The sequence below is a fragment of the Enterobacter cloacae complex sp. S2 genome (genome assembly GCF_015159675.1).
In the GTDB taxonomy this organism is placed as follows: Bacteria; Pseudomonadota; Gammaproteobacteria; order Enterobacterales; family Enterobacteriaceae; genus Enterobacter; species Enterobacter intestinihominis.
In genome coordinates this window covers 1-54,650 of sequence record NZ_JADDTS010000004.1, presented here as the reverse complement: position 1 = coordinate 54,650, position 54,650 = coordinate 1, and the positions used below count along the sequence as shown (strand labels likewise).

At 56.9% G+C, this 54,650-nt stretch carries 57 protein-coding genes, 1 tRNA gene and 2 pseudogenes (1 of these 60 running past the window's edge); 44 read left to right on the top strand and 16 right to left on the bottom strand.

Translation table 11 applies throughout. From position 1 onward, the window contains the following. Both IPZ49_RS03225 and IPZ49_RS03220 read left to right on the top strand, forming a co-directional pair. A protein-coding gene (locus IPZ49_RS03225; protein ID WP_063146628.1) for an MFS transporter crosses the window boundary here: on the top strand, positions 1-936 show its 3' portion. 447 nt of this gene lie to the left of the window's left edge; the window shows 936 of its 1,383 coding nt (coding positions 448-1,383); its start codon lies beyond the left edge, outside the window; it ends in the stop codon at positions 934-936. Between the two features lie 11 nt (positions 937-947). Next, positions 948-2,558 carry a glycoside hydrolase family 43 protein gene (locus IPZ49_RS03220; RefSeq protein WP_063146627.1) on the top strand — a complete coding sequence of 537 codons (1,611 nt, stop codon included), beginning with the start codon at positions 948-950 and terminating at the stop codon, positions 2,556-2,558. On the opposite strand, the gene xynR is transcribed toward IPZ49_RS03220, so the two are convergent. The 3 genes and pseudogenes from xynR to IPZ49_RS23070 form a co-directional block, all read right to left on the bottom strand. Further along, positions 2,543-3,304, bottom strand: a complete 762-nt coding sequence (gene xynR, locus IPZ49_RS03215) for a DNA-binding transcriptional repressor XynR (RefSeq protein WP_063146657.1) — start codon at positions 3,302-3,304, stop codon at positions 2,543-2,545. The genes IPZ49_RS03220 and xynR overlap by 16 nt on opposite strands. A gap of 450 nt (positions 3,305-3,754) precedes the next feature. Beyond that, positions 3,755-4,759, bottom strand: coding sequence for an ornithine carbamoyltransferase (argF, locus tag IPZ49_RS03210; RefSeq protein WP_032625248.1), 1,005 nt, complete (start codon positions 4,757-4,759; stop codon positions 3,755-3,757). Beyond that, a pseudogene (locus tag IPZ49_RS23070) lies at positions 4,729-4,823 on the bottom strand (hypothetical protein). The gene argF and the pseudogene IPZ49_RS23070 overlap by 31 nt, the downstream one beginning before the upstream one ends. A gap of 99 nt (positions 4,824-4,922) precedes the next feature. Here IPZ49_RS23070 and rraB point away from each other — a divergent pair. From rraB to IPZ49_RS03180, 6 genes are all read left to right on the top strand, one after another. Further along, positions 4,923-5,348, top strand: a complete 426-nt coding sequence (gene rraB / locus IPZ49_RS03205) for a ribonuclease E inhibitor RraB (protein ID WP_017694625.1) — start codon at positions 4,923-4,925, stop codon at positions 5,346-5,348. A gap of 47 nt (positions 5,349-5,395) precedes the next feature. Then, a complete protein-coding gene (gene miaE, locus IPZ49_RS03200) occupies positions 5,396-6,154 on the top strand; it encodes a tRNA isopentenyl-2-thiomethyl-A-37 hydroxylase MiaE (protein ID WP_032625253.1) in 759 nt (252 codons plus the stop codon). A 30-nt stretch (positions 6,155-6,184) separates the two neighbouring features. Further along, on the top strand, positions 6,185-6,907 hold the full coding sequence (locus IPZ49_RS03195; RefSeq protein ID WP_032625255.1) for a hypothetical protein: 723 nt from the start codon (positions 6,185-6,187) through the stop codon (positions 6,905-6,907). A 106-nt stretch (positions 6,908-7,013) separates the two neighbouring features. Beyond that, positions 7,014-7,098, top strand: a tRNA-Leu gene (locus IPZ49_RS03190). Between the two features lie 503 nt (positions 7,099-7,601). Then, positions 7,602-8,135 (top strand): hypothetical protein, encoded by a 534-nt coding sequence (locus tag IPZ49_RS03185; protein ID WP_063146626.1) that lies wholly within the window; start codon positions 7,602-7,604, stop codon positions 8,133-8,135. Between the two features lie 9 nt (positions 8,136-8,144). Continuing rightward, positions 8,145-8,585 carry a hypothetical protein gene (locus tag IPZ49_RS03180; RefSeq protein WP_063146625.1) on the top strand — a complete coding sequence of 147 codons (441 nt, stop codon included), beginning with the start codon at positions 8,145-8,147 and terminating at the stop codon, positions 8,583-8,585. 4 nt (positions 8,586-8,589) lie between these two features. Here the strand turns inward: IPZ49_RS03180 and IPZ49_RS03175 are convergent, their stop codons facing one another. Continuing rightward, a complete protein-coding gene (locus IPZ49_RS03175) occupies positions 8,590-9,405 on the bottom strand; it encodes a hypothetical protein (protein ID WP_063932813.1) in 816 nt (271 codons plus the stop codon). A gap of 452 nt (positions 9,406-9,857) precedes the next feature. Here IPZ49_RS03175 and IPZ49_RS03170 point away from each other — a divergent pair, with 452 nt between their 5' ends. From IPZ49_RS03170 to IPZ49_RS03100, 15 genes are all read left to right on the top strand, one after another. Beyond that, positions 9,858-10,433 carry a recombinase family protein gene (locus IPZ49_RS03170; RefSeq protein ID WP_023277344.1) on the top strand — a complete coding sequence of 192 codons (576 nt, stop codon included), beginning with the start codon at positions 9,858-9,860 and terminating at the stop codon, positions 10,431-10,433. A 1,412-nt stretch (positions 10,434-11,845) separates the two neighbouring features. Beyond that, on the top strand, positions 11,846-13,708 hold the full coding sequence (locus IPZ49_RS03165) for a DEAD/DEAH box helicase (protein ID WP_063146623.1): 1,863 nt from the start codon (positions 11,846-11,848) through the stop codon (positions 13,706-13,708). A 44-nt stretch (positions 13,709-13,752) separates the two neighbouring features. Then, positions 13,753-14,184, top strand: coding sequence for a hypothetical protein (locus tag IPZ49_RS03160; protein WP_074143124.1), 432 nt, complete (start codon positions 13,753-13,755; stop codon positions 14,182-14,184). After that, a complete protein-coding gene (locus tag IPZ49_RS03155) occupies positions 14,181-14,390 on the top strand; it encodes a hypothetical protein (RefSeq protein ID WP_063146621.1) in 210 nt (69 codons plus the stop codon). Before IPZ49_RS03160 ends, IPZ49_RS03155 begins: the two co-directional genes overlap by 4 nt. Before the next feature lie 169 nt (positions 14,391-14,559). Further along, positions 14,560-15,141 (top strand): hypothetical protein, encoded by a 582-nt coding sequence (locus tag IPZ49_RS03150; RefSeq protein WP_063146620.1) that lies wholly within the window; start codon positions 14,560-14,562, stop codon positions 15,139-15,141. Further along, positions 15,141-15,374: a hypothetical protein gene (locus tag IPZ49_RS03145; RefSeq protein WP_063146656.1), complete on the top strand. Its 234-nt coding sequence runs from the start codon at positions 15,141-15,143 to the stop codon at positions 15,372-15,374. Before IPZ49_RS03150 ends, IPZ49_RS03145 begins: the two co-directional genes overlap by 1 nt. A 14-nt stretch (positions 15,375-15,388) precedes the next feature. Further along, positions 15,389-15,628 (top strand): hypothetical protein, encoded by a 240-nt coding sequence (locus IPZ49_RS03140; RefSeq protein WP_001598182.1) that lies wholly within the window; start codon positions 15,389-15,391, stop codon positions 15,626-15,628. Positions 15,629-15,630: 2 nt separating this feature from the next. Next, complete coding sequence (locus tag IPZ49_RS03135; RefSeq protein WP_063146619.1) at positions 15,631-16,311, top strand: hypothetical protein; 681 nt, start codon at positions 15,631-15,633, stop codon at positions 16,309-16,311. A gap of 139 nt (positions 16,312-16,450) precedes the next feature. After that, positions 16,451-16,864, top strand: a complete 414-nt coding sequence (locus IPZ49_RS03130; protein ID WP_023277338.1) for a hypothetical protein — start codon at positions 16,451-16,453, stop codon at positions 16,862-16,864. A gap of 198 nt (positions 16,865-17,062) precedes the next feature. Continuing rightward, a complete protein-coding gene (locus IPZ49_RS03125; RefSeq protein ID WP_023277337.1) occupies positions 17,063-18,058 on the top strand; it encodes a hypothetical protein in 996 nt (331 codons plus the stop codon). A gap of 16 nt (positions 18,059-18,074) precedes the next feature. Then, complete coding sequence (locus IPZ49_RS03120) at positions 18,075-18,584, top strand: HNH endonuclease signature motif containing protein (protein WP_023277336.1); 510 nt, start codon at positions 18,075-18,077, stop codon at positions 18,582-18,584. Positions 18,585-18,602: 18 nt separating this feature from the next. Further along, on the top strand, positions 18,603-19,028 hold the full coding sequence (locus IPZ49_RS03115) for a hypothetical protein (protein WP_032982968.1): 426 nt from the start codon (positions 18,603-18,605) through the stop codon (positions 19,026-19,028). Continuing rightward, the gene (locus tag IPZ49_RS03110) at positions 19,012-19,311 is read left to right on the top strand and encodes a hypothetical protein (RefSeq protein WP_023277334.1); all 300 of its coding nucleotides are present in this window, start codon (positions 19,012-19,014) and stop codon (positions 19,309-19,311) included. Before IPZ49_RS03115 ends, IPZ49_RS03110 begins: the two co-directional genes overlap by 17 nt. Further along, on the top strand, positions 19,284-19,712 hold the full coding sequence (locus IPZ49_RS03105; protein WP_023277333.1) for an endonuclease domain-containing protein: 429 nt from the start codon (positions 19,284-19,286) through the stop codon (positions 19,710-19,712). Before IPZ49_RS03110 ends, IPZ49_RS03105 begins: the two co-directional genes overlap by 28 nt. 316 nt (positions 19,713-20,028) lie before the next feature. Continuing rightward, the gene (locus IPZ49_RS03100; RefSeq protein WP_023277331.1) at positions 20,029-20,502 is read left to right on the top strand and encodes a type II toxin-antitoxin system YafO family toxin; all 474 of its coding nucleotides are present in this window, start codon (positions 20,029-20,031) and stop codon (positions 20,500-20,502) included. A gap of 35 nt (positions 20,503-20,537) precedes the next feature. On the opposite strand, the pseudogene IPZ49_RS03095 reads toward IPZ49_RS03100, so the two are convergent. Both IPZ49_RS03095 and IPZ49_RS03090 read right to left on the bottom strand, forming a co-directional pair. Continuing rightward, positions 20,538-21,746, bottom strand: a pseudogene (locus IPZ49_RS03095) (site-specific integrase). Positions 21,747-21,907: 161 nt separating this feature from the next. Beyond that, on the bottom strand, positions 21,908-22,777 hold the full coding sequence (locus IPZ49_RS03090) for a phosphorothioated DNA-binding restriction endonuclease (RefSeq protein WP_063146618.1): 870 nt from the start codon (positions 22,775-22,777) through the stop codon (positions 21,908-21,910). Between the two features lie 299 nt (positions 22,778-23,076). On the opposite strand from IPZ49_RS03090, the gene IPZ49_RS03085 reads away from it, so the two are divergent. The 3 genes from IPZ49_RS03085 (at position 23,077) to IPZ49_RS03075 (ending at position 24,480) form a co-directional block, all read left to right on the top strand. Continuing rightward, positions 23,077-23,544 carry a SymE family type I addiction module toxin gene (locus tag IPZ49_RS03085; protein WP_074143123.1) on the top strand — a complete coding sequence of 156 codons (468 nt, stop codon included), beginning with the start codon at positions 23,077-23,079 and terminating at the stop codon, positions 23,542-23,544. A 167-nt stretch (positions 23,545-23,711) separates the two neighbouring features. Then, positions 23,712-24,242 carry a DUF2778 domain-containing protein gene (locus tag IPZ49_RS03080; protein WP_063146617.1) on the top strand — a complete coding sequence of 177 codons (531 nt, stop codon included), beginning with the start codon at positions 23,712-23,714 and terminating at the stop codon, positions 24,240-24,242. Continuing rightward, the gene (locus IPZ49_RS03075; protein WP_063146616.1) at positions 24,217-24,480 is read left to right on the top strand and encodes a hypothetical protein; all 264 of its coding nucleotides are present in this window, start codon (positions 24,217-24,219) and stop codon (positions 24,478-24,480) included. Before IPZ49_RS03080 ends, IPZ49_RS03075 begins: the two co-directional genes overlap by 26 nt. Before the next feature lie 75 nt (positions 24,481-24,555). Here IPZ49_RS03075 and trpS read toward each other — a convergent pair whose 3' ends face one another. Next, positions 24,556-25,560 carry a tryptophan--tRNA ligase gene (gene trpS / locus IPZ49_RS03070; protein ID WP_063146615.1) on the bottom strand — a complete coding sequence of 335 codons (1,005 nt, stop codon included), beginning with the start codon at positions 25,558-25,560 and terminating at the stop codon, positions 24,556-24,558. Between the two features lie 198 nt (positions 25,561-25,758). Between trpS and fosA the strand changes: the two genes are divergently transcribed. Next, positions 25,759-26,184, top strand: coding sequence for a FosA/FosA2 family fosfomycin resistance glutathione transferase (gene fosA / locus IPZ49_RS03065; RefSeq protein ID WP_063146614.1), 426 nt, complete (start codon positions 25,759-25,761; stop codon positions 26,182-26,184). Here fosA and IPZ49_RS03060 read toward each other — a convergent pair. Then, positions 26,170-27,177: a LacI family DNA-binding transcriptional regulator gene (locus IPZ49_RS03060; RefSeq protein ID WP_063146613.1), complete on the bottom strand. Its 1,008-nt coding sequence runs from the start codon at positions 27,175-27,177 to the stop codon at positions 26,170-26,172. The two genes, fosA and IPZ49_RS03060, sit on opposite strands and share 15 nt — an antisense overlap. Positions 27,178-27,362: 185 nt before the next feature. On the opposite strand from IPZ49_RS03060, the gene IPZ49_RS03055 reads away from it, so the two are divergent. Both IPZ49_RS03055 and IPZ49_RS03050 read left to right on the top strand, forming a co-directional pair. Next, positions 27,363-28,451: a cellulase family glycosylhydrolase gene (locus IPZ49_RS03055; RefSeq protein ID WP_063146612.1), complete on the top strand. Its 1,089-nt coding sequence runs from the start codon at positions 27,363-27,365 to the stop codon at positions 28,449-28,451. A 45-nt stretch (positions 28,452-28,496) separates the two neighbouring features. Further along, positions 28,497-29,891, top strand: a complete 1,395-nt coding sequence (locus tag IPZ49_RS03050) for an MFS transporter (RefSeq protein WP_063146611.1) — start codon at positions 28,497-28,499, stop codon at positions 29,889-29,891. A 39-nt stretch (positions 29,892-29,930) separates the two neighbouring features. Here the strand turns inward: IPZ49_RS03050 and IPZ49_RS03045 are convergent, their stop codons facing one another. The 4 genes from IPZ49_RS03045 to IPZ49_RS03030 are packed head-to-tail and all read right to left on the bottom strand — an operon-like array spanning position 29,931 to position 34,677. After that, positions 29,931-30,752 carry an alpha/beta fold hydrolase gene (locus tag IPZ49_RS03045; RefSeq protein ID WP_063146610.1) on the bottom strand — a complete coding sequence of 274 codons (822 nt, stop codon included), beginning with the start codon at positions 30,750-30,752 and terminating at the stop codon, positions 29,931-29,933. A 30-nt stretch (positions 30,753-30,782) separates the two neighbouring features. Then, complete coding sequence (locus IPZ49_RS03040) at positions 30,783-32,402, bottom strand: MFS transporter (RefSeq protein WP_063146609.1); 1,620 nt, start codon at positions 32,400-32,402, stop codon at positions 30,783-30,785. Next, positions 32,399-32,806: a DoxX family protein gene (locus IPZ49_RS03035; protein ID WP_023299234.1), complete on the bottom strand. Its 408-nt coding sequence runs from the start codon at positions 32,804-32,806 to the stop codon at positions 32,399-32,401. Before IPZ49_RS03035 ends, IPZ49_RS03040 begins: the two co-directional genes overlap by 4 nt. Then, a complete protein-coding gene (locus IPZ49_RS03030) occupies positions 32,806-34,677 on the bottom strand; it encodes an amidohydrolase (RefSeq protein WP_063146608.1) in 1,872 nt (623 codons plus the stop codon). The genes IPZ49_RS03035 and IPZ49_RS03030 overlap by 1 nt, the downstream gene beginning before the upstream one ends. A gap of 220 nt (positions 34,678-34,897) precedes the next feature. Between IPZ49_RS03030 and IPZ49_RS03025 the strand changes: the two genes are divergently transcribed. The 5 genes from IPZ49_RS03025 (at position 34,898) to IPZ49_RS03005 (ending at position 42,123) form a co-directional block, all read left to right on the top strand. Next, a complete protein-coding gene (locus IPZ49_RS03025) occupies positions 34,898-35,584 on the top strand; it encodes a hydrolase (RefSeq protein WP_022646922.1) in 687 nt (228 codons plus the stop codon). Positions 35,585-35,645: 61 nt separating this feature from the next. After that, on the top strand, positions 35,646-35,867 hold the full coding sequence (locus IPZ49_RS03020; protein ID WP_022646923.1) for a DUF1427 family protein: 222 nt from the start codon (positions 35,646-35,648) through the stop codon (positions 35,865-35,867). Continuing rightward, the gene (locus IPZ49_RS03015; RefSeq protein WP_006810276.1) at positions 35,864-36,124 is read left to right on the top strand and encodes a XapX domain-containing protein; all 261 of its coding nucleotides are present in this window, start codon (positions 35,864-35,866) and stop codon (positions 36,122-36,124) included. Before IPZ49_RS03020 ends, IPZ49_RS03015 begins: the two co-directional genes overlap by 4 nt. A 23-nt stretch (positions 36,125-36,147) precedes the next feature. Then, positions 36,148-36,528, top strand: coding sequence for a response regulator transcription factor (locus tag IPZ49_RS03010; protein ID WP_006810275.1), 381 nt, complete (start codon positions 36,148-36,150; stop codon positions 36,526-36,528). A gap of 9 nt (positions 36,529-36,537) precedes the next feature. After that, positions 36,538-42,123, top strand: a complete 5,586-nt coding sequence (locus IPZ49_RS03005; RefSeq protein WP_063929066.1) for an ATP-binding sensor histidine kinase — start codon at positions 36,538-36,540, stop codon at positions 42,121-42,123. A 3-nt stretch (positions 42,124-42,126) separates the two neighbouring features. Here the strand turns inward: IPZ49_RS03005 and IPZ49_RS03000 are convergent, their stop codons facing one another. Continuing rightward, on the bottom strand, positions 42,127-42,744 hold the full coding sequence (locus tag IPZ49_RS03000) for a response regulator transcription factor (RefSeq protein ID WP_022646926.1): 618 nt from the start codon (positions 42,742-42,744) through the stop codon (positions 42,127-42,129). Positions 42,745-43,062: 318 nt separating this feature from the next. Here IPZ49_RS03000 and IPZ49_RS02995 point away from each other — a divergent pair, with 318 nt between their 5' ends. Beyond that, positions 43,063-43,668, top strand: a complete 606-nt coding sequence (locus IPZ49_RS02995; protein ID WP_022646928.1) for an ATP-dependent Clp protease proteolytic subunit — start codon at positions 43,063-43,065, stop codon at positions 43,666-43,668. 134 nt (positions 43,669-43,802) lie between these two features. Then, the gene (locus IPZ49_RS02990) at positions 43,803-44,924 is read left to right on the top strand and encodes a cupin domain-containing protein (protein WP_022646929.1); all 1,122 of its coding nucleotides are present in this window, start codon (positions 43,803-43,805) and stop codon (positions 44,922-44,924) included. A 38-nt stretch (positions 44,925-44,962) separates the two neighbouring features. Here IPZ49_RS02990 and IPZ49_RS02985 read toward each other — a convergent pair whose 3' ends face one another. Continuing rightward, a complete protein-coding gene (locus IPZ49_RS02985; protein ID WP_010427252.1) occupies positions 44,963-45,148 on the bottom strand; it encodes a hypothetical protein in 186 nt (61 codons plus the stop codon). Between the two features lie 219 nt (positions 45,149-45,367). Here IPZ49_RS02985 and IPZ49_RS02980 point away from each other — a divergent pair, with 219 nt between their 5' ends. From IPZ49_RS02980 to foxA, 3 genes are all read left to right on the top strand, one after another. Continuing rightward, on the top strand, positions 45,368-45,601 hold the full coding sequence (locus tag IPZ49_RS02980) for a DUF2171 domain-containing protein (protein WP_003863067.1): 234 nt from the start codon (positions 45,368-45,370) through the stop codon (positions 45,599-45,601). Between the two features lie 138 nt (positions 45,602-45,739). Further along, positions 45,740-46,693: an AraC family transcriptional regulator gene (locus IPZ49_RS02975; protein WP_022646930.1), complete on the top strand. Its 954-nt coding sequence runs from the start codon at positions 45,740-45,742 to the stop codon at positions 46,691-46,693. Positions 46,694-46,814: 121 nt separating this feature from the next. Further along, positions 46,815-48,923 (top strand): ferrioxamine B receptor FoxA, encoded by a 2,109-nt coding sequence (foxA, locus tag IPZ49_RS02970; RefSeq protein WP_103891573.1) that lies wholly within the window; start codon positions 46,815-46,817, stop codon positions 48,921-48,923. 102 nt (positions 48,924-49,025) lie between these two features. Here foxA and IPZ49_RS02965 read toward each other — a convergent pair whose 3' ends face one another. After that, a complete protein-coding gene (locus IPZ49_RS02965; protein ID WP_023305386.1) occupies positions 49,026-50,441 on the bottom strand; it encodes a PLP-dependent aminotransferase family protein in 1,416 nt (471 codons plus the stop codon). Between the two features lie 176 nt (positions 50,442-50,617). On the opposite strand from IPZ49_RS02965, the gene IPZ49_RS02960 reads away from it, so the two are divergent. Then, positions 50,618-50,779 (top strand): DUF1127 domain-containing protein, encoded by a 162-nt coding sequence (locus IPZ49_RS02960; protein WP_003863073.1) that lies wholly within the window; start codon positions 50,618-50,620, stop codon positions 50,777-50,779. An 85-nt stretch (positions 50,780-50,864) separates the two neighbouring features. Here the strand turns inward: IPZ49_RS02960 and IPZ49_RS02955 are convergent, their stop codons facing one another. Further along, complete coding sequence (locus IPZ49_RS02955; RefSeq protein ID WP_063146606.1) at positions 50,865-52,253, bottom strand: PLP-dependent aminotransferase family protein; 1,389 nt, start codon at positions 52,251-52,253, stop codon at positions 50,865-50,867. A 101-nt stretch (positions 52,254-52,354) separates the two neighbouring features. Here IPZ49_RS02955 and IPZ49_RS02950 point away from each other — a divergent pair, with 101 nt between their 5' ends. The 4 genes from IPZ49_RS02950 to IPZ49_RS02935 all read left to right on the top strand — a co-directional run bounded on the left by IPZ49_RS02950 (position 52,355) and on the right by IPZ49_RS02935 (position 54,459). After that, positions 52,355-52,834, top strand: a complete 480-nt coding sequence (locus tag IPZ49_RS02950; RefSeq protein WP_022646934.1) for a carboxymuconolactone decarboxylase family protein — start codon at positions 52,355-52,357, stop codon at positions 52,832-52,834. 243 nt (positions 52,835-53,077) lie between these two features. Then, entirely contained in the window at positions 53,078-53,401 is a 324-nt protein-coding gene (locus IPZ49_RS02945; protein WP_023305388.1) for an antibiotic biosynthesis monooxygenase, read from the top strand. Further along, positions 53,394-53,789, top strand: coding sequence for an amino acid-binding ACT protein (locus IPZ49_RS02940; protein WP_022646936.1), 396 nt, complete (start codon positions 53,394-53,396; stop codon positions 53,787-53,789). Before IPZ49_RS02945 ends, IPZ49_RS02940 begins: the two co-directional genes overlap by 8 nt. Beyond that, on the top strand, positions 53,764-54,459 hold the full coding sequence (locus IPZ49_RS02935; protein ID WP_063146605.1) for a helix-turn-helix transcriptional regulator: 696 nt from the start codon (positions 53,764-53,766) through the stop codon (positions 54,457-54,459). The genes IPZ49_RS02940 and IPZ49_RS02935 overlap by 26 nt, the downstream gene beginning before the upstream one ends. Positions 54,460-54,650 lie beyond the last annotated feature (191 nt).

Here is a 54,650-nt window from a genome sequence, read left to right as displayed (position 1 = left end):
TTCTTCCTCGCCGCCGCGGGGTCGCTCGCTATCAGCGGCATCGCGCTGCCGCTGGTCAGCATCATTGGCAAAGGCAACGAGCAGGTGGGTTATTTCGGCGCCATGTGCGTGCTGGGGCTGAGCGGCGTGGTGCTGCTCTACGTCTGCTTCTTTACCACCAAAGAGCGCTACATCTTTGAAGTGCAGCCGGGTTCGTCAGTGGCGAAAGACCTTAAGCTGCTGCTGGGCAACAGCCAGTGGCGCATCATGTGTGCCTTCAAGATGATGGCGACCTGCTCCAACGTGGTGCGCGGCGGGGCGACGCTCTACTTCGTGAAATACGTGATGGATCACCCGGAGATGGCGACCCAGTTCTTACTCTACGGCAGCCTTGCCACCATGTTCGGCTCGCTCTGCTCCTCCCGCCTGCTGGGCCGCTTCGACCGCGTTACCGCCTTCAAGTGGATCATCGTCGCTTACTCGCTGATTAGCCTGCTGATTTTCGTCACCCCGGCGGAGCACATCGCCCTGATTTTTGCCCTCAACATTCTGTTCCTGTTCGTCTTTAACACCACCACGCCGCTGCAGTGGCTGATGGCCTCTGACGTGGTGGATTACGAGGAGAGCCGCAGCGGACGCCGCCTCGACGGGCTGGTGTTCTCCACCTACCTGTTCAGCCTGAAGATTGGCCTGGCGATTGGCGGGGCGGTGGTGGGCTGGATCCTGGCGTACGTGAACTACTCCGCCAGCAGCAGCGTGCAGCCGGTCGAGGTGCTGACCACCATCAAAATTCTGTTCTGCGTGGTGCCGGTGGTGCTCTACGCGGGCATGTTCATCATGCTTTCGTTCTACAAGCTCACCGACGCCCGCGTGGAGGCCATCAGCCAGCAGCTGATCAAGCACCGCGCGTCGCAGGGCGAGGCCGTTCCCGACGCTGCGACAGCCGCATCCCATTAACCGGAGGCAACATGGAAATTACTAACCCGATACTCACCGGCTTCAACCCGGACCCGTCCCTGTGCCGTCAGGGCGAGGACTACTACATCGCCACCTCGACCTTCGAGTGGTTCCCGGGCGTGCGCATCTACCACTCCCGCGATCTAAAAAACTGGTCGCTGGTCAGCACCCCGCTGGACCGCGTGTCGATGCTGGACATGAAGGGCAACCCGGACTCCGGCGGCATCTGGGCGCCGTGCCTGAGCTACGCCGACGGCAAATTCTGGCTGCTCTACACCGACGTGAAGATTGTCGACTCGCCGTGGAAAAACGGCCGCAACTTCCTCGTCACCGCGCCGTCCATTGAGGGACCGTGGAGCGAGCCGATCCCGATGGGCAACGGCGGGTTCGATCCGTCCCTGTTCCACGACGACGATGGCCGCAAATACTACCTCTACCGCCCGTGGGGGCCGCGCCACCACAGCAACCCGCACAACACTATCGTGATGCAGGAGTTTGATCCGCAGACCGGCACGCTCTCGCCCGAGCGCAAAACTCTGTTTACCGGCACGCCGCTCTGCTACACCGAAGGGGCGCATCTTTATCGCCACGCGGGATGGTACTACCTGATGGTTGCAGAGGGCGGCACCAGCTACGAGCACGCGGTCGTGGTGCTGCGCGCAAAAACCATCGACGGGCCGTACGAGCTGCACCCGGACGTGACGATGATGACCAGCTGGCACCTGCCGGAGAACCCGCTGCAGAAGAGCGGGCACGGCTCGCTGCTGCAGACCCACACCGGGGAATGGTACATGGCCTACCTCACCAGCCGTCCGCTGCGCCTGCCCGGCGTGCCGCTGCTGGCCTCCGGCGGGCGCGGCTACTGCCCGCTGGGGCGCGAGACCGGCATCGCCCGCATTGCGTGGCGCGACGGCTGGCCGTACGTGGAAGGCGGCAAACACGCGCAGCTGACCGTGCCCGGCCCGCAGGTGGCGGAGCAGCCCGCAGCCGCTCAGGGTAACTGGTGGGATGATTTTGACGGCACCACGCTTGACCCGCAGCTACAGACCCTGCGCATTCCGTTCGACGACACCCTCGGCTCGCTTACCGCCCGCCCGGGCTACTTACGGCTCTACGGCAACGACTCGCTCAACTCGACCTTTACCCAGTCGACCGTGGCGCGCCGCTGGCAGCATTTCACCTTCCGGGCCGAGACGCGGATGCAGTTCTCGCCGGTCCACTTCCAGCAGAGCGCGGGGCTGACCTGCTACTACAACAGCAAAAACTGGAGCTACTGCTTTGTGGACTACGAGGAGGGGCAGGGGAGAACCATCAAGGTGATCCAGCTCGACCACAACGTGCCGTCGTGGCCGCTGCACGAGCAGCCGATTCCGGTGCCGGAACAGGCCGAGAGCGTATGGCTAAGGGTGGACGTGGATACGCTGGTCTACCGCTACAGCTACTCGTTCGACGGCGAGACGTGGTACACCGTGCCGGTGACGTATGAGGCGTGGAAATTGTCGGACGACTACATCGGCGGGCGCGGCTTCTTTACCGGTGCGTTTGTGGGACTGCACTGCGAGGACATCAGCGGCGACGGCTGCCACGCGGACTTCGACTACTTCACCTACGAGCCGGCATAGCCCAGTGCGCGTGAGAGCGCGAGCCCGGCCTGCTGAAGCTCCTCGCGGAAATTAGCCAGCTCGGCGTCGTCCACGCGCGAGGTCAAGGTCGACAGGCTCAGGGCGGCAATCACGCGGGATTCGTGGTTCCACACCGGCACCGCCACGCAGCGCACGCCCTGCTCGTTCTCTTCGCTGTCCAGGGCATAGCCCTGCTCGCGGGTCTGCGCCAGAGCGGCCATTAATGCTTCGCGAGAGGCGAGGGTGGAAGGGGTATAGGTGGTGTACTGATAGCCCTCCAGCAGGGTGTTCAGCTCGGCCTCGCCCAGCCAGGCAATCAACACTTTGCCGATGGCGGTGGCGTGAACCGGCAGGCGGCGGCCGATCCGCGAATAGGCGATGGCGGCCAGCTTGCCTTCAATCTTCTCGATATAGACCCCTTCACGACCGTCCAGGATCCCCAGATGGGTGGTCTGCCCGGTCCGCTGGGACAGCTCCGTCAGCCAGCCTTTCGCCTTCTGGCGAATATCGATCGAGCCCACGACGAAATGACCGCGCTCAACCAGCTTCATGCCGAGGCGATACTTGCCGTTCTCCGGGTTCTGATCGATATAGCCGTGAAGCTGGAGGGTTTTCAGCAGCGAGTGGAGGGTACTCTTGCTCAGCCCCATCAGTTTGCTGATGTCGGTGATCTTAAGCTCGGTGGCCTGCTCGTTGAACAGGTCGAGGATCTGCAACGCACGTTCAACAGACTGAATAATCGGCATAATGCTGGCATGTCCACGCTGGAATGAAGGCGAAAACGTACCTTTTTCGGGGTGAAAAATCAATGAAATGGCGCCGGTGTTCTCCCTCTCCCCGTGGGAGAGGGCCGGGGTGAGGGCATAAGGCCGCATCGTTGCCTGATTCGCCCGGCGGCGCTACGCTTGCACGGGCCTACGGGTTGTGTTTTCTCCCTCTCCCTGTGGGAGAGGGACGGGGTGAGGGCATCAGGCCGCATCGTCGCCTGATTCGCCCGGCGGCGCTGCGCTTGCACGGGCCTACGGGCTGGGTGTTCTCCCTCTCCCCGTGGGAGAGGGCCGGGGTGAGGGCACCAGACCGCATCGCCGCCTGATTCGCCCGGCGGCGCTACGCTTGCACGGGCCTACAGGTTGGGTGTTCTCCCTCTCCCCGTGGGAGAGGGCCGGGGTGAGGGCACCAGACCGCAGAGGAGTCAATCACTCCCCAAGCGTCGCCACCATCACCGCCTTAATCGTATGCATCCGGTTTTCCGCCTGGTCGAAGACGATACTCGCCGCCGACTCAAACACCTCGTCCGTCACCTCCATCCCGCCGTGCAGGTCGAACTCCTTCGCCATCTGCTTGCCAAGCGTGGTCTGGTCGTCATGGAACGCGGGCAGACAGTGCAGGAACTTCACGTTCGGGTTGCCGGTCAGCGCCATCATTTGCGCGTTCACCTGATACCCCCTCAGCAGCGCAATCCGCTCCGCCCACTTCTCTTTGGCTTCGCCCATCGACACCCAGACGTCGGTATAGATAAAGTCCGCGCCCTTCACGCCCGCCGCCACGTCTTCCGTCAGGGTGATTTTCCCGCCGTGCTTTTCCGCTAGCGCACTGCACTCCGCCACCAGGCTCTCTTCCGGCCAGCAGGCTTTCGGTGCCACCAGACGCAGATCCAGCCCGGTCAGTGCCGCCGCCTCCAGCATCGAGTTGCCCATGTTGTTGCGCGCGTCGCCCGCGTAGACCAGCGTCATCTCGTTAAACGCCTTGCCCGGCAGGTGCTCCTGCATGGTCAGCAGATCCGCCAGCAGCTGGGTCGGGTGGAACTCGTTGGTCAGCCCGTTCCACACCGGCACGCCTGCGTACTGCGCCAGCGTCTCGACCACTTCCTGGCCGTGACCGCGATACTGAATGCCATCGTACATCCGCCCGAGAACCCGTGCGGTATCCTTAATTGACTCTTTATGCCCAATCTGGCTGCCGCTCGGCCCTAACCAGGTGACGCGCGCGCCCTGGTCAAATGCGGCAACTTCGAAAGAGCAACGTGTACGGGTTGAGTCTTTTTCGAAGATGAGCGCGATGTTTTTTCCAGTAAGCTTTTGTACTTCCTTGCCATTTTTTTTATCGGCTTTGAGCTGTGCGGCAAGAGTCAGCAGAGAAGTGAACTGAGCAGGGGTAAAGTCGAGCAATTTCAGAAAGTGTTTCTTGTACAGATCAGACATTTTATCCTCACATGGGAACGCCACTTATTGAATTAAAATTCACTTTATATGTGTAATTATTCATTTGCAACCCCGTTTCACAAATCTTTCCAACAAAGGTGGAGGCAAACCCGTCCGTGTGTGAAAATAGAAGTATCTGCCGCACTTTAAAGAGGATTGACCCATGGCAAACCCGGAATTACTGGAAGAGCAACGCGAAGAGACGCGTCTGATTATTGAAGAACTGCTGGAAGACGGTAGCGATCCGGACGCGCTGTACACCATCGAACACCATTTCTCTGCGGACGACTTTGAAGCGCTGGAAAAAATGGCCGTGGAAGCCTTCAAGCTGGGTTACGAAGTGACCGAGCCGGAAGAGCTGGAAGTGGAAGAGGGCGACACCGTCATCTGCTGCGATATCCTGAGCGAAGGCGCGCTGAAGGCGGAGCTGATCGACGCGCAGGTAGAACAGCTGATGAACCTGGCCGAGAAGTTTGAAGTGGAATACGACGGCTGGGGAACCTACTTCGAAGATCCGAACGGTGAAGACGGCGAAGAAGGCGACGACGAAGATTACGTCGACGAAGACGACGACGGCGTGCGTCACTAAGCGTTTCAGGCGGTGGCACGCGCCACCGCTTTTTTCAAGGCAGAACCATGGATTACCCGCAGATACTCGCCCCCGTACTCAACTTCCTCCAGTGCCCGACCCCGCAAGCATGGATTGATAAAGCCCGCGACCCGGCGAACCTGCCGCTGCTGCTCACCGACCATATGGTGTGCGAGCTCAAGGCCGCCCAGACCGCGCTGTTACTCGTGCGTAAATACGTCGCCGACGAAAGCGGTGCCGATGCGCTGCTCGACTGGCTCAAGCCCTACGAACAGTTCACCTTCCGCGACGGCCCGGAGCCGGACTTCATCGCCCTGCACAGGCAGATTGGCAAAAGCGTGATGCCCAAAACCGACGACCCGTGGGGACAGGCGCTCATCGACAGCATGGTGCTGCTGATTAAAGAGGAGCTGCACCACTTCTGGCAGGTGCGCGAGGCGATGCTGGCCCGCGACATTCCCTACGTCAAAATCACCGCCAGCCGCTATGCCAAAGGGATGCTGAAGGACGTGCGCACCCACGAACCGCTGACACTAATCGACAAGCTCATCTGCGGCGCCTACATCGAAGCCCGCTCCTGCGAACGCTTCGCCGCGCTGGCCCCGTTCCTCGACGACGACCTGCAGAAGTTCTATCTCTCGCTGCTGCGCTCGGAAGCGCGCCATTATCAGGACTACCTGACGCTGGCTCAGCAGGTGAGCGACGACGATATCTCACCGCGCATACAGCTTTTTGGCGAAATTGAAGCCACACTTATCTCGACACCGGACCACGAGTTTCGCTTCCACAGCGGCGTGCCGGTGTAAACCGGCATAACTCAAGGATAAGGATGCGAGATGAATAAAAAGTGGACCCGTATTGTGATTATCGTCATTGCGGCTGCCGCCGTGGCGTTCTGGGTGTTTTTCGACAGGCAGCGCGCCCCGGAACGGCAGATGGATAACGCCCTCAACGCGATGCCCGCCTGGCAGGTGATTAAGGAGCAGGAGCCCGCGCTGCATCAGCGCATCCTCGACCAGATGGCCGCCCTGCAAAAAGCGGGCGAGCCGGAGCAGCAGATTATCGACACCATCCAGCCGCAGATCCTGCATCTGCAGATGACGCGCCTGCAAAACGCCCCGGACGCCAACGTGGTGAACTACATGACCATCAACATGGAGCAGACCGCCGCCATCCAGAAGGTGAGCGACGACGCCTGCTTCCGCTTCCTCTACCCGATGGTGAAGGGCGGCATCAACCCGATGCGCATGCTGGATAAAGATTTGATGGCGCGGCGCATGCAGGCCGACGCCGACATGATGCGCGCGGCCTACGGAAAAAATCGCCACACCGTGACCCAAGCCGAACGCGAGGCGGCAGTCGAGGACGTGCGGCCGATTATGAAAGCGCTTGCCGATAAGTACGGTGAGGACATCCAGCTGCTGCAGATGCCGGAGAAGGCGGCGGGCAAAGAGAAGCTCTCCTGCGATATGGTGCAGGAGATGTGGGCCAAGGTGCTGGCGCTGCCGGAGCAGAAGGCGGCAGGGGTGATTCGGCTGGCGGTGTCTGAGCTGGAGTGACGAAGGGCGCTGGTTTTTTGGGCACTTAGCGCGGGTTTCGCGCGTCGTCGCTTGCATGGCGGCGCGCGACAGGTATAATCCACAACGTTTCCGCATCCCCTTCAGTGCCGAAGTGGCGAAATCGGTAGACGCAGTTGATTCAAAATCAACCGTAGAAATACGTGCCGGTTCGAGTCCGGCCTTCGGCACCAAGTCACTAAATTCCTTACAATACAGCTAATTAGACTATAAAATCTGTCTCTTTTGCCTGTAAGAAATGCTCTGTTATGTCCCTTGAAAAAGCCGCTGTGGTTGATAGTGGTAATTGGGATGTTAACTCATAGCGGCGTGTAGTTCCAAGCGTCAAACACGTACTGACTCAACTTGAAAGCTATGACGTAGCCACCGTCTCTAAACAATCCCAAAAACTTTTAGTGAAGCGCATTTTAGCCCGATGCCCCCGTTCTGTCGCCGTCGCGAGACGCCGCAGGGGATAAACAGGTTTATGGTGGTCACGGTACTTGCAGACCATATGCAAGCTCTGCCAGCGGTTCGGCCTCGCTCCCCTTGGGTACATGGTCATCCTGATAAGCCTCACTAACTGACATAACTGTGATGTAGTCGCCAGAGGCTCCGCTTGTTGCTGTACCACCAACGGGGCTTTTGGTATAAATTTTCTTACGATCAGTAAAACGCTACCACAAGGCTAATCTCGATGGATGCTAGTTATGTAAGATCAATTGAAAATACAATGATGTGCTTGGCCACATTCTCACGGTCTATTAATTCTTTCTATGCGCTGAGCGATAACTTGCAGTATTTGGACTATGGGACTGGAAACTTAGTTCCTTATCAGAACATCTGCAACGCATTGATAAGTGATGCGGCTATAAACTGGTGCAAAGTTTTTGGTTCTAATAATGAGAGTACCCACTGGAAATATATTATTGATGATCATGAAGATTTTCGTAGTATTCTCTTTGATGAAATTGGGCTAACTAATGCTGAGTTTACAGTCTACTGGAAAAAGATGACTGATTTTAGAAGTAATATTATTGCCCATTTCAATTATGATTTTTTCTTAGAAGGAGCTACTCCTGAATTTGATACGGCAATAGCAGTGGCTTGCTCTGCACATAAATATTTGCGGGAACATTTACCTGCTGGTGTTAATTATACAGGGCCAACTGATTTGAAAGTTTACGGTCAGGATGTTGGCAGGGCTGTTTTGAATAAGATAATACTGTGAGGGTGAAAAATGTCTGGTGTTTTATCAAGTGCGGCGGCAGCAGTTGGGATTATTGATAAAGCTGTAAATATTGCTAAGAAACTATCGAATGAAAGTAATGAAATTGATACGGCGACACTTAAATTGGAATTGGCAAATATTATGAGTGAGCTGGCAAATGCGAAAATAGAAATCATAACAACGCAAGCATTGTTGTTCCACTCAGAGCAAAAGAATAAACAGCTTGAGGAACAATTGGAAGAGAAGCGAAAATTCAGTTTTATTGATGGTGTGTACTGGATTGATGGGGACTCTACGGCGTTTTGTCCGAAATGTTTTGAGAATGAGCATAAAAAAATACATATGCAGTCCCGTGAAAGAATGTACGCGGGTTTGGGGACGACGATAGAAAAACCTAACTGGTATTGCCGCGTGTGTAAAAGTACGGTCGACCGCATAGTTAACAGCTAAATATTTATTTATGTTGTGACAGCCATTTCTTGTGCCATTTAGCAGCGGTACGGTAGGTTATCCTCATTATGTAAGCAACCGCTAATGGGGTTGCTTTTGCATCATATAGCATGAACATTGCTTTCGCACCTTCTTGACTAAATGTACCATTACTCTTAGTGTTTTTCGGATGGCCGGGTTGTACCGTATCCATAACTTCAGGAGGAATGTTGCGGATTATTTTATTTGTAGTTTCTATTGTAATATTCAACTTATCAATCCCAGCATTAACCTTTTTCTTTAACCGCTTAATCTCCTTAAGGTATGCTTGTTCTGCGGCATCAAATGCCAGTGTGTTAAAAGACAACTCAAAGGAAAATGACTTTTCCATCATTTTTCTTTCTATCTTCTTTCTAAGATTTTGTACGCGCTGGACTGCCGAGTAATTATATTTTGCTATTTTGTGTCCGTTAGGGAGGTCATACTCCGCCAGATTTGAGTATGCACCAATATCTATGGTTATTCTATGGATCTCATGGCCTATAGTATTACGGTAGTCAATCAGTTCTCTCAGTTGTGAGCTTTCTTCTTGTGTTATGACACCCTCTGAAATGAGTAAGGCATGTGCTTTTTTAAAAGTAATTTGCTCTACGTTATTTGTTGTGGATTGCGTGTTATCAATAATTTTTCTTAGGCGTTTTGTAACTTTCACAGAACTGATAATAAAACCTTTAAGGTTTTCTACATAGAAAAGCACTAACACCATTTCTAGCGCTCGAAGTTTAAGTACATCTGCTTCTAAAGTGGTTACGGTACGACCATGTGGGCGATATCTTTCCATTCCTGAAAACTCCCCATTCAACCATCAGCATAATAGTTAGTAGCTTCTCAGCTTGAATAATCTGTAGCCTCAAGTCAACCATGATGGATGAGCAGTGTGTATTGAGTCCTTTTGTAGCTAAAGCTATTACAGATATTCCCGGCTTGAAAAATTGCACGTTTATGGTTGCCCCTCCCTCAACTGTATAGCTCGCCCGCGCCCCCGTGCGCATGTGCGTGCCCGCGCGTCAGGGGTCGCTGAGAAAACCCTAAGATTTTGCTCATCCGAGACAACCGTTGCAGGCGCGCGTTGCCGGGGCACACTACTAGTGTTTGATGGTGTCATCAATCGTTCGATTCTTGCTACCTGTCTGAGTGATTACTATCTGGTGTCATCAATTTAGGGTTTGACTAAATGCTACCATCAATGCAAAGATGCTACCGTTTTGTGATACCAGATGGGTGAGGTGAAGCATGAGGACTTTTATCTACTGCCGCGTTTCAACACGCGAGCAGGATACGCAGAATCAGGTGCTGGCTATTGAGCGTGCCGGGTACACGGTGCCTGAGAGCAGGGTAATCAGCGAGGACATTTCCGGCAGCGTTCAGGCTATGCAGCGCCCTAAGTTTCGAGCGATGGTTGAGCATAAGCTGGAAGCGGGAGATCAGCTTGTCGTGCTGAAACTGGACAGGCTGGGGCGCGACAACATCGACGTGCAACAGACCATCGACATGCTGTTAGAACGCGGCGTGAAGGTGGTGTCTCTTGACCTGCCAGCGCGTGATCTGACTTCATCTGAGGGCAAGCTAATCCGCCAGATGTTTGGAGCCTTTGCTGAGTTCGAGCGAAACCGTATCCGTGAGAGGACGCTTGACGGGCTGGAGAAGGCGAAAGCCAATGGCGTTAAGCTGGGACGCAAGGAAGCCACCGACACCACTCAAAAGGTGCAGGAGCTGCGGAGTGAGGGGCTGTCTCAATCGAAGGTAGCTAAGCGTCTCGGCGTTAGCGTGAGCACCGTTAAACGCCACTGGAACAAGGGCGAGGGATGATGACCTACAAGCGAATGAGGTGCTACGACTGGCCGTTACTGGGCTGTGGGTGATGGATGACCTACAGCTTTTGTATTTATTTCAGAGGGTTATGTTATACGTAATATCATAACGATATGATTTATAATGTATTTTCGTGTTACTTGCGGCTCTCGATGTGAAGAGGTGGCGGGGCTTTAGCCGTGCCATACGATGAACATCGAGATCAGATTGTGAATGTGATTTATCACTGAACAATTCGAGGGATGGGGCAGGGGAAGGGATCAAAGGCTGTGTTGTCCATCTACGAAGCCAGACGAGACGCGGGCTGGTGCTGCTTGGTTTGCTTTAAAATTGCATTTTAAATGCATGTACAAAAAAGGGTTCTTCCCCTACATCCCCATCTCCTAATCAGTGTTATCGCTTTTCGCTCTACACTGGCTGCGCTTCTCGCGTCCGCTAGTCCGCTTTCATTCGCCTTCGGCTCATTCATCGGCCTGCGTCCGCTGCTGATGCTCGGCCCTCCACGCAACCGTGCTTGCCGGGCGGTCAACGCGGCGGGGAGGTGTAGTGGGACGGTACTCTGTATCGGTATTACTTAAACAGATAATTGCTGGGATAGAAATGATTATTGAAATAGAAGAAAGGATTGAATTATTACAGGGAAGTATAAATAGAAAACACTAATCCAGATAAATATTAAAAGTATTATTCAGCTTGGTAATTGTTATAACTGTTATACAGCGTATCTCCGTTCGTACCGCTCAATCACTCATCGTATTCGATGACAAGTCATCTCATACTCTTCGTTCTTCGCCGACTGGCTTATCGTTCGCTACGCTCACTGCCAGTCGCTCACTCCGATACAACTTCTTAAAACCATTATACAAATAGCTGTCAAGAAAATTAAAACTGATAATTCCGATCAATTTTAATTTATTGATCTGTGAAATTTATAAGTAATAAAGATAACCGTTTAACTAACTGTATTTATTAATGAAATTTAAAGGTGTCTAATAAGAAGGACAGATACCATAAAACGCCTACAAATCCACACTTGAGTAGCCTACATCACCGTGTCTGCTAACTCCTTACCAGTAGTGGATTGTGGTGTGGTTGCTTTAGAAGACGGCTACTGTGGGAAGACAAGCCCCGGATAAATGAGAGCTACTAATAAGGGAAAGGCTACCGACCACTAGAAACTTGTACTAAGGCAGACTGAAACCGCAAACCCGCCTACTCTCCATCTCGCTGCAATGCCCGCCGTGTCTGCATTTAATCCAAATTACTGGATGAAGATCACTACTAAAGAGAGACAGAACCCCGACGCCATTGCAATGATGGTAACTACTAAGAAGGACAGACTGCCACACTCTCGGCGTTTCCATCCTACGCCCCATTCTAAACTCACCTTAATTTCTGGAGATTTCACCATGCCAACGAATCTACGCCGCCTGCTTGCGCAGGCTGCCGACGCTGACCCGCTCAATACTGCGGATGCAGATGTACAGCAAATGATCGCTGACGGGATTGTTATTCGACGTTCCAAGATATGCCCCGTAAAGCGTAAACCCGTTAAGGCGGCATACAACACAAAGACCGAAGAGTTTTATTACAATGCTGATGGCTCCGCTATGACCCTGCGGGAGTGGCGAGCGCTGCACGGTGTTCAACCGAAGAAGCAAAAACAGCGCTCTGACACGGGGTTGCGGCAAGTCATCCAGCCGGGCGACGCAATCCACTGCCGTCGCGCTGAGATTGAGCAATGGCTTAATAAGAAGCCCGTTCGTTATGTTGAACCACTGCCGCCAGATTTTCCCGGCGTTCGCGTTGACGATGCCGCATTGAAACCGCGCGAGCACGCCGTGCCGGAGTCAACAACCGGACAGAATGCTTTTCTCAAAGCCTGCCGCGAGTTCCTGATTTGCGACGATGCCACCCTGAAAAGAATCAATCGTGGCATGAGCAAACTGGAAACAATGCGTCGTGCTGACTTCGCCCGGTTGGGTGACAGCCCGGAGTTTCGCCAATTATGGTGTGGGGAACCGAAGCCAACGGAAGATAATTTCAATACGAAAAACCTTCACTGTGATGCAGGTGGCTCGACGCTGCCGCCAACTGTGCCGCCACTGACAACCGCGCCGTACCAGTTCAAAGAGCTGGTTCGTTGTGACCGCTACGCGAGCGCCGCTTTGCCGCCGCCACTTGATTCGCATAGCGGGGACGAACTGAAATGGAGGCCGGGGCAGACTGCTGTTGCCGAAGCCGTGTTTCGTCATGGTCGTGATGTGCTGGCGGTGCTGCCAACTGGTTACGGTAAGACCGCAGCGTTTACCTATCCGCTGCTTTACGAATCTCGCGCTGGCATTGGCCTGACGGTCATCGTTGTTCCCACGAACACATTAAAGCGCCAACTTCTCGCCCAGCTTCACGACGTTGGTATTCACGCTGTGGCCTTTGGCGATAAGCTGCCACGCCACCGCAATGCGCAACAGTTGGCGGGGCTGGCTGCTGGTGCATTCCGGGTAGCTGTCGTTTCACCTGAACATCTTGTTCCGTCGAGTCAGGTTCTCGCGGCGCTGATGGCTTATGGCGTTGATCGTTTTATTATCGATGAGGGGCATACGGTTAAAGACTGGGATTTCCGCCCGGCGTATGATCTGATGCAATACACATTGCAGAATGCTTTTCCCTCTGCTCAGCGCTGCGTGTTTACGGCTACCCTGCTGCGTGAGAAAGAGCGTGAGCTGATGGCCTCGCTCGGCTGCCGTGACGATTACATAACATTTCGCGCTGACATTGCCCGCGAGAGTATCCAGCTTATTCCAGTTCGCCAGTGCGTGGAGCCGCACTTTGCCGCTGCCGGACTGGTCGAAGCATTGCCGGAGGATGAAAAGATTCTGGTGCTGGTGAACGATCTGAAAACGCTGCGTGCGTATCTGAAACATTTCGGTGACAGAGCAAGGCTGTACCATTCAAAGACACAATGCCTGCCCCGTGAACAGCGTCACGCTAACGCTGAGTGGTTCGCCTCTACGCCGGGCGCGATTCTGGTGGCGACCAAAGCTTTTGGCCTCGGAGCTGATATCCCTGACGTGCGTAACGTAATCGTGACTTATATTCCTGATGACCTGCCCGATATGGTGCAGATGATTGGCCGTGCTGGACGCGACGGACAACCTGCCCGCGCGTTTCTGCTGTGGTCATCACTGGCGCTCGGTGCAGCATCTGATGAGCTGGCGGCGTTGTACCGCCCTGAAAACTGCAATTGGGGTTACATCTCCCGCTTCCTCTGAGCTGACCAGCTCGCCTGTTTAAATTCCCTTCTGGAGAAATCCTTATGCCTGATGAAACCGTGCTGCATCGCGCGGGGCGTTCTGACGCCCTGCTTAATGCCCAACTTGCGTTTGCCTTGAACGGCTATTCCTTTGATGGATTGGCCGAACGTCATATTCAGACCCTTAATCGTGAAGCCATCCTTCGCGATGTATCTACACCGCTGGAGCGATATTGCCTGCTCAATGACTGTGAGCCTTGGGAATGTATCGCTGCGGTATTGAACCGATTTCGACGCCGGGAGGATGGCTCTCGTATTTGGCCGACCTACCGCATGGCTCGCGAGATCTTCAACGGGACTGTTCACCCTGCCGACAAGACGCGCGACGAGATATTTCAATCCGTGCAGCGTCGCCTGTTTTTACCAAAACCAGTACATGCCGAAGTCATTCAACACCTGCGTGCAATGGGACTAACTGGAGACAACCACCAATGACGAAATCTGAGTTTGAAGCTGGCACGTGGGAATTAAAAACCCTGCTGCTGGGTGCGCTAACCCGCAGGCTCAAGGAAGACGAAACGGGCGAGGCTCGCATGGCCGCTGCCGAGTTGTCGTCCTGCGTGAACTTCCTCAAGCAAAACGCCGCCGATGCGCCAGACGCATCTTTCAACAGCGTGTTCCCGGAGGACGATGACGAATGACGCCCGCACAGTTCCGGCGCTGGTTTTCCTCACTGCCTGAAAAATACCAGCGCGTAGCCCGTTCCATGTACGACGACGCCCGCAAGACGGGAACACACACCGCTTCCAGCCTGCTACTCATTCGCACGCTGGTAGAGGGCCGAATCAAATTTGATGAGAGATTTCCAAAATGACAACCACCAGTAACGCAACCCTGACCATTACCGACATCCAGCACATCAACCGCTTGTGCATTGTTGAGCACATGAACAACGCGCAGATTGCCGATGCCACTGGTTTCAGTCTGGCAGATATCGACGCAGTAATCCGTGGCGTCTATGTCGATGACTTGGCCGAAAATTGGAAAGACGATGCTGATATCACTCTGGCGGAGTACAACGCCATCCGCAGCCGCTATAAGCCCGGCAAGCTGCACCGCGATACAGAGTTTATGATTGCCCGCGATATGCTGATTCGCCCTGAGACTGTGCTGGCTATCGCCCATTCCCGCTTTAGCAACGTCCACACGCACCCAGTGCCGAAAGCCGTCAAAGCAAAGCCGGGGAAAGCGAAAGTAGTGCGCAAGTTGGTGCCTACTGATTTAGATGAAATCCACAAGTTAGAGCGCTTCGGTTGGCCTGCTGCGGAGATGGCCGGGAAGCTGGGCGTCCCTGTTGAAGTCGTCGCGCATGTGCAACGCTGTCTGAGAAATCGTTGGTCGTACCCGGATACTCTGGAGTCTGTTAACTCCAAATTCAGCGAGGCTGAATGATGGCAGAGAACGAACCGCTGCACCCCGCCGTTAACCCTGATCTCTACGTGAACCTTGACGAACAGCGTGAAGGGTACGCCCCGTTTGAATCACGGGGTTGGGATGTGCTGACGCAGAACCTGTCCGGGGAAGGGCGAACTGACCCCGGCCAAACACTAAACCAGAATCCGAAACAACGCCCGCGCGGCTCCGTTGGTGAGCGTCGTTGGCTACGCCGTCACGGGCTTATTTAACTGAGGATTATTTCATGAGCACCATCATTTTAATGGAGCCACGCCGCGCGGCTGATTGCGGGCAACAACTGAAATTCATTGCTGATGCCTTGAATCTTCGTCAAATCGATTTGGCTCATGTGTACCAGATCGACAGACAAGATCTCGGCAAGGCGTACCACGGGCAGAAGATGATTCCTGCCCGATGCGTACACGCGCACATGCTTTTACTTGAACTGGCACACCGCCGAGTTACATCACAAGAGGTTGCATAATCATGGCTGACCAGAATGTTAATCCGTACCTTTCCGGTGCTGATGCTGCATCGCAGCAATCGCCATACATGGCTGCACCTGTTGGAGTTGACAATGGAGCATCCCGCTTTAGCTCTGCGCCTGCTGATGCTGATTTCCTCCGTACCCAACCCGTTAACGGCAATGATGGCGGACAATGGAATAATGGCAATATCGCAAATCAGCAAGACCAGAACGCTGACAGCGCTGGGGCGCAAGTGGGCGACACACTGCAATTACAGGATGGCACCACTGTTGAGTTGACTCCTGAACTTCATGGGCTGATGGGGCAGTTTCACCAGTCTGTCGAAAGCCAGCTAGGTCAGGGTACAGTTGACGCGATGTTGCAGTACGCTGGCACGCTCGACGCCGGGACGCAATCAACCCTTGAACGGATGGTCATGTCTGGCGATCCCGCGCAGATGTCGCGTGCGGTTCAGTATCTGCAAGAGCGTATGGCTGGCGGTTCCATTACCGGTTACGTCCCGAACGGCCAGACTGCCGCGCAACCTGTCGGAATGTCACATGCTGAGTTTATAGCAGCGTATGACCAGCTTTCGCAGTGGGCGCAGCAATCAGGGTATGGCCCCGGCCATCGCCAGTACGATGAACAATACCGCGCTCTGGTTGCGCAGCGCTCCGCTGGCAAACGTGCTGGTCGCTAACGCCCAACTGTGGAATGCGCCCTGCAAGACCGAGTGCGCACCGACCCGGTACTACCACACCAATCTATGCGCATGAGTCCCCGCAAGCCGCATTCTGCGCGGCATCTGAAAGCCTGTTTTTAATTAACCGAGGTTCGTAATGAGTACCTGTAATTTCCATGCTGTGGAGCGTGTCGCTGACGTGCGCCCGGATTTCGCCTTGCCGCTGGGTAGATGTGATCATGTTTACCCTGAGCGTGTGCCGCACGTTTTCAATCCAGACGAAGCGGTTTATATCGTTGCACGGTCTGCCACATCCGGCACCCGCACATCTGGCGTTAGCCGTGGGCTTTCCCCTGTGCTGCCGCCGAAGATGGCCGAGCGGATGCGCGAACGTGAACGGCACGAGAAGAATCGAGCCAGACCCCGCAAGGTAATCACTGAGGCGATACGCGCTGACATTATCGTTCGCTCTGCAAAAGGCCAGAAGAATCGTTACATTGCAAGCAAGGTTGGCGTGTCTGAAACCTCTGTGCGGAAGGTGTTGAACATGGCGCGTATGAGTGCGCACTAATGCAAGGTAATACGTTCGCCTTACTTCACGCGCACTAACCCCTGGGAACCGCGCCAGCTCTGGCCTCAAAACGCCCATTTCGGGGCACCTCATCCCTTTAATCGATACCGTTCTGAATCCTGCCTCGGCGGGAGGATTCCGCACGTCTGTGCCATGACGATGGCGCGGGCTTCATCAACCTACGTAGGAGTTTTGTTTATGGCTGATACTTCGTACAGTCCCGATCTGTTTCGCCCACATTATGGCGGGGTGGAATCCGACAATGATATTCACATCGAGGCTTATGACCGGGATGTCCAGACCCGTTTAGAGTCCAAATCCGTATTTCTGGCCGAGGGGCTGTCTACATACAGGCCGCTGAAAGGCAGCAACCAATACCGCATTGATCGCCTGAGTGGTGATCTTGAGGTGAAGGGCAGAACCGCAGGGCAATCGCTGGAGCCTACCGCCGTTAAGTCGGACAAGTTGGTTATCTCTGTGGATACGCTGAGTTATATCCGCGTCCCGATTGACTATCAGGACGATTGGACAGCACCCACATTTCGCGCAGAGCTGAGCCGCAATATCGGCACTGCGCACGCTAAGTTCTACGACGAAGCGCACACCATCCAGTTAATCAAAGCGACTGACTTTGTACCGCCGCCGACACTGCAACCAACGTTTAACCCGCTTACGAATAACGTTGTCTCGCTCGACCTGACAGCGGGGAGCGAAGAGGACGCCGCAAACGAATTGGTTCACGCCGTCAAAGCGGCTGCTAATCGCTTCCTCACTGAGAAAGATATTCCGGTGGCCGAGCTGGTGCTTCTCATTGACCCTGCATGGTTCAGCATCCTGATGGAACATAAGAAGCTGATGAACGTCCGTTACAGCCGGGATAGTGGCAACGATTACGCATGGCGTCGCGTTGGCTATGTCGCTGGGGTGCGAGTCATTGAGCTGAACAGTTACCCGCAGGAAGTCATTACCGGGCATGAACTGGGCGCTGATTATGACGTTACCGCAGAGGAAGCGATGACGAGGGCGACGCTGTTTAAACCTTCCTCTGTGCTGCTGACGGTCGAAGCGCAGAGCGTCATCAATCGCCAGTGGGATGATGAACGCGAAATGACAATGGTGATGGACTCATATCGCCTGTTCAACGTTGGGCTGCGTCGTCCTGACTGCGTTATCAATTTCCGACAAGCTGCATAACTGGAGGGGCTGAGTCATGGTTAATGATGCTTACGCCCCTGAGCTGCTGTGTTCCCTTTTCCTGTATGACCCGGTGACAGGCCGCCTGCACCATAAAGCTAACCGACGCCGGGTTAAGGCTGGCTCCTATGCTGACTCCACCCGGCGAGCTGATGGCTATCGTCAAGTTGCCCTGCGACTTGATGGCAAGCAGTACCAGCTAAAAGCCCATCGCGTGGCGTGGATTCTTGCGCATGGCGCTATTCCTCATGGTAAGCAGATCGATCACATCAACGGTATCCGTGACGACAATCGCCTATGCAATCTGCGCTTGGTTACGCAGCGGGAAAACGACCAGAACCGACGCAAGGCAAGGGGGTATAGCTGGAATAAGGGCTGTAGAAAATGGGAGGCTTACATACGCGTTGATGGTGTACTCCGTCACCTTGGCTTATTTACTACCGAAGTGGCGGCGCGTGCTGCCTATCTAAAAGCTAAAGCCAGATGCCATCCCTCAACGCCAGCCGATTTATTGCAGGCTGCCTAATCCTCGGAGGTTCCATTAATGGCTGATGAAAAGCCGATTAGAGCGCTGGCAGATGATGACCCACGCCGCCAGCGGTACGCTGAACTGTTGGCGCAGGCTGGCCGCATGTCTATTCCCCGGCTGCATCCGGGCGATGCTAATAGTGTTATGAGTCAGCTTGCGACGATGCTTGGCGCACCTGTCCCGATAGTCGGTGCTATGACTGAGCACGCCGCTGCATGGCGTGCCTGTCTGCTGGATCAAGGGCTTGGCGATCTTCTTGATGGCTTGAGTAAGCAGGTGCTGACCGTCTTCTTTCTGCTTTGCTGGAGAGATAGCGCCTTGCGATTGGCAGGTAAGCAAAAGGAACGGCTTACAGCGGCCAGCGAGGGTTTGACCATTGAGCAATACCGGGCAATGCACCCGGCTTACAGAGAGGATAAAGAAGATGATAACCACAATTAAATTAAGGTGGCGGTACATCGAGCCGCCGCCAATGACTGGCACACTTGCTTACCTGAAACAGTGGGTAATAGATACCGGAGAGCCTGAGCTTGAAGCTGAGTTTCGTAAGCTGCTGGGGCTAATGCGCCGCAATGGTATCAGTGACGAACGCGTTAATGCGTTGGCCGATGAGCTTTATGCTTTGGTACGCCAGCGCCAGTGCGAAGAATATGAAGCCTGCAAGCGGGCTTCATCTGACAATGGAGACTTTGAATCATGGTTACACGGACAGACCAGCTATTAAGAAAAGCTATGCGGGGCTATCTGGAACACCTTGGCAATATGCCACTGGCGGAACGGATTACAAACGCTGCTGCATTCGAAGATGTTTATCGCTTCCTGTTGAATGGTTCCGGGCGGCTGGAGTTGCGCCGCGCTGATGTGGCCGCTGTCCGTGTCTTCCTGTGGAATTATCAATACCGACGCTGTGCGGTGACAGGTAAGCCGCTGCGCCTTGCGTCTGCCGTGCTGGATCACTGCCACCGAACCGGGCGCGTGCGTGCTGTGGTGCATCGCTCTGCTAACGCTGCTGAGGGTGGCTATTATGTAGGGCGGGTGTGTGGACTCTCACCCGGTAGCATGAATTTCATGCTACCAGCCTACCGCCGCCACTACAAGGGGCTGGGTATTATTTATCCAGCATAACATTGGTCATGGCTCTATTTATTTTATTTTCATGAGGTTACATGTTGCTGTGGCTGCCTAATTACTTGCTCGTATTTAAAACAATTCTTGACGGATTGATGTAGATTGCGTAATCTCCACTTAAAATAACTGCCTACAATGTGTGCAGGCCAATCACCGAAAAACAGGAGGTACAATATGACAAAGGCGAAAATCAGCCCCGTATCGACTGGTATGAGTAGGGATGCTCTGAATGCTCTTATCAAGACAACGCGTACTGTAGCGCGTAAAAGTTCCAGAGAAACTGATGAGCGTTTAGCTGAATACAGTAAAGTACATGCCGCTTGCAATTGAGTTTGATTGCTGTGAAAAACTCGCCAATGATGGCGAGTTTCTTCCTTTTTATCAGGAGTTCTGTCGCTATAAGCAACTAAGTGCAGAGCATTCCCGCCCCCGATATTCCATCCAAAAACTTTTTGCATCTATTTCGCTGCTCTTTGGCAGAGATAGGGACAATGTTGATGAAGATAAGCCGTATCATCAGAAAAGAGAAGGTTTAACACATCTACATGTGAGGCAGGAAGACAGTGTCTGGGAGGATGACAATGGGCATCCACTGGTACAATGGAAATGTAAAAGTAACAGCTATTTGATATATTCGTATTTTGTATTCTCAGGTACAAGGCACTACTATATTGTTGATTTTATTGATCATGATGCCCATGCAAATTGGGACAATCAAGAAGCAATACAAATGTGGATAGATGAAGCTAAACAATATCGAGAACGTATAACAGAAGCGGCTGCATAGGAAGCCGATATTATTCGGCTTCTTCTCTAAGCATTTCATTTAATTAATTCATAATCTATTAATTCAATATATCGGCGCATCTCTAAAGGGGATGCTGCGTTTTTTGAATATGTCTTAAAACTCTCAGTGCTACCTCGTTCGTGGCCTACAAGCAGAGCGATCCTATCTTCTGGCACTTGAGCACGGTCGAGCTGTTGCACAAACGCATGGCGGAGTGAGTGAAACACTTTTCTCTATGCGGCAAGTTCGCCAAGAGCTTTACGCTTTGCCCGTGTGAACTGCTGCGTATGCCACGTTGAGCGCTTCCCATCCGCCCGGTCTGTAATTGACGCGTGATAGAACAGAAAACCGCTATGTGTGGTTTTGAGCAATGATTTCACGAGGGGGATTAGCTTGCTGTGTACTGGGACGATTCGTGCCGCGCTCTTGGTCTTCCCCTCGGTGATCTCAAAGCACAAAACGCCCTCGATGGTTTTAATACTGCTCTCACGCAGCGTACATATTTCATTGATCCGCATACCGCTGTAAGCACCAATAGCCGTTACCGCCTTCATCTCGTCATCAAGCAAGGTATAGACCTTTGCCAGCTCTCCCGGTGCGAAGACTTCATAGCTGACCTTGCTGCTTTTTGCTTCGAGTGCATGACCACGCCAAGGGTTATCCTGTGGCGCATCGTGATAGCGATTGCGTGCCAAATCCCATATCTGCGCCAGTGCACTGATATAGTTCTGGATGGTTTGGGGCGCTCGCTCAGTTTTGAGTTTATCTAACCAGCCTGTAACTATGGTTCGGTTAATATCTCGCAACTGAACATCTTTCTTTTTCAGGTGGGTTAACAGCACCTCTACGGCTTTATTGGTCTTGGATAGCGTGGTTAGCTTTCGCTTCTCGCTGTATTGAAGCAGGTACAAATCACGCATTTTTAGCAAGGAAGGGCAAGCCTGAATCGATGCACCAAACGATGCGGGGGCTTCCTTGGCGTACACACTGACACGGCGTAGCTCATCAATGATTTGGTCTACAGATGAGCCGCCTTGTGGCTTTAGCAGATTCCGTAAGCGAGTCCATTCCAGAGCAATAGCATCGCGAAACAATCGCGCTTGCCGTATGTCTCGTGTCCCTGTGCTTTTCATAAAGTAGCGTTTCCCTTGGAACAGGTGACGCATATAGCTGGGGATAGCTATCCGCACGAGGTAATTCCCGCAGGGATCTAAAACTAGATAACGATCTCTCTTGAAACTCATACAAACCCCGGTTATGTTGTCGGGGCTTTTTCATGGCTAAACAGTCTGTGAAATGTGCCGGGGTTATGAGCTTTAGTCTAGCTAGTTCAACGAGTTAACGATGATTATTGAAGCAAGCTAAGCCGCCTAAACCCGTGCCGGTTCGAGTCCGGCCTTCGCACTCACCTCCTAAAAACCTCCCTCCGGTGCCACTCCACAAACCCCTCCTCAGGATAGTTCCCTTTCACCACCGGCAGCGCAATTTGCTTCCCGGCAAAATCCCAGAACAGTTGCCCAACAATCCCGCCCCCATTCACCGCTTCAGACACTAGTACCCGCATACTCTCATCCAGCCCAATCGATCCCTTATCAAACGCCTTATGATGAATTGCACACAACGCCAGTCCGTTCGGGATCTCACATGGTCCGCCAAACTGCTTCCACTTGATATGCGCGGCTTCAAGTCCAACAGAGGCGTTATCATGTCGCATGTTAAACCCGCAGATTGCACACTCATAGTTATAAGCTCGCAGCACCTGCTGGCGGAACAGCGGATCTCGAACCTTACGGATCTGCTGGATATCAAAACCCATCTCATCCGCGAGCTCTTCCTGAATGCTTTCAGGAAAATGCGCTTCAAGGATCTGCTGCGCCAGCGAGCCGATCAGGTTTTTGTTCTTACTCAGGAGCGCAAAGTGTTCTTCATCAAACCCTCCTGCGACGTTATGCTCCATAAGTTCTTTTACTGGTGGCTGTTTGCTACCCGTGGTTGAACAGAACTCAGTATTCTTCAGATCCCAAAAACCATCCCTCTTAAGACGCCAGAAGGGCATATTTGGATAATGCAATTTTCTTTGTGGGCCAAAGCGTTCTAACAGGCTAAGCAACTGCTCGTGAACCTCGGTTCCATAATCAAACAATCGCGCATGCCCCTGCTGATATTTCGCCAGCACGTACAGAAGCAATAAAGGTTTATGCGGCGCACGCTGTTCGCCTTTGCGCCAGATGGTGATGTCGGCAATTGCCTGTTCGAGAGTTTTGCTGGAAGCCATCGCGTTACGGAAGAAGGTAAATAATTGCGATGATGCTCGCAAAACCCAGACCAATCAACCCGCAATCAACAAAACATGACCTTACCGCATCCAACCTTATTTCCTGAATCCCCCTCGCAAATTCCAAATTTCCTTTATACCAAACCACTGTATTTATATTCAGTCCTGTATAATGAGCACCAGAAATTACGCCGAACGGCAAAGGAAGTATCAAAGAGAATTTAACGAGGAATTCGCGATATGAAGGTGCTGCAACACCCCCATACCGCTAACCACAAACAACTAATCAGGAGTTGAAAATGGCTGTAACGAATTTTAAGCCAGAGTTTACTGTTTGCAAAACAGAATCAGACGCTTTCACTGGCATGATTGAAAACCGCGAGCTGGTACGCAAAAACAGCGCCCGCCGTCTGCACGGCAACCAGACCAATGCGGCACCCGTCCATCCACGCGCGGAAACGCCGCAAGACTGTGCAGCCTGCTGCGAACTCTATGCGCGCATAGACATGAAATACCTTCTTCTGGGCGGCGACTGGTTAACCCGTGCAGGCTTTATCAACGGCATGCCCGTGAAAATCCGCGCCATGAAAGACTGCATCGTGATTACGCCACAGCATACAAGAGAATTATGGGGATGCCTGGAAGGTATGAGCGTGGTGAATATAAATAAACAGAAAGTCGCGCAGTGGTTAAAAACATTTCCAGGGGCGTTGAATGATACGGGAGATATACCTATGGTGAAGCGCGGAACTGGTCTGGCAGAATAAGAATAATATCTAAAGTCTCCCTTCATTAATCCTGTAAAAGGATAAGTTAATACGGATGTGAATATACATGTCCGTATTTTTTCTTTTTTAAATTAATTATCTGTCTACGCTAGTGCACCCAATAAATCGGTTGTAACATTCTCCGCAAAGCAACAGGGAGGATTGCTATGCAGATTTGTAGGATGGATTACAACGATGTCTCAGCCGATGGACGAAGGCTGAAACTACACGTCTATGGCGTTGGGACATTTCCCGTTTTTTCAGGGATAGAACCCGTAACCAATATTGCTGAGTGTGCCTTTATCAGGAATGCTGCATTACCAGTGGGTACGTATTGGATCGTTGATGCACCGGAAGGCAGTATTGCTAATCGGGTTGAGCGGTTTGTAAAAGACTTCAAGAACGGGACCGATCATTCTGAATGGTTCGGCTTGTTTAATGCTTCGACCATGGCTGATAACGTATTTGTGAATGGGGTCGACAGAGGCTCATTTCGACTTCATCCATTGAGGCCGAATGGTGAGGGAGAGTCGTGGGGATGCATAACGTTTTATAATATCCCTGATTTTCAACTGGTCAGACAATCTTTGCTTGCACGTAAGAAGATTCGTGTTCCTGGTGGTAAAGGGTTGATGGCATATGGACGTATTGATGTGAAAGGAAGGGCTGATTATGCTTCATGCAAAGTTAAAAAATAATATCCTGATTGGTCTGGCATGCCTCATTGCTTCCTTCTTTATCGTCCTGTTTCCTCTGGGAGGCTTGCTCGATTACTTGTCTCAAGCCAGCAATGATTTTTTAAATCGCACCGGTTTGGGGTTTGCTGATGGTGAAGCAGACCCATCATTCCTGTGGGTGTTGGGGGGGATGATGGTCGTCGTTACCGCGCTACTGATGATTATCATCCGAAAGATATGCAACCTGAAGCAGGGATGAAATATTTCATAGCCGCTTTCTAAAACAATTAAGCGGCTTCGTGCCAATCCCACGCACTCCACCGCTAAACCTAACTTAACTAAACACCGGCACCCCCAGCCCCACCTTCACCTCCCTCAACGTCCCTTGCGTCACCCCCTGCGCCCGTTCGGTCCCGCGCTTCAGCATCGCCATCAATTCCCCCTTATCACCCATATACATCGCCCTCCGCTCCCGCATCGGCGCAATCAGCTCCTGCAAACACCCCTCCAGCTCGTTCTTACATGCCCGGTCACCCAGCCCGCCCGCCTGATAGTGCGCCTTCATCGCCGCCACTTTCTCCTTGTCCGGATGAAACGCGTCGAGGTACGTAAACACCACGTTCCCCTTAATCTGCCCCGGGTCGCTCACCTTCAGGTGGTTCGGGTCGGTGTACATGGCGCTGACCGCACGGTGAATAGCCTCTTCGCTGGCCGACAGGTGCAGCGTGTTGCCCAGCGATTTAGACATCTTGGCGCTGCCGTCAATGCCGGGCAGGCGGCTGGTGTCGCTCAGCATCGCCTTGCAGTGGCGCAGCACCGGGGTGGGCAGCAGGCTGTTCATCTTGTGCACAATCTCGTTGGTCTGCTCAATCATCGGCAACTGGTCGTCGCCGACGGGCACGCACTCGGCCTTAAACGCGGTGATGTCCGCTGCCTGGCTGATGGGGTAGGCCATAAACCCGACCGGCAGCGAGCGGGCGAAGCCCTTCTGCGCAATCTCGTTTTTCACCGTCGGGTTACGCTCCACGCGGGCGACGGTGACGATGTTCATATACAGCATCGTCAGCTCGGCGAGGGCGGGCAGGGCGGATTGTAGGCAGATCGTGGTCAGGTTCGGGTCGATACCGGCGGCGAGGTAGTCGGCCAGCACTTCGGGGATGTTGTCGCGGATCTTCTGCGGGTTGCTGCCGTTGTCGGTCAGCCCCTGAAGGTCAGCAATCAGCACAAACTGGTTGTGCGTCTGCTGAAGCGCCACGCGCTGGCGCAGCGATCCGACGAAGTGGCCGAGGTGCAGTGGGCCGGTTGGGCGGTCGCCGGTGAGGATGGTTGGTGCGTTCATAAAGACTCCTTAACGTTGTCATGCCGAAAGGGGTCTTAGAAATGTGAAAGCCGCCTTTCGGCGGCTATCTGAAAATGGGGAAAACTACTCCGTGCCGCCTTAAGAAGGCAGCCACCAGCGGTTTACGGTGAGCACGGCGTGGTTTATGTTCATCTCATTACCGTATCACGTCCGGCGCGAAAAACAAAAGGGCACGTCATGCTGCAATCTCTCAATCATCTGACCCTCGCGGTCAGCGACCTGCAAAAAAGCGTCACCTTCTGGCACGAGCTGCTGGGGCTAACGCTGCACGCCCGCTGGAATACCGGGGCCTATCTCACCTGCGGCGATCTGTGGGTCTGCCTGTCCTACGACGAGGCGCGCCAGTACGTGCCGCCGCAGGAGAGCGACTACACCCACTACGCGTTTACCGTGGCGGAAGCGGATTTTGAAGCGTTCTCGCAAAGGCTTGAGCAGGCGGGCGTCATCGTCTGGAAGCAGAACAAAAGCGAGGGGGCGTCGTTCTATTTTCTCGACCCGGACGGGCACAAGCTGGAGCTGCACGTGGGCAGCCTCGCCGCGCGGCTGGCGGCGTGTCGCGAGAAGCCCTACGCGGGCATGGTGTTTACCTCAGACGGGGCTTGAGGCGCGTACCTTCAGCCTGCCCGCCAGCGTCACGTGTGTGGCGGCATCTTCCTGATTGCACAGGTACTCCACCGCCAGCCGTCCCAGCTCGCTGTAGGGCAGCTGGATACTGGTCAGCGGTGGGGTTAGCTGTTCGGAAATCTTCTGGTCGTCGTAGCCCGCCAGCAGCATGTCCTGCGGGATACGCACGCCATTCACCGCCAGCGCCTGGTAGCAGCCAATCGCCAGCCAGTCGCTGGCACAGAAAATGGCGTCCGGGCGTTCGGTCAGTTCCAGCAGGGACGTGGTGGCGGTAAAGGACTCGCTGAACTGCCAGTTGGTCTGGCGCACCAGGCTCTCGTCACACGTTAAACCGGCCTGCTTCAATGCCGCCTGGTAGCCCGCCAGACGCTGGCGCGAGGCCTCCATCCAGCTCTCGCCGGTGATGTGGGCGATGCGCGTGGCGCCGCAGGCGATGAGGTGTTTAGTCACCTGGAAGGCGTTGGCGTAGTCGTCCGGGATAAACGACGGCAGCAGCGGCGAGCCAGGGTCGCGCTGGTTAAGTAGCACCAGCGGGATGCGGGTACAGTCCTGAAATGGCGTCATATCGACGACGTTCGTGACCGGAGAGGCAAGGATAATCCCGATGCAGTTGCGCTTGCCCAGCTGGCGGATGATGTTCAGGGCCAGCTCCACGTCGTCGCCGTAGTCGTAGACGGTGAGCAGCGTCTCGTTGCGCCACGCCGCTTCACGCGCCTGGCTGATGGCGTCGATAAACGGGTCGAAGCTCTGCAACGAGCTGACCAGCAGGGCGATCTCCTCCTGGTTGCGCGGAGCGTGAATGGCAGGAAGACGGTCGTAGCCGAGCTCGGTAGCGACGCTAATCACCCGCTGGCGGGTCTCCTCGCTAAGCTTGATGTTGCGGGACTGGTTAAGCACCAGCGATACCGTCGCCTGCGACACGCCCGCCGCCCGCGCAATATCGTTCATCGTCACTTTCGTTTTTCGCTTCATCCGTCCTCTCCCTTTCGCGAATTCGCATCATACCCTAACCGCACGCTTCCGCGCCGTCGATCACGTTTCTCATCCATCGAAGCGTGAACTTTGTGAGAGGCGTCGCTTTTCTGAGTGCCGCGATTTGCGCATTCATTCTGCAACTAATATTTATTAGCTAAATATTATCAGCAAGAGGATGCGTAATGAAAGAGCAGTGGAGCAGGGAGCAGGCACAGGCGTGGTATCAGCAGAAAGGCTGGCTGTGCGGGTTTAACTATCTGCCGTCGACGGCGGTGAACTGGACCGATATCTGGCAGGAAGAGACCTTCGATGCCGAAACCATCGACCGCGAGCTGGGCTGGGCGGCGGACGCGGGCTATAACACCCTGCGCATCAACCTGCCGTTCATCGTCTGGGAGCACGACCGTGACGGGCTGATGGCGCGCATCGACCGCTTTTTGACGATTGCCGACGACAACGGCTTCAGCACCATGCTGACCCTGATGGACGACTGCGGTTTCTCCGGCGACGAGCCGTACCTCGGCCCGCAAAAGCCGCCCGTACCGGGCAAACACAACAGCCAGGCGGCGGCGAGCCCGGGGCGCGACAAGGTGTGCGATCGAGACTGCTGGCCACAGATTGAGCGCTATATCCGCGACGTTGTGCGCCAGTTCCGCGACGACAGGCGCGTGCTGCTGTGGGATCTGTATAACGAGCCGGGCAACCGCGGCATTTTCGCGACGGGCACGCAGGAGGTGCAGTACGACGCGAAGCTGGAGACCTGCGCCCACGCGCTGATGAAGCTGGCGTTCCAGTGGGTGCGTGAAGAAGACCCGACCCAGCCGCTCACCGTCTGCGCGTGGCGCGTCCCGCCGGAAGAGGAGGGCGAGACGTTCTTCCAGCACCCGCTGGACCAGACCGCGCTGGCGCTCTCGGACGTGGTGAGCTTCCACGCCTACACCCACACGGGGCGCATGACGGCGATGATTCAGCAGCTGCAAGCGCTCGGTCGCCCGCTGTTCTGCACCGAATGGCTGGCGCGCCACGTGGGCAGCACGATTGAAGAGCAGCTTCCGCTGATGTACATGGCGAAGGTTGCGCCGTATCAGTGGGGGCTGGTGCGCGGCAAAACCCAGACGTGGCTGCCGTGGCCGGTGGTGATGAAGGAGTCCACGGACTACTGCCGCCTGTGGTTCCACGACGTGTTCGAGGAGAACGGTATCCCGTTTTCACGCGCTGAAATCGCGCTGATGAAGAAGCTGCGCAATATCGCCCCGGATCCGCAGGGCTAATAATAACGACCCGGCGCGCTGTCGCCGGGCAACCAGGTACGCACTATGGCAATGACAATGAAAATACCGTCTCGCGAGTTATGGTCCTACTTTGGCTATGGTTTAGGTCAGTGTTTTAGCTTTGGTTTAGTGGGTTCGTTTATAAACTATTTTTACACCGACGTGCTGGGGATCTCGGCGCTGGCGGCAAGTACCATCTTCCTGATTGCCCGCGCGTGGGACGCGGTTCACGATCCGCTGTTTGCCAGCATTATGGACACCATTAACAGCCGGTTTGGCAAGTTTCGCCACTTTTTACTGATTGCGCCGCTGCTGATTACCGGCGTCACTCTGCTGGCGTTCTATAAAATCGAAGCGGACATGACCACCAAAATCCTCTACGCCGGGGTGACGTATATCCTGTGGGGGACGCTGTACGCCATCTCCGATATCCCGTTCTGGTCGATGTCGTCGGTGATGACCAACGACTCCGGCCAGCGCACCCGCGCGGTAACGGCGGCGATGCTCGGGGTGAACGCCGGGATTGCCTGCGCCAACATCTTCTTCCCGAAGCTGGCGGCGTTCTTTGCCCAGTACAGCAACGATAAAGGCTACTTTATGGCGGCGCTGGTGATGATGCTGGTGGGGCTGCCGCTGATGCTCAACGGCTTTATGCAGATCAAAGAGCGCGTCCCGCCCAGCCCGGAAAAGGTGACGATGCGCGACACCTTCCACAACCTGCGCCAGAACAAGCCGCTGTTTATCGTCCTGCTGTCGTTCTTTTTCTGCGTGTTCCATAACGTGGCGGGCGGACTCTATATCTACTTCTTTATCAACAACATGGGCGACGGCAGCCTGCAAATGGCAATTGGCGTGATGGGGATAGTGGCGGCGGTGCTGTGCCTGGTCGCCCCGCTGCTGACGCGCCGGATGCAGAAGCGGAAGCTGTTTATGATCCTCTGCGGGCTGGACGTGGCGGTGCGCGTGGTGATGTGGTTCACGGGCTATCAGCACACGGCGCTGCTGTTTATCCTGCTCGGCCTGAGCACGCTGTTCGTGATGATGACCAACATCCTCACCTCGTCGATGATTGCCGACACCATCGAGTACGCGGAATACCACACCCACAAGCGCTGCGCAGCGATCACCTTCTCCGGGCAGACCTTTACCGGCAAGATGTCGGTGGCGGTGGGCGGCGGGCTCATCGGCGTGTTTCTGACGATGATCAACTATGTGCCGCAGGCGCAGGCCCAGAGCGAAGGCGTACTGTCGGGGCTGTTCTTTGGCATTTGTTTGTTACCGGCGATTGGGTCGCTGATCCGCATGGGCTTTATGTCGCGCTTTACCTTTACCGAGGAGAAGCATGCGGAGATTTGTCGGCTGCTGGCGGAGCGGAATGCGTCTGCGAAAGCGCCGGGTGGTGGCTGCGCCTTACCCGGCCTACAGGACCAGCCCTTGTAGGCCTGATAAGCGAAGCGCCATCAGGCTTCGCGTAATGACTTACAGCGACTTCACAAACGCCAGCAGATCTTCGTTGAGCTGGTCCTGGTGGGTCAGCGCGAAGCCGTGCGGCGCGTTGTCGTACACCTTCAGCGTGGCGTTTTTGATCATCTCCGCCGCCAGCTTGCCGGTACTTTCAAACGGCACGATCTGGTCGTTGCTGCCGTGGATCACCAGCGTCGGCACGTCGATTTTCGCCATATCCGGGCGGAAGTCGGTTTCGGCGAACGCGGTCACGCAGTCGATGGTGCCCTTGAGGGACGCCAGCAGAGCGATGTTCAGCGTCTGCGTCAGGGCACCCGCGGAAACGGTCTGCCCGGCGTTGGTGCCGTAGAACGGGGTGGCGAAGTCGCTGATGAACTGGGCGCGATCTTTACGCAGTCCGTCACGGATGCCGTCGAACACGCTCTGATCCACACCCTGCGGGAAGGTATCCGATTTACCGAAGATTGGAGTGACCGCGCCCAGCAGCGCCAGACCAGCCACGCGTTCGCTGCCGTAGTTGTTGATGTAGCGGGTCACGTCGCCGCCGCCCATGGAGAAGCCCACCAGCGTTACGTCGCGCAGATCCAGGGTAGTAATCAGGTCGTTAATGTCGGACGCAAAGGTGTTGTAGTCATAGCCGTTCCACGGCTGATCCGAACGCCCAAAGCCGCGACGGTCAAAGGCGATGGCTCGGAAGCCGCGCTCGGCCAGGTAGTTCAGCTGGCTGTCCCACATGTCGCCGTCCAACGGCCAGCCGTGGCTGAAGAGGATCGGTTTGCCCGCGCCGCAGTCTTTGTAGTAAATCTGCGTGCCGTCTTTTGCCTTAAACAGTGCCATAGTGTGTTCCTGTGCAGGTGATTGTTATGGTTATACCGGCGCGACCAGATAGCGAATTGCCGGTGATGTTGTGCCCTGATGAAAAGCCAGAACGCGGCTCTGCAACAGGAGGTCATTCATGGTGTGGCGTTCCTGCTGGCGCAAATGCTCAATCCAGGAACCCATCAGGAAGGTCTCGATAAACAGCCCTGGACGTTCGATATCCTCGTACACCGCCCAGCTCATCGCTCCGGCGCGGCGGCGCACCCGGCGTAGCTCGTGCACGGCCTGCAAAAACGCTTTCGCGTCCTGTGGGTCGATGATGTACTCGTGCGACACCAGCACCGGGCCGCGCTCGTTCGGGAGTTCAATCTCCACGCCGTCCAGCGGCTGCCCGCTCAGGTCGAGATTTAAATTCGGATCTTTCTCCAGCTTCCAGCGGAATGCCGTCGCGCTTGCCAGCACCATCCCCAGCGTGGCAACCACCAGCGAGGTCGGGGTGCCGAACTGCGAGGCGATCTGCCCCCAGACGGCGCTGCCTGCGGTCATCGAGCCGAAGAACACCGTCAGATACACAGCCAGCGCCCGGGCTTTTACCCAGCGGGCGGCGCTGCGCTGTGCGCCAAGGTTGAGGGTGGAGAGCACCGCAATCCACGCAAAGCCGGTAAAAAACTCAAACAGGTTCAGCAGCCAGACGTGGCGCACGAACGCCAGCGCCAGCATGGTGAGGGCAAACGTCAGGCTGGCGGCCAACATCAGCCGATCGGCATTCAGCCGCTGGCGCAGGCGCGGCAGCAGGATCGCCCCGGCAATCGCCCCCAGGCCGATACACGCCAGCATCACGCCGTAGCCCGCCGGGCCTAAGCCCAGCTCGCGGCGCGCCACCAGCGGCAGTAACGCCCAGCCCGCGCTGCCGAAAACGAAGAACGCCACGGTACGCACCAGCACGTTGCGCAGCACCGGGGCGGCGTGCACGTAGCGAATGCCGGACCGCACCGCCGAGAAGAAGTGCTCCGGCGGCAGCCGCTGCACGGAAGGCGCCGGACGCCAGCGCCACAGCACCCACGCCACGCCGACCACGGATAGCGCGTTAAGCGCAAACACCATCCACGGCCCGGCCAGCGACAGCAGGAAACCGCCCAGCGCCGGGCCAATCGCCCGGCTGATGTTGACCCCGAGCGAGTTAAGCGCCACGGCGGAACCCAGCTCGGGCTTGCTCACCAGGTCAGGCACAATCGCCTGAAACGGCGGCGAGCTCATGGCCGCGCCCACGCTCAGCAGAAACGTTGCCGCCAGCAGAACGGTGGGGGTGACGTGTCCGATAAAAGAGAGCAGCGTCAGCCCGGCAGCGGCGATGAATACCCATAGCTGGGAGAAGAGCAGGTATTTTCGTCGGTCAACGATGTCCGCCATCACCCCGGACGGCAGGGCGAAGAGGAACATCGGCAGGCTGCTGGCCGCCTGCACCAGCGCGATATCCAGCGGATCGGCGCTGAGCGTCAGCATGCTCCAGTTGATACCGACGTCGCTCATCCATGAGCCGACGTTAGAGACCACCGTGGCGATCCACAGCATGCGGAACACCGGCTGGCTCAGCGGCTGCCAGGGCGAAGCCGCCGATGCGGGCGTCGTCTCGACGTGTGCGTCGCGAACGTCGTTAACCTGGGTCATGCGAACCTCTCCGTCGTCTTACGCTGCAGCCGCCACTGGCCCGGTCCGGTGAGGGCGAGGGTGGTGAAGATAATCAGCAGCAGCCAGCCAAACTGCCCTTCGGCAATCGACCAGTCCGGGTGCACCGCCAGCATCGCCACCAGCAGCACGGCGATAATCGGCAGGCACGCCAGGCGGGTGTAAACCCCTGCAATGATAAACAGCGGGCAGATGACCTCGGCGACGATCGCCGGGATCAGGCTCGCGTAAGGTCCGAAACCAAACGGATCTTCGATGCGCGTCAGCTCTTCGCTGAAGTGGAGCACCTTAGGCAGGCCATGCACGTAAAGCAGCAGCAGGCTGCCGGTCAGGCGCAGGAAAAACAGCCCCGGATCGATCCGGGGTGAAGCGTCATTTTGTTTCATCAGAATGCAAAGCAGCTGCAGCCCAGCGCCCCCCAGAAAGCGTTATCGTCGGACACCGGCATCTCTGACGTGCGGGCGAAATCATGCTGGTGGCTATGAACCCCGCACGGGCCGCTGCAGTGGTGGACGGCGCTCATGCCGACGCGTGCGGCCTGCGGCGGCGCGCTGCGGTAGTGGCCCGGCACCTTCACCACCGGGGACCACTCGGGCAGGACCGGAATGGCGGGCGGCGCGAGCGGGCCAAAGCTGCCAGCGGCGTAGACGATATCGCCGTTGACCACGGTGAGGACGGACTCGATGCCCTTGATCTCCTCTTCCGGCACGCGGAAGTAATCTTTGCTGAGCACCGCCAGATCCGCGAGCTGGCCCGTTTTGATCTGCCCCTTCTGGTTCTGCTCGCTGGAGAACCACGCGCTGCCCTGGGTCCAGAGCATCAGGGCGGTATCGCGATCCAGACGGGCGCTGTGATCGTACATCTGCATCCCGCCAACGGTGCGGCCGGAGACCAGCCAGTAGAGCGCGGTCCACGGGTTATAGCTCGCCACGCGGGTGGCGTCGGTGCCTAAGCCCACCGGCACGCCGGTCTCCAGCATTTTCGCCACCGGCGGCGTGTGGCGGGTGGCTTCGATGCCGTAGCGCTCGGCGAAGTATTCCCCCTGGAAGGCCATGCGGTGCTGCACGGCAATGCCGCCGCCCAGTTCTTTGATGCGGTCGATGTTGGCCTGTGACACGGTTTCGGCGTGGTCGAAGAACCAGTGCAGCCCGTTGAACGGAATGTCGCGGTTCACCTTCTCGAACACATCCAGCATGCGGCTGATGGATTCGTTATAGGTGGCGTGCAGGCGGAATGGCCAGCGGTGTTCGACCAGATGGCGCACCACGCGCTCCAGCTCGTCCTCCATGCCCGGCGCGAGATCCGGGCGCGGCTCGAGGAAGTCTTCAAAATCGGCGGCGGAGAAGACCAGCATCTCGCCCGCGCCGTTGTGGCGGAAGAAGTCGCTGCCCTGGCCCGGCGTGAGCATGTCGGTCCATTTTTCAAAGTCTTCCAGCTCGTGGCCCGGACGCTGGGTAAACAGGTTGTAGGCGATGCGGATGGTCATCTGCTTTTTCTCGTGCAGCTCGGCAATTACCTCGTAATCTTCCGGGTAGTTCTGGAAGCCGCCGCCTGCGTCGATGGCGCTGGTCAGCCCCAGGCGGTTCAGCTCGCGCATGAACTGGCGCGTGGAGTTGACCTGCTGCTCCAGCGGCAGCTTCGGCCCTTTGGCGAGGGTTGAGTACAGGATCATGGCGTTCGGGCGGGCGATCAGCATCCCGGTCGGGTTGCCGTTGGCGTCGCGCTGGATCTCGCCGCCCGGCGGATTCGGCGTGTCCCTGGTGTAGCCGACCACCTTCAGCGCGGCGCGGTTGAGCAGGGCGCGGTCGTACAGGTGCAGGATGAAAACCGGCGTATCCGGCGCGGCGTCGTTGATCTCGTCTAAAGTTGGCATACGGCGCTCGGCAAACTGGAACTCGCTCCAGCCGCCCACCACGCGCACCCACTGGGGCGACGGCGTGCGCAGGGCCTGCTCTTTCAGCATGCGCAGGGCATCTGCCAGGGACGGTACGCCTTCCCAGCGCAGCTCGAGGTTGTAATTCAGCCCGCCGCGGATCAGGTGCAGGTGCGAGTCGTTCAGGCCGGGGATGGCGGTGTGGCCTTTTAAGTCGACCACCTTAGTGCCGTCGCAGTGGTGTTGCATCACCTCGGTGACGGTGCCCACTTCCAGGAATTTCCCGTCGCGCACGGCAACGGCTTCCGCGAGAGGGTTCTCGCGATCGACGGTGTGAAACTGGCCGTTAACCAGAATGAGATCGGCTTTACCGAGGGTAACCATAACTGCTCCAGACTGAGAGGGGAATGGTCAGGATTATGGGAACCGGTTTCGGGAAAGATCCAGTTATACAATAGGATAGGTATACCAAAGTATAACTATACCTTAGGTTAACTATACGAAGAGATAATTACGCGCCAGCGGCGTGGGTCATAGGATGAATGCGATTTTATCGGCGTGCTGTTCGCGGCGATTTTAACCTTTAACCTCACTGGATAATCTTATGACCACTACAAAGCTCGAAGTCTTAACCCCAGCCAACTGTCAGATCATCTTCATCGACCACCAGCCGCAGATGGCGTTTGGCGTGCAGTCTATTGACCGCCAGGTGCTGAAAAACAACACCGTGGCGCTGGCGAAAGCGGCAAAAGTGTTCAACATCCCGACCATCATCACCACCGTAGAGACCGAAAGCTTCTCCGGTAACACCTATCCTGAGCTGCTGGACGTGTTCCCGGGCCAGGACATTCTGGAGCGTACCTCCATGAACTCCTGGGACGACCAGAAAGTGCGTGACGCGCTGAAGGCTAACGGCAAGAAGAAGGTGGTTGTCGCGGGCCTGTGGACCGAAGTGTGCAACAACAGCTTTGCCCTGTGCGCGATGCTGGAAGGGGACTACGAAATTTATATGGTGGCGGACGCGTCCGGCGGCACCTCCAAAGAAGCCCACGACTTCGCGATGCAGCGCATGATCCAGGCGGGCGTGATCCCGGTGACCTGGCAGCAGGTGATGCTGGAGTGGCAGCGTGACTGGGCGCATAAAGAGACCTACACCGCGGTGATGGATATCGTGCGCGAGCACTCCGGTGCGTACGGCATGGGCGTGGATTACGCCTACACCATGGTGCACAAAGCGCCGTCTCGCCAGAAGAGCGAGCACCGTACCTTAGCGCCGGTTCCGGCACGCTAAATCCCGGCGGCGGGCTGGTCCCTCATCCGGCTCGTCACTGCCTTTTTCTCTGGAGTTCACAATGAGTACAGGGTTGATATCCCTCGCGGCAGGCGTGCTGATTGGCCTGATGTATGCCGTGCTGAAGGTGCGTTCCCCCGCGCCGCCCGCGCTGGCGCTGATTGGCCTGCTGGGTATGCTGGCAGGGGAACAGGCGATGCGTCATCTTTTATCCCGCGACAATCCCGCGGGCGTGCAGGTGACGGTTCCCCACGTTCAGCACCTGACCGGAGCGTCATCATGAAGGCCTGGATTATTTCGCTGGTGTGCGGGGTCGCGGCTGGGGTAATTTACGCCCTGCTCGACGTGCATTCCCCGGCGCCGCCGGTCGTCGCGCTGCTTGGCCTGTTCGGCATGCTGGTGGGTGAACAGCTGATCCCCATCGGACGGCGTCTGGTGAGCCGCGAACCGTTGACCCTGGCCTGGTTTCGTCATGAATGCGTACCGAAGATCAGCGGTACCGCGCCCCCAGCGCCCGCGAAGGAAAGCCGCGACGCGTAACGATTTGTTTGAGGAAAGACAGCATGACGCTGCCGTGGCGCATTGCCATCATTGATGACGAACGCTCTGTTCGCAGCGGGCTCAGTAACCTGCTGCAATCGGAAGGGTATGCTACCGATACCTTCGATTCGGCAGAGGTGTTTTTGAGCCACCCTCTCGCCCTGTCAGGCGCGTCGCTGGTGATCACCGACATCAAGCTGCGCGGCATGAACGGGATCGAGCTGTTTGAGAAGCTGCGGTTGCTGGCCACGCCGCCGCCGCCAATACTGTTTATCTCCGGCCATGCGGATGAAAATATGCAGCGGTATGCACTCAGCCTGGGCGCCGCTGCATTTTTGCGTAAGCCGATTAACATCGATATTCTGCTGGATCATATTCAGCGGGAGCTGACCCGCCGACAATAAGGATCGCGGATGAACGAACAAACGTCGCCTGCATTTTGGCCCGCCCGGGGAAGTCTCCATGAAGGGCGGGCTTTTGTTCTGAAAGAGGATGTTATTTTTACCGTGCTGGCGCAGGAGGGCGGCATCTGCTGGATGAACGGGCGGCATCCCCAGTCAGGCGGTTCGTTTATTATTGCCACCGCGGTCAGCGATGAAGAAGAGGAGCGGGCAACGCGGCTGCTTAAAAACGAGTTTGCCCTGCGCGATCGACTTCATGACGGCTGGGCTATCCGGCCCGTCGCTTCAACCCAGTACCGCGGACGTTTTGCGCTGGTCTACGCGCCGTTCTGCTTTGAACTGCTGGCGTGCCGGGCAGGTAAGGCGATTTCCGGGATCGCCCGCTTTATCGAGATGGCGATCCGCATCTGCGGTCCCCTGCGCCAGATGCATCTGCACAACCTGATCCACGGCGATATCAAACCCGGGTCGATCTTCGTTCATCACGACGCCACCAGCCGTCTGTGCAGCTTTGGTCTTTCCTGCGCCACCTCCGACGCATTCTCCCAGTCCCGGCTTGCCGCGTCTGGCGGCACGCCCGCCTACATGTCACCGGAACACACCACGCGTACCCGGCGCGCCGTCGACAGCAGGAGCGATCTCTACAGTCTGGGTATCGTGCTTTATGAACTTCTGACCGGGCGATTGCCGTTTGAACTGAGCGCTGATGACCAGACTAACTGGGCGCATTACCACATTGCCTCTGAGCCGCTTGCGCCGGGCCGGGTGCGTCCGGACGTACCCGGCATGCTGTCGACCATTATCCTTAAGCTGCTGGAGAAGAATCCGGAGAATCGCTATCAGACCGTCGACGGGCTGATTGCCGACCTCAGGCGCTGCCAGGCGACGCTGACCGCCGAAGGTGAGATCGTCGACTTTATTCCCGGCCAGCAGGACCGCTCTCCGGCGATCCATCTTGCCGATTCGCTTTTCTCTGCGCATCCGCAGGGCAGCGACGTCATCGCCGCGTTTGAGCGGGTCAGCCAGAGCGGTGCGCCGGAACTGGTGACGATTGGCGGTCCGTCGGGGATCGGCAAATCTTCCGTGATCGCCACCACGCTGAAATCGCTGCAACAGCGCAAGGTGCTGCTGGCGGTGGGCAAGGTCGATCAATACTCTCCCACGCTGCCCTACGGCGTGCTGAGTTCGGCGTTTCGGACGCTCACGCTGCACCTGCTCGGGCTGCCAGCCGGGGAGGTGGCGACGTGGAAAATCCGCCTGTCGCGCGCGCTGGAAGGCTTCGAGGAGCTGGCTGTCAGCCTGGTGCCGGAGCTGAATTTATTTCTTGAGAACAAACCGCGTTTCTCTGCGGATACATTTTCCATCGACGCGCGGGCGCGCTTCAGCCATATGGTGCTGGCGCTGGTGAAAACCTTCGCCACCCAGGGCGCGCCGCTGGTGCTGCTGCTGGATGATGTGCAGTGGATCGACGCCGCCAGCCTGCAAACGCTCGATTACCTGCTGCGCGCCTGCGGCGCCATCCCGCTGCTGGTGGTGGTGGCGCACCGCGATCTCAGTTCGCTTTCTGATCCCAGCTTGCAGGCCGCGCTGGCGAGCCTGCCGGAGGCGGCGCAGCATGCCATGACGATCGTGCCGCAGCCGCTGTCGGTGAAGGCCGTGGCACGCTGGCTCGGGGGGATTTTTCATGCCCGCAGTACCGGCACCTCCGATCTTGCCACGCTGATCCATGAAAAAACCGGCGGCAACCCGCTGTTCGTTCAGGAATTTTTCCGCCGCATCGTCGATGACGGACTGGTGGTGCACAACAAATATCAGGGGAAATGGCATTACGATCTCCAGGCCATCCGCGCCCGGCATTACACCGAGAACGTGGTGACGCTGGTGCTTGAACAGCTCAAAGAGATGCCCGACGAGACGCGCCGCCTGCTGGGCAGCATCGCCTGCCTCGGCTGCACGGGCGAGCTGGAGATGCTGTGCCGCGTGGTGGGGCAGTCGGCGGCGGAAATCCGCTACGCCCTTCATCCGGCGGTTACCGCTCAGCTGATAGTGCTGACGGAGAAAGAGTACGCTTTTACCCACGATCGGGTGCAGGAAGCCGCCTTTGCCCTGCTGGATGAGGGCGAGAAAAGCCATCTGCACCTGACCACCGCCAGCCTGCTGGCGGATGCCGCGCGGCAGACGGCGGGTAACGAACTGCTGTTCCGCGCGGTTCACCACGTCAGCGCCGCGCTGGACTGCATCCAGCCTGCGCCGCAGCGCCAGAGATTCCGTGAGCTGAGCCTCCAGGCCGCGCGGCGTGCGAAGCGTACCGGCGATTACCTTTCCGCCTTAAGTTACATCCAGACCGCCAGAGCACTGGGGAACGCGGGTCCGGTCTCGGACTTTATGCTGGATATCGAAGAGGCGGGCTGTGAGTTCGCGCTCGGGCACCTGGAGCGCACGCGCGCGCTGTGCGATACGATCCTCGGCTCACCGGGCGGGCTGACGGAGAAAGCGCTGGCCGCTAACCTGCTGGCGGAAGTCTATATGCGCCAGTCGGAGATCCGCCTGGCGCTGGAGGCGTCGTTATGCTGGCTGGGCGTGTTCGGGATCCAGATCAGCCGCTACCCGGAAAATGCCGAATGTGACGAGGCCTGGCAGCAGTTCTGTCAACGCACCGCCGACGCGCCGCAGAACCCGTTTACTCAGCTTAAGCTGATGGAGAGCGCGGAGACCGAAGCGGTAATGAACCTGCTTTACAGCGCCAGTATTTTCGCCAGCTTTACCTGCCCGCGCCTGCACTTTTTACTCCTGTGCCGGATGATGCACCTCACGCTCGATCGCGGCATAACCGGCGCATCCACCACGGCGATGGCCTGGTTTGGCGTGCTGATTGGCCACCGCTACGCCGAATACCGTCTCGGGTTTGAGTACGGCACGCTGGCTCGCGAGCTGGTGAACCGCCACGGCTATGATGCCTATGAAGCTAAAACTCTGCTGCCGCTCGACCAGCTCAGCGTCTGGACCCAGCCGCTGTCGTACACTATCGAGTGCGCCAAGGCCTGCTTTACCTCGGCGGTGACCCACGGCGACATGACGATGGCCTGCTTCGCGGCCTGTCATCAGATCATTAACTTCCTCTCCCGGGGCGATCATCTGGACGGCGTGTTGACCAGCATCGATCGCGGTCTGGCTTTTGTGCGTAAAACGGATTATCAGGACATTGAAACCGTTCTGCACATTCAGCGCCGCTACGTGGAGTTTTTACGCACGCCGGTGACGGGCACATGGAGCGCCGCCCAGGCGCTGCCTGACGATCTGCTGCCCGCACCGCCGGAGCAGGCGCCCGAGCAGACCTCGACCATGCTGTTCTGGTACTGGCTCTATCGCGGGATGGCGCACTTTACCTGCGGCGAATACGCCGACGCGCAGGCGGATTTAGAGAGGGCGGGCTGGTATGCGTGGTCCGCGCCGGGCCATATCCATCTGCTGGATTACCATTTTTACAGCGCGCTGGCGCTCTCCCGCCAGCTCACGCCGGAGACCTTCTCGGCGGATTATCGCCGCAGTATTCATCACCATTACGACAAAATTGCCCTCTGGGCGCGGATCAATCCGGGCACGTTTGCCGATAAAGAGGCGCTGATTTATGCCGAAATCGTCCGTCTGGACGGCATGAACAGCATCGCGCTGGAGCAGTATGAAAAGGCGGTGCGGCTCTCGCGGGAGGGCGGGTTTAACCCGATCAATGCCCTGGCCCACGAGCTGGCAGGGCGTTTCTCGCTGGCCTGCGGCTACCCGACCGCCTCCGACGCCCATTTCCGCGGTTCGATTGCCGCCTGGGGCCGCGCCGGGGCGCAGGCCAAGGTGCGTCAGATGGAGCAGGATTTCCCGCATCTGCTGGCCTCCGGGCAGAGCCGCGCGTACGACACCGTGGCATTTGCCCAGAACGAGGTGATCCGCGATTTACAGAGCGTCATCAAAGCCTCACGCGCCTTGTCCGAAGAAATCAACCTCGAGCGTTTAATTGAAAACCTGATGACGCTGCTGCTTGAACGGGCCGGGGCACAGCGTGGCCTGCTGCTTCGCGTCAGCGATAATCACATCCCGGAGATCGAAGCCAGCGCCTGGACCAGCACCGACGGGGTGCGGGTTCGCATCCTGAAAGAGACACCGATGGCGACGGACATGCCGCTGTCGGTGCTTGCCGCGGTGATCCGCACCGGGCAGGAGATCCGCACCGGCAAACCGGAGGAATTTCACCCGTTCAGCCAGGATCCTTATCTGGTGACGTCCGGCGCCGCCGTGATGTGTGTCCCGATGTTCAAACAGGCGCGACTGGTGGGGGTGCTGTATCTGGAAAACCGCCTGATGCCGGAAGTGTTTACCGCCGAACATTCGCGCGTGGTCAGCCTGCTGGGCGCGCAGGCGGCCGTTTCGCTGGAGACGGCACGGCTCTACGCCGAGCTGCTGGCGGAAAACATCCACCGCCGACGGGTGGAGAAAGAGCTGCGCGCCAGCCAGACCTCGCTGATGCTGGGTGAGCAGATCAGCCATACCGGCAGCTGGCGCTGGGAGCTGGTGCAGGATCTGATGTTTATGTCCGAAGAGTACGCCCGTATTCTTGGCCTGCCGGAGCAGCAAAAGATGATCTCAATGGCGGAGTTTTTGACCTTCGTGCATGAGGATGATTATGGCCGGATCGGTAACCTCGTTAATCAGAGCGTGCGTGACGGGCTGTCGATGCGCGCGGAGTTTCGCATTATCCGCACCGACGGCTCCGTTCGCTACATCCTCGGGATTGGCGATCCGGTGGGCGTGGGCAGCGAGGTGAATGAGTATTACGGCATCATTACCGACATCACCAGCCAGCGGGCGGCGGAAGATGCGATGCGGGTGGCGCAGGCGGATCTGGCGCGAGTCTCACGGGCCACCACCGTCGGGCAACTCACCTCCTCGATCGCGCACGAGATCAACCAGCCGCTGATGTCGATTGTCTCGAACGCCGGCGCGAGCCTGCGCTGGCTCAACCGCGATCCGGCGCGGCTGGACAAAGTGCGCGAGGGGCTGGAGGAGATCGCCGCCGAGGGCGAGCGGGCAGGGGAGATCATCCGCAGCATTCAATCTCTGACGCGCAAACAGGACCCCACGTTTACGCGCATCGATCTGCACTTCCTGATCCACCACATCATTATGCTCTCCCGCAGCGAACTTGAGCTGCGACACATAAGCGTTGATTATCTCCTGAACGCTGACGACAGCTTTATCATCGGCGACAGCGTGCAGATCCAGCAGGTGCTGCTTAACCTGGTGATGAATGCGATGGAAGCGATGGCGGAAGTGACGGATCGCCCGTGCTGCATCACGATCGCCACCGCGAACTGCGCCGAAGGGAAGGTGATCTTTGAGATCGCCGATACCGGCAGCGGCATTGAGCCGGAGCTCACCGAGCGGATCTTTGACTCGTTCTATTCGACCAAAGCGCAGGGAATGGGGATGGGGCTGACCATCAGCGCCAGCATCATTGAACGGCACCGGGGAAAACTGAGCGCGCGCCGCAGAGATCCGTACGGGACGGTGTTTACCTTCGCGTTGCCGCTTGCCGGACAGGAGGCGTAACGGTTATTCCGCTGGCTGATGTTTGGTCAGGCGCTCGACGGCCCTGACCAGCTCGGCCACGGAGCGGACCTGCATTTTCTCCATCACCCGGCGGCGGTGTACTTTCACCGTAATCTCACTGACGCCCAACTCGGCGGCGATCTGCTTGTTGAGCTTGCCGCTGATGGCAAGCTCAAGCACCTCATGCTCGCGCGGCGTGAGGGACATGTGGCGCTGTTTCAGGGCGTAGTGCTCTTTGACGCGGGCGGCGTTGTGCTGTGCCAGCCTGAGCGCGGATTCGATAGAGCCAATGAGGGCGCTGGATTCAACGGGTTTAGTGAGAAATTCGTAGGCCCCGCCTTTGATCGCCCGGACGGACATAGGGATGGTGCCGTGACCGGTGAGAAAAATGATCGGTATTTCTCGCCCGTTGGCTTTCAGCGCATCTGCGACATCAAACCCGGTGATCGTGGGCATTTGCATATCGAGGATCACGCAGGAGGGCAGATCCTCAAAGGGATGGCTGAGAAAGGCTTCTGCTGAGGAAAAGCCAAGGGCGTGTATATCCGCTGATTCCAGCAGCCCAACAACGGACTGCCTGACAGCGTCATCGTCATCAACCACATAAACAATGTGTTCCATTCACCGCCCCGGTGTGATCAGTAAACCATCGAGAATAAAATGCGCCTTTTTGAACGTAAGCGACTGTTTGCTATCCTCATTCATACTAACACATTAATAATTATTATCATTCGGCAATATGAAGATGATATGAAAGTGTAATAAAAATGTGGCGAATTGGTTAGGATCGGAACGCTGTTTTTAGAGACCTTTCCGGCTGCGAAGCCAGAGCGTGACACAGGCGATATTCATCCTGAGCCACGATGTTTTGTGTGAGGACGCCGACGGGTAAAACAGGCTACACTCTGATTTTGAGCGCGACAAGCTGAGGACATAACGATGCACTACACACTGAAAAGCAGTGACGATAAAGAAAAAGCGGAAGGAACAAGCGGCGCGGGCGCTCTACAGCAAAAACTGCTGGAATCCCGTTCGATTGTCATCTCCGGTGAGATCAACCAGGAACTGGCCCAGAAAGTCATCACTCAGATGATCCTGCTGCAAAGCGTCAGCAACGATCCGATCAAGCTGTACATCAACAGCCAGGGCGGCCACGTGGAAGCGGGCGACACCATCCACGACTTCATTAAGTTTATCCGACCGGAAGTGCACGTCATTGGCACCGGCTGGGTGGCAAGCGCCGGGATCACCATCTTCCTGGCGGCGAAAAAAGAGCACCGCTACTCGCTGCCGAATACCCGCTTTATGATCCACCAGCCGCTGGGCGGCGTGCGCGGTCAGGCAACGGATATCGAAATCGAAGCGCGCGAGATTATCCGCATGCTGGAACGCGTAAACAAACTGATTGCTGACGCCACCGGCCAGCCGCTGGAGAAAGTGAAGAAGGACACCGACCGTAACTTCTGGATGTCACCGGCGGAAGCGCTGGACTACGGCATCGTGGGCAAACTGATCACCCATTATGACGAGCTGAACCTGGATTAAGTTTTAGCCCGCGCGTGCGTCGGGTGACGGCTTCGCCTTACCCGACCTACGCGCGCTCGATTGACCCATGACAAGTTCCCCCCTGGCTGTCTCTTCTATAATCGCGCCTGTCTCCCCTCTCACTGGTGCTAACCATGGCGTATCAACTGAACCTCGACTGGCCGGAATTTCTTGAGAAATACTGGCAAAAACAACCCGTTGTGCTGAAAAATGCCTTCCCGAATTTTGTCGACCCCATTACCCCTGATGAACTGGCGGGTCTGGCGATGGAGCCGGAAGTCGATAGCCGCCTGGTAAGCCATGCTAACGGCAAGTGGCAGGCGAGCAATGGCCCGTTTGAGCATTTCGATAACCTCGGTGAAACCGGCTGGTCTCTGCTGGCGCAGGCGGTGAACCACTGGCATATGCCCGCCGCAGAGCTGGTGCGTCCGTTCCGCGTCCTGCCGGACTGGCGTCTCGATGACCTGATGATCTCCTTCTCCGTCCCGGGCGGCGGCGTTGGGCCGCATATCGATCAGTACGATGTGTTTATTATTCAGGGGATGGGTAGCCGTCGCTGGCGCGTGGGTGACAAGCTGCCGATGCGTCAGTTCTGTCCGCATCCGGCCCTGCTGCACGTCGATCCGTTTGAGCCAATCATTGACGAAGATCTGGCCCCGGGCGATATCCTCTATATTCCGCCTGGATTCCCGCATGACGGCTTCACCCATGAAACCGCGCTCAACTACTCTGTCGGTTTCCGCGGGCCGAACGGTCGCGATCTGATTAGCAGCTTTGCCGATTACGCGCTGGAAAACGATCTGGGTGGCGAGCACTACAGCGATCCGGATCTGACCTGCCGCGAACACCCGGGCCGCGTGGAGCAGTACGAGCTCGATCGCATTCGCCAGATGATGATCGACATGATTAGCAAGCCGGATGATTTTACAAAATGGTTCGGCAGCTTCGTCTCCACGCCGCGTCACGAGCTGGATATTGCCGCCGCCGAGCCGCCGTATTCCGCAGACGAGGTGCTCGACGCGCTGCAAGGGGGCGAAACGCTTTCACGCCTGAGCGGGCTGCGCGTGCTGAACGTCAACGGCAGCTTCTTTATCAACAGCGAACAGCTGGAGACGGCGGATGTGAACGGGGCGGACGCGCTGTCCCGCTACACCCAGCTCGGCCAGGCCGAGCTGGGTGTAGCGCTGAATAATCCGGCGTTTGTGGAAGAGTTGACCGGATTGATTAACCAGGGATACTGGTACTTCGACGAGTAACAGACTGCGGCGTTTAGTCAGACTAAACGCCGCTACGTTTAAACCAGCATATTACAGGCCTTCCAGTAGTTCAGAAGCCGCTCATCGTCGCGCTCTTTTTCCGCTTTAATTTTCATCGCCTGGGCGAGATTTTCTCGCGATACCTCATGGCCTTTTTGCACGATGTCTAAGACCGCTTCACCAAGAGCCAGCGAAATTTCTGTCCGATTGTTGCGAATCGTCATAAATACCTCCTCGTTGGTTGCGATACTTTAATTATGAACGGGAAATAATCAGTCGCTAATAATTAATCTTATTCTTATTTTTTCAATTCGGCGCTAAATAGACATAATATTCGGTTCTGTCAATGATGTTTCAAAATGCTAATACGCATTTCAGGTCCGAATTTATGCGCTACAGTTAATTTCGTGCAACAGGCAAATAACCGAAACAGGAGAATTAATATGGTAGATAAAAGCGCAATTAAGGATCACACTCAGGTTGTCGCCAGCTGCGGAACGCATGTCGGGGTTGTGGACCATCTTGATGGTGAGCGTATCAAGCTTGCAAAGAGCGACCCGGAATCAGGCGGCAAGCACCACTTTATTCCTCTCGGCTGGGTCGATAAGGTCGAAGATAATAAAGTTGTCCTGACCAAAAACCATAAAGAGGTTTTTGCTGAGTGGCAGGAAGCATAAATATATTTCTCGTAAAGAAATATACGCCTTCGCTCCGGCTTCGTCCGGAGCGTAATAGTGTCTGCGCCCGGTGATTGCTGCCATGGCAAATGAATGGTACTGTTTTGCCTGTCCTTTCCCCGATGCAGGCTCCTAATTATGCTCCAGAGTGAAAATACATCAGCGAAGCGCATATTTTTTGTTGAGGATTTTCAAATATTCGGCGAGCGCTACGGCATCGACTACCGTTTCCCGCAGCTAAAAGATGAGCAGGTCAGCGGCAGCCCCGTGTTACAGGGGAATGTTGAAGAGATGACGCTCTCGTCCGGCATTTCACTGACCCATTCCGACGTACGTGTATTACAGCCCTATGAAACCACCTCTCGCCACAGCAGCCCGCTTTATATGCTGGTGGTGCTGGAAGGGTGCGTGACGCTCACGCTCAATGGTATCGATTATCCCGTCCGCCCGGGCATGGCGTTCAGCTCGCGTCTGAGTGAAGATCAGGTGATGAGCGCGCGTCACGATGCTGACAGCACGCTGAAAACGCTCTCGTTTGGCGTGTACCCGCACGATGCCGGACGTGAAGCCCTGCTTGAGTCGCTGCTGCTGGAATGGCAAAGCCTGAATACCCCCGCGTTTGTCTGGCACGTTCCCGAGTTTGTGATGTCAGGCATTCAGCATGCACAGCGGCAGGGGGGAAGCGTGCTCTCGCGTAAGCTGTTGCTGGAGGGGCTCATGTACCAGCTGCTCGGCCACGGCCTGAACCAGTGCCAGCTGCCCTGTCCGAGCCGCCCTGAGCATGCGCGTCTGGAACGCGTCCGGTGCCTGCTGGAACAGTCTCCTGAACGTGACCATACACTCGCGCAGCTGGCAGCCCTTGCTGCCATGAGCCCAAGCAGCCTGCGCAGCAAGTTCCGTCAACGCTACGGCTGCACACTCTTCGATTATCTCCGCGACTGTCGCCTTGCGCTGGCGCGTCGCTATCTGCTGGAAGGCCATAGCGTACAGCAGGCCGCCTGGATGTGCGGGTATCAGCATGCCACCAACTTCGCCACCGCGTTTCGTCGTCATTACGGGATTTCACCGGGTGACGTGCGCAAACTCCGCTAACGTAATTTTGTCCATCGCGCGAACGTATCCCGTGCGGTTTAGCATCGCGCATACATAACCTGGCGGCGCGCATAGCTGTTTGCACCCTCAAAAAGGTAATAATTCTTATTAACAATAAGAAATATCTCTGGAGAGGGTTATGTTTGCTAAATCGCGTCTGGCACTGCTGGTGGGATGGGTTACCGGTAGCGTCGCTTTTCCTTTACTGGCGCAGGATGCCCAAAAAACTGACACCGTGGTGGTGACCTCGCAGATGCAGTCTGCGGCCACCAAGCTTGAAACGCCGGATATTGAAACCCCGCAATCGGTCTCTATCGTCACCCGCGAGCAGTTCGAAGAGCAGGGCGCAACCAGCGTGCGTCAGGCCGTGAGCTACACGCCGGGGGTCTACAGCAACCAGATTGGGGCATCAAACCGCTTCGACTACATGGTGCTGCGCGGCTTCTCGGACGGCAGCCTGGACAACGTCTACCTCGACGGCCTGAAGATGATGGGCGACACCAATTCCCACAGCTCGCTGGTGGTTGATCCGTGGTTCCTGGACAGTATCGAAGTCGTGCGCGGCCCGGCCTCCGTGCTGTACGGTCGCTCATCGCCGGGCGGCATCGTGGCGCTCACCTCCCGTAAGCCATCGTTCGATCCGGGCGGGGAGATCAAGCTCTTCGCCGGTAACAATAACCAGCGCGGGGCGATGTTCGACGTGACCGGCCCGGTTGATGATAACGACCGCGTGGCGGTGCGCCTCAGCGGGATGACCCGCTATGCCGATTCCCAGTTCGATCCGCTCAAAGAAGAGCGTTACGCGCTGATGCCGAGCCTGACCTGGCGTATCACCGATAATACCCGTCTGGATCTGATGGCCTACCTGCACCGCGATCCGGAAGGCGGCAGCCACTCCGGCCTGCCGTATGAGGGCACCGTCGTGCCGCACAGCGGTAAGAAAATCTCCAACACCTTTTTTGAAGGTGAAGACGATTACGACAAGTACGATCGTCGGGAAAACATGGTCGGTTATAACATCGAGCACCTGTTTGACAGCGGCTGGGCCGTGCGTCAGAAGCTGCGCTACCTGCACACCAAAGTCGAGCTGAACCAGGTGTATGCCGCAGGCTGGCTGAACGACACCGAGCTGAACCGCGGCTATTCCGGCTCCGATGAGAAGATGAACGCCATCACCCTGGATAACCAGGTCGACGGCAGCTTCGATACCGGCGAGGTGAACCACCGCGTGCTGATCGGCATGGACTACCAGGACCGCACCAACAACGTCACCGGCTACTACGGCGGCTTCCCGCCGATTGACGCTTTCCATCCTGCTTATGGCGCGAAGCCGGACTACATCACCCAGTACAGCAGGGAAAAGCATAAGCTGCGCCAGACCGGCTACTACCTGCAGGATCAGATGTCCATTGACCGCTGGCGCCTCACGCTGGGTGGGCGTTACGACCAGGTGAGCGTGTCGAACGTCGACAACTTCAACCATACCCGCAGCGATCTGGATAAAAACAACTTCAGCAGCCGCGCGGCGCTGCTGTATCTGTTTGATAACGGCGTCGCGCCGTACGTCAGTTACTCCACCGCCTTTACGCCGACCAGCTTTGCCGACGAGCAGGGGAATATCCTGGATCCGATGAAGGGCAAGCAGTGGGAAGCGGGCGTGAAGTATGAGCCGGAGGGGATGAACAGCCAGTTCAGCGCCTCGGTGTTCCGCATCAACCAGAAGAACATTGCCACTAAAGAGGAGCCGACCGATCCGTACCGTTCCATCGGTGAAATCGAATCCGAAGGCGTTGAGCTGGAGGCGATTGGACAGCTGACCGACAGCCTGCGCATGCAGGCGGCCTACACCTATACGGATATTCGCTACAAGAAGAGCAGCCCGGAAGAGGAGGGCAAGCGCGCCGTCTATGCCCCGCGTAACATGGCCAGCGCCTGGCTGAGCTACGACGTCAAAAGCGGCCCGCTGGACGGCCTGACCGTCGGCTCCGGCGTGCGCTATGTCAACGGGATCGCCAGCGATCGTCAGAACACCCATACGCTACCGTCATACACCCTGGTGGATATGGTCGTGGGGTATGACCTGTCGAAAGTGGGGCTCACGGGCGTGAGCGCGCAGTTGAACGTCAATAACCTGACGGACAAAAGCTACGTTGCGGCGTGTAATTCGCTCTCTTACTGCTACTTCGGTGCAGAGCGCAGCATTGTCGGCAGCGTTTCGTGGACGTTCTGAGTCGTTAGCCAATGCCCGGTGGCGCTGCGCTTACCGGGCCTACGGGATCGGTTTTCACCCTCTCCCTGCGGGAGAGGGCCGGGGTGAGGGCAAAATGCCGCACTACCCCTCCATCGCAATCACAATCGCCTCACCCATCTTCTTCAACGCCTCGCGATGTTTATCCGTCGGCGGCAGCGCCACGTTGATCCGCAGACAGTTGCGGTACTTACCGGAGGCGGAAAACAGCGACCCGGCCGCAGCCTGGATCTTCAGACGGCACAGCTGCTTGCTGACGCACACCATGTCGACCATCTCCGGCAGCTCGACCCACAGCAGGAAGCTGCCCTGCGGGCGGGTAACGCATATCTCTGCCGGAAAATACTGCCGCACCCAGCAGGTGTAGGTCTCCATATTCTGCTGATAAATCTGGCGCATGCGCCGCACGTGGCGATGGTAATGACCGTCGCGAATAAACGCCGCCACCGCCATCTGCGTGCCCGGCACGTTAAACCCGCCCGCGGCGTATTTCATGTGCATCACCCGGTCGTAATAGCGCCCCGGAACAATCCAACCGACGCGTAGCCCCGGCGCCACGGTTTTGGTAAAGGAGCTGCAGAGGATCACGCGGCCATCAATGTCCATCGAGTGAATGGTGCGCGGGCGCGGGTACTCTGCGGCCAGCTCGCCGTAGATATCATCCTCCACAATCACAATATCGTGCCGCTGGGCGAGCGCCAGCACCTGCTTTTTACGCGCTTCCGGCATGATAAACCCGAGCGGGTTATTGCAGTTGGGGACCAGGATCACCGCTTTGATCGGCCACTGCTCCAGCGCCAGCTCTAACGCTTCGATGCTGATCCCGGTCTCGGGATCGGTAGGTATTTCAATCGCCTTGATGTCGAATCCGCGCAGCATCTGCATGGTGCCGTGAAACGACGGCGACTCGACCGCCACGATATCCCCCGGCTTGCACACCGAGAGCAGGGCGATCGACAGCGCGCCGTGGCAGCCGTTGGTGATCACAATCTCGTTTGCCGCCACGGTGGAGCCGCCGTCCAGCATCAGGCGGGCGATCTGCTCGCGCAGCTCCAGACGACCATCGAGCACGTCATAGCTCAGCATTTCGCCAGGGTTATGCTGCGCAATGCGGCTCATCTCGCGCCACAGCGGCTTCAGGCTCGGCTGGTTGATGTCCGGCGAGCCGCCGCCAAAGGAGATCATCTCTTTGTCGGCGCGGGCGTCCAGCAGCATCATCACCTCATCCCACTGGGTGACGTCCACGGGGCGCTGCACCGGGCGCGTCATCGCCGGTACGGGCGGCTGCGCTTTGCGTTTCGAGACAAAATAACCGGAGCGCGGCTGGGGCGTGATCAGCTGGAGATTTTCGAGGATCTGGTAGGCCTGCTGTATGGTGCTGATACTCACGCCGTGTTCCTGGCTCAGCGTGCGTACCGACGGCAGACGTTCGCCGCTGCGATACAGCCCTTGTTCGATACGTTCCGCCAGTAGGTTGGCCAGATGTTGATAGCGCGTCATGCTGTATCCTTTGTTTTCACCATACAGATTATTAAACCAGTACAGATTGGTGGGTAAAACGCCATGCAGATACCGTTTTAGCGGATCTGTATGGTAAACAAAAGCAGTTTTTGAATCTGTATTGTACTGGCCGTTTTCCATGATGATAACCCCACTGGCACAGCGAGGAGAGCATCATGGAATTCTACGAGAATCGTTCAAAACGTCCGTTTATCGCGTTTGTCTGGGTAGCGAAAACGCTGCGTAACTGGTATCGCATCAACCGTACCCGCCGCATTCTGAGCCAGATGAGCGACGAGCAGCTCAAGGACGTTGGGTTATCGCGATATGATGTGTAAGCATAGGGTTGCCCGGTGGCGCTACGCTTACCGGGCCTACAGGAGACAGTAGGCCGGGTAAGGCGCAGCCGCCACCCGGCGGTTTTCAACTCAACAGCGCAAGCGTCTGCCGTTTCGGCCTTTCCAGCAGCTCAACCGCCTCCTGATATGACCGCACGTTGTTATAGCCCATCACCAGCCCGTAGCGTTTGCACGACCCGCGATACCACTCCGAAAGCGCATTAACCTGTAGTTGCTGTTCCTGCCAGCAGCGGGCAATCTCCCGGTCAGCGCTTCCCTTTGCGAGGAACGCGACAATATGCATTCCACCGTCGTTTTGCTCGGTGAAGAACAGGTCACCATAGACCTCACCCAGGGCGGCAATCATCCAGTCGCGGCGGATCTGATACAGGGCGCGCATCTTTTTCAGATGACGAAAAAAATGCCCTTCGTTGAGAAATGCGGTGAGGATTTTTTGCGTCAGCACCGGCTGGCCGCTGGTGGTAATGTCCGCGCAGTCGGTAAAGGCCCCGACGGTGCTGGCGGGCATCACCACGTAGCCCATGCGCAGTGAAGGCATGATGGTTTTGCTGAAGGTGCCCATAAAGATCACCCTGTCATGCTGGTCGAGGCTTTTCATCGACGGCAGCACTTTGCGGGTGTAGTGAAATTCCCCGTCGTAATCGTCTTCGATAATCCACGCCTCGTTTTGTGACGACCAGTCGAGCAGCTGCTGCTTGCGCGGCAGTGAGAGCGTCACCGCCAGCGGGCTCTGATGCGACGGGGTCACGATGGCAAAACGGGCGTCGCGATGATGACGGAGCAGGTAGTCCGTATCGATGCCGCAGCGATCAACCGGCACGGTGTGCAGGCGGGGCACGATCCGCTTGAGCAGCTGCTGGCCCATAAAATAGCCCGGATCCTCAAACACCACCTTGTCGCTGCGGCTGGCAAGCGTGTCAAGGATCAGGCGCAGGCTGCCGCTGTAGCCGCTGGTGATCAGTACCTGTTCGGCGGTGCAGGATAACCCGCGCGAGATATTGAGATAGCGGGCAATCGCCTCGCGCAGCGGATACCAGCCCAGCACCGGCGGGTTGAGCATTTCATCCTGACGCATGGCGCGCGTCGCCTGGCCCGCCAGCAGCAGCCATTTTTTATAGGGGAAGCTGTCAAGCGCGGGAATGCCGGGGCGCAGAAAACCGGCCCGTTCGCGCTGGCTAATCAACGACGCCGGCAGCGTGCCGGTCGCTTGTTCTGCGGGGGCGTGTTGCGCGGGCAGCAGAAGATCCGGGTTCACCCGCGTCCCGCGCGCGCCCTGGCTTACCAGATACCCTTCGCCCGTCAGAATGGCATACGCCGTCTCGACGGTTTTACGCGCCACCTTCAGCTCTTCGGCCAGCACGCGGATGGCAGGCACTTTATCGCCCGGCTTCAGCACGCCACTCGTGATGTTGTCGCGATAGCGGGAATAAATCTCATGATAGCCCGGCTTCATGTCCTACCTCATTTCACGCTTTTTGTGTCTTTTTACTATGTCATGAACGGCGTAGATTTGCCTTATCGCATGAAAAAAACGGCACAAAAAGAGGAAAGACAATGAGCACCCGCGTAAACCACCACAAAGCCACACCTGCACTTGCCAACGCGCTTTCTGCCCTGAGCATGGAGGTGGCGAAAACCTCCATCGACCCGGCGCTTAAGCACCTTATCGACATTCGCGTATCGCAGCTGAACGGCTGCACCTTCTGTCTGGATATGCACTCGAAAGAGGCTAAAATCGCCGGTGAGCGCGAGCTGCGCCTGTACCATCTGGCGGCCTGGCGCGAGTCCCCGCTGTTTAGCGCCCGTGAAAAAGCGGCGCTGGCCTTCACCGAAGCGCTGACCCAGATTGGCGTACATGGCGTGAGCGATGCGCTGTACCGCAGCGTGGCGGAGCACTTCTCGGATGTCGAGATTTCAGAGCTGAACTTCGCCATCGTAGCGATCAACGCCTGGAACCGCCTAGGCATTACCTCCCGCATGGAGCCGGGCGCGCTGGATGCGGCTTACGGTCTGAACAAGGCTAACCTGGAATAATTCTGCGCTCGCGGATCATCGCCACCAGCGCCCGTAATCCAGGCGAGTGGGGGATTGGGGCGTTTATGGAGTCGAAGTCGATGGTGGGTTAAACCCTGCCCGGTGGCGCTACGCTTACCGGGCCTACATTAGCCCGTAGGCCGGATAAGCGCAGCGCCATCCGGCAAACACTTCGCTCCATACCGAAGCATTGTGGTTTTTCCTCCTGCATTCTCTCCACACCCTCACAACGGAGAGACACCCATGATCGCAGTCCTTTTTGAAGCCAAAGCGGAGCCTCATCATCAGGCGCGCTATCTGCAGCTTGCCGCTGAACTCAAGCCTTTGCTGGCGGACATCGACGGCTTTATTGATATAGAACGTTTTCAGAGCCTGAGCATCGACGGCAAAATCCTGTCCCTTTCCTGGTGGCGGGATGAAGAGGCCGTCCGCCGCTGGAAGCAGAATGTCTTCCATCAGGCCGCGCAGGCCGAAGGCCGGGAGTCGATTTTTTCTTTCTACCGTATTCGCGTGGCGCAGCTGGTGCGGGAGTACAGCTCTGAAACGAGAGGGCACGCGGATGTATGACGTTCACGTGATTTTTAGCGACAGGCCCGGCGAGCTGGCGCGCTTTGGACAGCTGTTAGGCCGCAACGGCGTGGGGCTGGAGGGGGGCGGCGTTTTCGGTACGGATGCCCATTTCCTGGTGGAGGACGGGGAAAAAGCCCGCCGTGTGCTGCTCGACGCCGGGTTTACCGTGCAGGCGCTGCGAAAGCCGGTGATCAGAAAGCTTAAGCAGGAGCGTCCTGGCGAGCTGGGCGAGATAGCGGCGGCGCTGGCCGCAAAGGGCGTGTCTATCCTGACTCAGTACAGCGACCACGCGAATCACCTTATTCTGCTGACGGATGATGATAAGCTGGCCGCTGAGATCACCACACCCTGGGCGACGAATGTTAAAGACGAGCTTACCCTCTGATAACAGCGCGATGCTGGAAAAGGCCATTGCCGCTGTAGCGGCTGCAATGGCCGATCCGTCGCGCGTGAAAATGCTCTGTGCACTAATGGACGGGCGGGCGTGGACGGCCACCGAACTGAGTGCGGCGGCAGACGTTGCGCCGTCGACCGCCAGCGGGCATCTCGCCCGGCTGATGGACGGCAAACTGATTACCTGCCTGTCTCAGGGGCGGCATCGTTATTATCGTCTTGCCGGGCACGACGTGGCGGCGCTGGTGGAACAGATGATGGGGCTCTCCTGGCGCCGCATTACCCCGCCGGAAACTACCGCGCCGAAAGCCATGCGGGAGGCGCGGACCTGCTATGACCATCTGGCGGGCGCGGTGGCGGTGCAGATCTACGATTTCATGCAGGCAGCAGGCTGGCTGGAGGCAGACGGTTCAGCGCTCACGCCGTATGGTCGGGAGCAATTTCTGAAGCTCGGCGTTTCGTTAAGCGCTCATTCGCGCCGAAAAGCGTGCTGCGCCTGCCTGGACTGGAGCGAGCGGCGGTTTCATCTCGGAGGCGAAGCCGGCGCAGCGCTGCTTCTTTATCTGGAAAGCAAAGGGTGGATCCAGCGGGTGGCGGGGTACAGGGAGGTGGTTGTGACGGCTTCAGGACAGGGCGCCATCACCAGACATTTTAGCCGCTAAACTCCGCTGCGGGCTGTGCCCTCACTCTGGCCTTCTCCCACAGGGCTGAGGGTTCCCCAGTAATTTTTATGCAGAAGCAATAAAGTTGCTTTCTAAATGACTGAGGGCTGTCAGCGATGCCCTGGTCCGGCTGTAAATCGCTGCGGGGTTTGCCTTCAGGCCGGGGCGCGGCGGTGGGAGGCGCCGAGAGG

What these genes read in the sequence shown, in the direction of transcription:
- IPZ49_RS03025 (WP_022646922.1), top strand. Translation starts at nt 34,898, where the DNA reads ATGACCACTACAAAGCTCGAAGTCTTAACCCCAGCCAACTGTCAGATC.
- IPZ49_RS03050 (WP_063146611.1), top strand. Translation starts at nt 28,497, where the DNA reads ATGGCAATGACAATGAAAATACCGTCTCGCGAGTTATGGTCCTACTTT.
- IPZ49_RS03155 (WP_063146621.1), top strand. Translation starts at nt 14,181, where the DNA reads ATGACGAAATCTGAGTTTGAAGCTGGCACGTGGGAATTAAAAACCCTG.
- IPZ49_RS03040 (WP_063146609.1), bottom strand. Translation starts at nt 32,402, where the DNA reads ATGACCCAGGTTAACGACGTTCGCGACGCACACGTCGAGACGACGCCC.
- IPZ49_RS03080 (WP_063146617.1), top strand. Translation starts at nt 23,712, where the DNA reads ATGCAGATTTGTAGGATGGATTACAACGATGTCTCAGCCGATGGACGA.
- IPZ49_RS03195 (WP_032625255.1), top strand. Translation starts at nt 6,185, where the DNA reads ATGAATAAAAAGTGGACCCGTATTGTGATTATCGTCATTGCGGCTGCC.
- IPZ49_RS03165 (WP_063146623.1), top strand. Translation starts at nt 11,846, where the DNA reads ATGCCAACGAATCTACGCCGCCTGCTTGCGCAGGCTGCCGACGCTGAC.
- IPZ49_RS03160 (WP_074143124.1), top strand. Translation starts at nt 13,753, where the DNA reads ATGCCTGATGAAACCGTGCTGCATCGCGCGGGGCGTTCTGACGCCCTG.
- IPZ49_RS02975 (WP_022646930.1), top strand. Translation starts at nt 45,740, where the DNA reads ATGCTCCAGAGTGAAAATACATCAGCGAAGCGCATATTTTTTGTTGAG.
- IPZ49_RS03015 (WP_006810276.1), top strand. Translation starts at nt 35,864, where the DNA reads ATGAAGGCCTGGATTATTTCGCTGGTGTGCGGGGTCGCGGCTGGGGTA.
- IPZ49_RS03055 (WP_063146612.1), top strand. Translation starts at nt 27,363, where the DNA reads ATGAAAGAGCAGTGGAGCAGGGAGCAGGCACAGGCGTGGTATCAGCAG.
- IPZ49_RS03180 (WP_063146625.1), top strand. Translation starts at nt 8,145, where the DNA reads ATGTCTGGTGTTTTATCAAGTGCGGCGGCAGCAGTTGGGATTATTGAT.
- IPZ49_RS03220 (WP_063146627.1), top strand. Translation starts at nt 948, where the DNA reads ATGGAAATTACTAACCCGATACTCACCGGCTTCAACCCGGACCCGTCC.
- fosA (WP_063146614.1), top strand. Translation starts at nt 25,759, where the DNA reads ATGCTGCAATCTCTCAATCATCTGACCCTCGCGGTCAGCGACCTGCAA.
- miaE (WP_032625253.1), top strand. Translation starts at nt 5,396, where the DNA reads ATGGATTACCCGCAGATACTCGCCCCCGTACTCAACTTCCTCCAGTGC.
- IPZ49_RS03075 (WP_063146616.1), top strand. Translation starts at nt 24,217, where the DNA reads ATGCTTCATGCAAAGTTAAAAAATAATATCCTGATTGGTCTGGCATGC.
- IPZ49_RS03000 (WP_022646926.1), bottom strand. Translation starts at nt 42,744, where the DNA reads ATGGAACACATTGTTTATGTGGTTGATGACGATGACGCTGTCAGGCAG.
- IPZ49_RS02940 (WP_022646936.1), top strand. Translation starts at nt 53,394, where the DNA reads ATGTATGACGTTCACGTGATTTTTAGCGACAGGCCCGGCGAGCTGGCG.
- IPZ49_RS02935 (WP_063146605.1), top strand. Translation starts at nt 53,764, where the DNA reads ATGTTAAAGACGAGCTTACCCTCTGATAACAGCGCGATGCTGGAAAAG.
- IPZ49_RS03120 (WP_023277336.1), top strand. Translation starts at nt 18,075, where the DNA reads ATGGTTAATGATGCTTACGCCCCTGAGCTGCTGTGTTCCCTTTTCCTG.
- IPZ49_RS03035 (WP_023299234.1), bottom strand. Translation starts at nt 32,806, where the DNA reads ATGAAACAAAATGACGCTTCACCCCGGATCGATCCGGGGCTGTTTTTC.
- argF (WP_032625248.1), bottom strand. Translation starts at nt 4,759, where the DNA reads ATGTCTGATCTGTACAAGAAACACTTTCTGAAATTGCTCGACTTTACC.
- IPZ49_RS03170 (WP_023277344.1), top strand. Translation starts at nt 9,858, where the DNA reads ATGAGGACTTTTATCTACTGCCGCGTTTCAACACGCGAGCAGGATACG.
- IPZ49_RS02985 (WP_010427252.1), bottom strand. Translation starts at nt 45,148, where the DNA reads ATGACGATTCGCAACAATCGGACAGAAATTTCGCTGGCTCTTGGTGAA.
- IPZ49_RS03030 (WP_063146608.1), bottom strand. Translation starts at nt 34,677, where the DNA reads ATGGTTACCCTCGGTAAAGCCGATCTCATTCTGGTTAACGGCCAGTTT.
- IPZ49_RS03115 (WP_032982968.1), top strand. Translation starts at nt 18,603, where the DNA reads ATGGCTGATGAAAAGCCGATTAGAGCGCTGGCAGATGATGACCCACGC.
- IPZ49_RS03150 (WP_063146620.1), top strand. Translation starts at nt 14,560, where the DNA reads ATGACAACCACCAGTAACGCAACCCTGACCATTACCGACATCCAGCAC.
- IPZ49_RS03010 (WP_006810275.1), top strand. Translation starts at nt 36,148, where the DNA reads ATGACGCTGCCGTGGCGCATTGCCATCATTGATGACGAACGCTCTGTT.
- IPZ49_RS03185 (WP_063146626.1), top strand. Translation starts at nt 7,602, where the DNA reads ATGGATGCTAGTTATGTAAGATCAATTGAAAATACAATGATGTGCTTG.
- IPZ49_RS02965 (WP_023305386.1), bottom strand. Translation starts at nt 50,441, where the DNA reads ATGACGCGCTATCAACATCTGGCCAACCTACTGGCGGAACGTATCGAA.
- IPZ49_RS03085 (WP_074143123.1), top strand. Translation starts at nt 23,077, where the DNA reads ATGGCTGTAACGAATTTTAAGCCAGAGTTTACTGTTTGCAAAACAGAA.
- IPZ49_RS02980 (WP_003863067.1), top strand. Translation starts at nt 45,368, where the DNA reads ATGGTAGATAAAAGCGCAATTAAGGATCACACTCAGGTTGTCGCCAGC.
- IPZ49_RS03090 (WP_063146618.1), bottom strand. Translation starts at nt 22,777, where the DNA reads ATGGCTTCCAGCAAAACTCTCGAACAGGCAATTGCCGACATCACCATC.
- IPZ49_RS03145 (WP_063146656.1), top strand. Translation starts at nt 15,141, where the DNA reads ATGGCAGAGAACGAACCGCTGCACCCCGCCGTTAACCCTGATCTCTAC.
- IPZ49_RS02960 (WP_003863073.1), top strand. Translation starts at nt 50,618, where the DNA reads ATGGAATTCTACGAGAATCGTTCAAAACGTCCGTTTATCGCGTTTGTC.
- IPZ49_RS03045 (WP_063146610.1), bottom strand. Translation starts at nt 30,752, where the DNA reads ATGGCACTGTTTAAGGCAAAAGACGGCACGCAGATTTACTACAAAGAC.
- IPZ49_RS03110 (WP_023277334.1), top strand. Translation starts at nt 19,012, where the DNA reads ATGATAACCACAATTAAATTAAGGTGGCGGTACATCGAGCCGCCGCCA.
- IPZ49_RS03100 (WP_023277331.1), top strand. Translation starts at nt 20,029, where the DNA reads ATGCCGCTTGCAATTGAGTTTGATTGCTGTGAAAAACTCGCCAATGAT.
- IPZ49_RS03175 (WP_063932813.1), bottom strand. Translation starts at nt 9,405, where the DNA reads ATGGAAAGATATCGCCCACATGGTCGTACCGTAACCACTTTAGAAGCA.
- IPZ49_RS03105 (WP_023277333.1), top strand. Translation starts at nt 19,284, where the DNA reads ATGGTTACACGGACAGACCAGCTATTAAGAAAAGCTATGCGGGGCTAT.
- IPZ49_RS02990 (WP_022646929.1), top strand. Translation starts at nt 43,803, where the DNA reads ATGGCGTATCAACTGAACCTCGACTGGCCGGAATTTCTTGAGAAATAC.
- IPZ49_RS03130 (WP_023277338.1), top strand. Translation starts at nt 16,451, where the DNA reads ATGAGTACCTGTAATTTCCATGCTGTGGAGCGTGTCGCTGACGTGCGC.
- IPZ49_RS02945 (WP_023305388.1), top strand. Translation starts at nt 53,078, where the DNA reads ATGATCGCAGTCCTTTTTGAAGCCAAAGCGGAGCCTCATCATCAGGCG.
- IPZ49_RS03135 (WP_063146619.1), top strand. Translation starts at nt 15,631, where the DNA reads ATGGCTGACCAGAATGTTAATCCGTACCTTTCCGGTGCTGATGCTGCA.
- IPZ49_RS03060 (WP_063146613.1), bottom strand. Translation starts at nt 27,177, where the DNA reads ATGAAGCGAAAAACGAAAGTGACGATGAACGATATTGCGCGGGCGGCG.
- IPZ49_RS02955 (WP_063146606.1), bottom strand. Translation starts at nt 52,253, where the DNA reads ATGAAGCCGGGCTATCATGAGATTTATTCCCGCTATCGCGACAACATC.
- trpS (WP_063146615.1), bottom strand. Translation starts at nt 25,560, where the DNA reads ATGAACGCACCAACCATCCTCACCGGCGACCGCCCAACCGGCCCACTG.
- IPZ49_RS02950 (WP_022646934.1), top strand. Translation starts at nt 52,355, where the DNA reads ATGAGCACCCGCGTAAACCACCACAAAGCCACACCTGCACTTGCCAAC.
- IPZ49_RS03140 (WP_001598182.1), top strand. Translation starts at nt 15,389, where the DNA reads ATGAGCACCATCATTTTAATGGAGCCACGCCGCGCGGCTGATTGCGGG.
- IPZ49_RS03125 (WP_023277337.1), top strand. Translation starts at nt 17,063, where the DNA reads ATGGCTGATACTTCGTACAGTCCCGATCTGTTTCGCCCACATTATGGC.
- IPZ49_RS02995 (WP_022646928.1), top strand. Translation starts at nt 43,063, where the DNA reads ATGCACTACACACTGAAAAGCAGTGACGATAAAGAAAAAGCGGAAGGA.
- IPZ49_RS03020 (WP_022646923.1), top strand. Translation starts at nt 35,646, where the DNA reads ATGAGTACAGGGTTGATATCCCTCGCGGCAGGCGTGCTGATTGGCCTG.
- xynR (WP_063146657.1), bottom strand. Translation starts at nt 3,304, where the DNA reads ATGCCGATTATTCAGTCTGTTGAACGTGCGTTGCAGATCCTCGACCTG.
- rraB (WP_017694625.1), top strand. Translation starts at nt 4,923, where the DNA reads ATGGCAAACCCGGAATTACTGGAAGAGCAACGCGAAGAGACGCGTCTG.
- IPZ49_RS03005 (WP_063929066.1), top strand. Translation starts at nt 36,538, where the DNA reads ATGAACGAACAAACGTCGCCTGCATTTTGGCCCGCCCGGGGAAGTCTC.